This window comes from Klebsiella sp. CB_Kp196, from assembly GCF_040061575.1.
GTDB classification, from domain to species: Bacteria; Pseudomonadota; Gammaproteobacteria; order Enterobacterales; family Enterobacteriaceae; genus Klebsiella; species Klebsiella michiganensis.
Genome location: NZ_JBEAFH010000066.1, coordinates 1 through 48,430 on the forward strand (window position 1 = coordinate 1; position 48,430 = coordinate 48,430).

Annotated in this window: 43 protein-coding genes, 1 tRNA gene and 1 other RNA gene; 26 read left to right on the forward strand and 19 right to left on the reverse strand. The window is 56.5% G+C overall.

The window, feature by feature from the left end; all coding sequences use genetic code 11:
- Nucleotides 1-137: 137 nt before the first annotated feature.
- The 5 genes from ABLU87_RS23800 to ABLU87_RS23820 all read right to left on the reverse strand — a co-directional run bounded on the left by ABLU87_RS23800 (nucleotide 138) and on the right by ABLU87_RS23820 (nucleotide 4,589).
- Nucleotides 138-269, reverse strand: a non-coding RNA gene (locus ABLU87_RS23800) — RtT sRNA.
- Between the two features lie 34 nt (nucleotides 270-303).
- A tRNA-Pro gene (locus tag ABLU87_RS23805) sits at nucleotides 304-380 on the reverse strand.
- A gap of 89 nt (nucleotides 381-469) precedes the next feature.
- Nucleotides 470-2,158 carry a kdo(2)-lipid A phosphoethanolamine 7''-transferase gene (gene eptB / locus ABLU87_RS23810; RefSeq protein WP_004855325.1) on the reverse strand — a complete coding sequence of 563 codons (1,689 nt, stop codon included), beginning with the start codon at nucleotides 2,156-2,158 and terminating at the stop codon, nucleotides 470-472.
- Nucleotides 2,159-2,399: 241 nt separating this feature from the next.
- A complete protein-coding gene (locus ABLU87_RS23815) occupies nucleotides 2,400-3,602 on the reverse strand; it encodes an MFS transporter (protein ID WP_025106796.1) in 1,203 nt (400 codons plus the stop codon).
- Between the two features lie 342 nt (nucleotides 3,603-3,944).
- Complete coding sequence (locus ABLU87_RS23820) at nucleotides 3,945-4,589, reverse strand: lipase (protein ID WP_014227192.1); 645 nt, start codon at nucleotides 4,587-4,589, stop codon at nucleotides 3,945-3,947.
- A gap of 160 nt (nucleotides 4,590-4,749) precedes the next feature.
- Here ABLU87_RS23820 and tag point away from each other — a divergent pair, with 160 nt between their 5' ends.
- Together tag and ABLU87_RS23830 are read left to right on the forward strand one after the other, a co-directional pair.
- Complete coding sequence (gene tag, locus ABLU87_RS23825) at nucleotides 4,750-5,319, forward strand: DNA-3-methyladenine glycosylase I (RefSeq protein WP_025106795.1); 570 nt, start codon at nucleotides 4,750-4,752, stop codon at nucleotides 5,317-5,319.
- On the forward strand, nucleotides 5,309-5,755 hold the full coding sequence (locus ABLU87_RS23830) for an N-acetyltransferase (protein WP_004137819.1): 447 nt from the start codon (nucleotides 5,309-5,311) through the stop codon (nucleotides 5,753-5,755). Before tag ends, ABLU87_RS23830 begins: the two co-directional genes overlap by 11 nt.
- Here ABLU87_RS23830 and ABLU87_RS23835 read toward each other — a convergent pair.
- Entirely contained in the window at nucleotides 5,718-8,048 is a 2,331-nt protein-coding gene (locus tag ABLU87_RS23835) for a molybdopterin guanine dinucleotide-containing S/N-oxide reductase (RefSeq protein WP_064357659.1), read from the reverse strand. The genes ABLU87_RS23830 and ABLU87_RS23835 overlap by 38 nt on opposite strands.
- Before the next feature lie 167 nt (nucleotides 8,049-8,215).
- Here ABLU87_RS23835 and ABLU87_RS23840 point away from each other — a divergent pair, with 167 nt between their 5' ends.
- The 6 genes from ABLU87_RS23840 (at nucleotide 8,216) to ghrB (ending at nucleotide 14,166) form a co-directional block, all read left to right on the forward strand.
- Nucleotides 8,216-8,878: an OmpA family lipoprotein gene (locus ABLU87_RS23840; RefSeq protein WP_049069103.1), complete on the forward strand. Its 663-nt coding sequence runs from the start codon at nucleotides 8,216-8,218 to the stop codon at nucleotides 8,876-8,878.
- 93 nt (nucleotides 8,879-8,971) lie between these two features.
- The gene (locus tag ABLU87_RS23845) at nucleotides 8,972-9,988 is read left to right on the forward strand and encodes a LacI family DNA-binding transcriptional regulator (protein WP_049069104.1); all 1,017 of its coding nucleotides are present in this window, start codon (nucleotides 8,972-8,974) and stop codon (nucleotides 9,986-9,988) included.
- Between the two features lie 108 nt (nucleotides 9,989-10,096).
- Nucleotides 10,097-10,846, forward strand: coding sequence for a sugar phosphate isomerase/epimerase (locus ABLU87_RS23850; RefSeq protein WP_064377564.1), 750 nt, complete (start codon nucleotides 10,097-10,099; stop codon nucleotides 10,844-10,846).
- Nucleotides 10,847-10,849: 3 nt separating this feature from the next.
- On the forward strand, nucleotides 10,850-11,788 hold the full coding sequence (locus ABLU87_RS23855) for a sugar kinase (protein WP_122116960.1): 939 nt from the start codon (nucleotides 10,850-10,852) through the stop codon (nucleotides 11,786-11,788).
- 101 nt (nucleotides 11,789-11,889) lie between these two features.
- Nucleotides 11,890-13,170, forward strand: a complete 1,281-nt coding sequence (locus ABLU87_RS23860) for an MFS transporter (protein ID WP_004855346.1) — start codon at nucleotides 11,890-11,892, stop codon at nucleotides 13,168-13,170.
- Between the two features lie 24 nt (nucleotides 13,171-13,194).
- Nucleotides 13,195-14,166 carry a glyoxylate/hydroxypyruvate reductase GhrB gene (gene ghrB / locus ABLU87_RS23865; RefSeq protein ID WP_009652700.1) on the forward strand — a complete coding sequence of 324 codons (972 nt, stop codon included), beginning with the start codon at nucleotides 13,195-13,197 and terminating at the stop codon, nucleotides 14,164-14,166.
- A 57-nt stretch (nucleotides 14,167-14,223) separates the two neighbouring features.
- Here the strand turns inward: ghrB and ABLU87_RS23870 are convergent, their stop codons facing one another.
- Nucleotides 14,224-14,934: a DUF3053 domain-containing protein gene (locus ABLU87_RS23870; protein ID WP_004126443.1), complete on the reverse strand. Its 711-nt coding sequence runs from the start codon at nucleotides 14,932-14,934 to the stop codon at nucleotides 14,224-14,226.
- A gap of 441 nt (nucleotides 14,935-15,375) precedes the next feature.
- Here ABLU87_RS23870 and ABLU87_RS23875 point away from each other — a divergent pair, with 441 nt between their 5' ends.
- From ABLU87_RS23875 to cspA, 3 genes are all read left to right on the forward strand, one after another.
- Complete coding sequence (locus ABLU87_RS23875; RefSeq protein WP_122116959.1) at nucleotides 15,376-16,734, forward strand: MFS transporter; 1,359 nt, start codon at nucleotides 15,376-15,378, stop codon at nucleotides 16,732-16,734.
- A gap of 236 nt (nucleotides 16,735-16,970) precedes the next feature.
- Nucleotides 16,971-17,264 carry an HTH-type transcriptional regulator gene (locus ABLU87_RS23880; protein ID WP_004106774.1) on the forward strand — a complete coding sequence of 98 codons (294 nt, stop codon included), beginning with the start codon at nucleotides 16,971-16,973 and terminating at the stop codon, nucleotides 17,262-17,264.
- A gap of 260 nt (nucleotides 17,265-17,524) precedes the next feature.
- On the forward strand, nucleotides 17,525-17,737 hold the full coding sequence (gene cspA / locus ABLU87_RS23885; RefSeq protein ID WP_004126446.1) for an RNA chaperone/antiterminator CspA: 213 nt from the start codon (nucleotides 17,525-17,527) through the stop codon (nucleotides 17,735-17,737).
- A gap of 99 nt (nucleotides 17,738-17,836) precedes the next feature.
- Here cspA and ABLU87_RS23890 read toward each other — a convergent pair whose 3' ends face one another.
- From ABLU87_RS23890 to ABLU87_RS23910, 5 genes are all read right to left on the reverse strand, one after another.
- The gene (locus ABLU87_RS23890) at nucleotides 17,837-19,456 is read right to left on the reverse strand and encodes an ATP-binding cassette domain-containing protein (protein WP_122116958.1); all 1,620 of its coding nucleotides are present in this window, start codon (nucleotides 19,454-19,456) and stop codon (nucleotides 17,837-17,839) included.
- Between the two features lie 302 nt (nucleotides 19,457-19,758).
- A complete protein-coding gene (gene hokA, locus ABLU87_RS23895) occupies nucleotides 19,759-19,911 on the reverse strand; it encodes a type I toxin-antitoxin system toxin HokA (protein WP_004106778.1) in 153 nt (50 codons plus the stop codon).
- 327 nt (nucleotides 19,912-20,238) lie between these two features.
- Complete coding sequence (glyS, locus tag ABLU87_RS23900; RefSeq protein WP_025106788.1) at nucleotides 20,239-22,308, reverse strand: glycine--tRNA ligase subunit beta; 2,070 nt, start codon at nucleotides 22,306-22,308, stop codon at nucleotides 20,239-20,241.
- 9 nt (nucleotides 22,309-22,317) lie between these two features.
- Nucleotides 22,318-23,229 (reverse strand): glycine--tRNA ligase subunit alpha, encoded by a 912-nt coding sequence (gene glyQ, locus ABLU87_RS23905; RefSeq protein WP_004126458.1) that lies wholly within the window; start codon nucleotides 23,227-23,229, stop codon nucleotides 22,318-22,320.
- 127 nt (nucleotides 23,230-23,356) lie between these two features.
- Nucleotides 23,357-23,662 (reverse strand): YsaB family lipoprotein, encoded by a 306-nt coding sequence (locus tag ABLU87_RS23910; protein ID WP_014227200.1) that lies wholly within the window; start codon nucleotides 23,660-23,662, stop codon nucleotides 23,357-23,359.
- A gap of 180 nt (nucleotides 23,663-23,842) precedes the next feature.
- On the opposite strand from ABLU87_RS23910, the gene ABLU87_RS23915 reads away from it, so the two are divergent.
- Nucleotides 23,843-24,838, forward strand: coding sequence for an acyltransferase (locus ABLU87_RS23915; RefSeq protein WP_025106787.1), 996 nt, complete (start codon nucleotides 23,843-23,845; stop codon nucleotides 24,836-24,838).
- Nucleotides 24,839-24,874: 36 nt separating this feature from the next.
- Here ABLU87_RS23915 and yiaA read toward each other — a convergent pair whose 3' ends face one another.
- The 4 genes from yiaA to xylA form a co-directional block, all read right to left on the reverse strand.
- The gene (gene yiaA, locus ABLU87_RS23920) at nucleotides 24,875-25,315 is read right to left on the reverse strand and encodes an inner membrane protein YiaA (RefSeq protein WP_032751661.1); all 441 of its coding nucleotides are present in this window, start codon (nucleotides 25,313-25,315) and stop codon (nucleotides 24,875-24,877) included.
- A 34-nt stretch (nucleotides 25,316-25,349) separates the two neighbouring features.
- A complete protein-coding gene (gene yiaB / locus ABLU87_RS23925) occupies nucleotides 25,350-25,724 on the reverse strand; it encodes an inner membrane protein YiaB (RefSeq protein ID WP_025106785.1) in 375 nt (124 codons plus the stop codon).
- Nucleotides 25,725-25,892: 168 nt separating this feature from the next.
- Nucleotides 25,893-27,347 (reverse strand): xylulokinase, encoded by a 1,455-nt coding sequence (gene xylB, locus ABLU87_RS23930; RefSeq protein WP_122116957.1) that lies wholly within the window; start codon nucleotides 27,345-27,347, stop codon nucleotides 25,893-25,895.
- Nucleotides 27,348-27,443: 96 nt separating this feature from the next.
- Nucleotides 27,444-28,766, reverse strand: coding sequence for a xylose isomerase (gene xylA / locus ABLU87_RS23935; RefSeq protein WP_025106783.1), 1,323 nt, complete (start codon nucleotides 28,764-28,766; stop codon nucleotides 27,444-27,446).
- Nucleotides 28,767-29,140: 374 nt separating this feature from the next.
- Here xylA and xylF point away from each other — a divergent pair, with 374 nt between their 5' ends.
- From xylF to xylR, 4 genes are all read left to right on the forward strand, one after another.
- On the forward strand, nucleotides 29,141-30,133 hold the full coding sequence (gene xylF / locus ABLU87_RS23940; protein WP_014227205.1) for a D-xylose ABC transporter substrate-binding protein: 993 nt from the start codon (nucleotides 29,141-29,143) through the stop codon (nucleotides 30,131-30,133).
- A gap of 64 nt (nucleotides 30,134-30,197) precedes the next feature.
- Complete coding sequence (locus ABLU87_RS23945; RefSeq protein ID WP_122116956.1) at nucleotides 30,198-31,739, forward strand: xylose ABC transporter ATP-binding protein; 1,542 nt, start codon at nucleotides 30,198-30,200, stop codon at nucleotides 31,737-31,739.
- Nucleotides 31,717-32,898 carry a xylose ABC transporter permease XylH gene (gene xylH / locus ABLU87_RS23950; protein WP_032751665.1) on the forward strand — a complete coding sequence of 394 codons (1,182 nt, stop codon included), beginning with the start codon at nucleotides 31,717-31,719 and terminating at the stop codon, nucleotides 32,896-32,898. Before ABLU87_RS23945 ends, xylH begins: the two co-directional genes overlap by 23 nt.
- 122 nt (nucleotides 32,899-33,020) lie before the next feature.
- Nucleotides 33,021-34,199, forward strand: coding sequence for a D-xylose utilization transcriptional activator XylR (xylR, locus tag ABLU87_RS23955; protein ID WP_004126484.1), 1,179 nt, complete (start codon nucleotides 33,021-33,023; stop codon nucleotides 34,197-34,199).
- A 60-nt stretch (nucleotides 34,200-34,259) separates the two neighbouring features.
- Here xylR and ABLU87_RS23960 read toward each other — a convergent pair whose 3' ends face one another.
- On the reverse strand, nucleotides 34,260-35,087 hold the full coding sequence (locus ABLU87_RS23960) for a protein bax (RefSeq protein ID WP_071881704.1): 828 nt from the start codon (nucleotides 35,085-35,087) through the stop codon (nucleotides 34,260-34,262).
- Between the two features lie 315 nt (nucleotides 35,088-35,402).
- On the opposite strand from ABLU87_RS23960, the gene ABLU87_RS23965 reads away from it, so the two are divergent.
- Entirely contained in the window at nucleotides 35,403-37,433 is a 2,031-nt protein-coding gene (locus ABLU87_RS23965) for an alpha-amylase (RefSeq protein WP_014227210.1), read from the forward strand.
- 174 nt (nucleotides 37,434-37,607) lie between these two features.
- Nucleotides 37,608-38,864 carry a valine--pyruvate transaminase gene (avtA, locus tag ABLU87_RS23970; protein WP_014227211.1) on the forward strand — a complete coding sequence of 419 codons (1,257 nt, stop codon included), beginning with the start codon at nucleotides 37,608-37,610 and terminating at the stop codon, nucleotides 38,862-38,864.
- Nucleotides 38,865-39,014: 150 nt separating this feature from the next.
- Here the strand turns inward: avtA and ABLU87_RS23975 are convergent, their stop codons facing one another.
- Nucleotides 39,015-39,503: a 4Fe-4S dicluster domain-containing protein gene (locus ABLU87_RS23975; RefSeq protein WP_014227212.1), complete on the reverse strand. Its 489-nt coding sequence runs from the start codon at nucleotides 39,501-39,503 to the stop codon at nucleotides 39,015-39,017.
- A gap of 118 nt (nucleotides 39,504-39,621) precedes the next feature.
- Nucleotides 39,622-40,440, reverse strand: a complete 819-nt coding sequence (gene yiaJ, locus ABLU87_RS23980) for an IclR family transcriptional regulator YiaJ (RefSeq protein WP_014839765.1) — start codon at nucleotides 40,438-40,440, stop codon at nucleotides 39,622-39,624.
- A gap of 218 nt (nucleotides 40,441-40,658) precedes the next feature.
- On the opposite strand from yiaJ, the gene yiaK reads away from it, so the two are divergent.
- From yiaK to araD, 8 genes are all read left to right on the forward strand, one after another.
- Entirely contained in the window at nucleotides 40,659-41,657 is a 999-nt protein-coding gene (gene yiaK, locus ABLU87_RS23985) for a 3-dehydro-L-gulonate 2-dehydrogenase (RefSeq protein WP_014227214.1), read from the forward strand.
- 11 nt (nucleotides 41,658-41,668) lie between these two features.
- A complete protein-coding gene (locus ABLU87_RS23990; RefSeq protein WP_014227215.1) occupies nucleotides 41,669-42,133 on the forward strand; it encodes a YhcH/YjgK/YiaL family protein in 465 nt (154 codons plus the stop codon).
- A 13-nt stretch (nucleotides 42,134-42,146) separates the two neighbouring features.
- Nucleotides 42,147-43,076, forward strand: a complete 930-nt coding sequence (locus tag ABLU87_RS23995; RefSeq protein ID WP_014227216.1) for a DUF4862 family protein — start codon at nucleotides 42,147-42,149, stop codon at nucleotides 43,074-43,076.
- Nucleotides 43,077-43,128: 52 nt separating this feature from the next.
- Entirely contained in the window at nucleotides 43,129-44,448 is a 1,320-nt protein-coding gene (locus ABLU87_RS24000; protein WP_014227217.1) for an MFS transporter, read from the forward strand.
- A 77-nt stretch (nucleotides 44,449-44,525) separates the two neighbouring features.
- Nucleotides 44,526-46,031 (forward strand): FGGY-family carbohydrate kinase, encoded by a 1,506-nt coding sequence (locus ABLU87_RS24005; protein ID WP_014227218.1) that lies wholly within the window; start codon nucleotides 44,526-44,528, stop codon nucleotides 46,029-46,031.
- Nucleotides 46,028-46,690, forward strand: coding sequence for a 3-keto-L-gulonate-6-phosphate decarboxylase UlaD (gene ulaD / locus ABLU87_RS24010; RefSeq protein ID WP_049082792.1), 663 nt, complete (start codon nucleotides 46,028-46,030; stop codon nucleotides 46,688-46,690). Before ABLU87_RS24005 ends, ulaD begins: the two co-directional genes overlap by 4 nt.
- A complete protein-coding gene (locus tag ABLU87_RS24015) occupies nucleotides 46,683-47,543 on the forward strand; it encodes an L-ribulose-5-phosphate 3-epimerase (RefSeq protein WP_009653713.1) in 861 nt (286 codons plus the stop codon). The genes ulaD and ABLU87_RS24015 overlap by 8 nt, the downstream gene beginning before the upstream one ends.
- On the forward strand, nucleotides 47,537-48,235 hold the full coding sequence (gene araD, locus ABLU87_RS24020) for an L-ribulose-5-phosphate 4-epimerase (RefSeq protein ID WP_025106774.1): 699 nt from the start codon (nucleotides 47,537-47,539) through the stop codon (nucleotides 48,233-48,235). The genes ABLU87_RS24015 and araD overlap by 7 nt, the downstream gene beginning before the upstream one ends.
- Nucleotides 48,236-48,430: the final 195 nt, after the last annotated feature.

The following is a 48,430-nucleotide window of genomic DNA, read 5'->3' on the forward strand; positions in this document are numbered from 1 at the left end:
CCGTAGCCCGGGCAAGGCGCTTTGCGCCGCCCCCGGGAGCGGTGTGCAGTACGGCTGGATTTCCCGGAAACGATGCTGCATATCAGTAAGGACGACAGAAACAAAAAAGCCTGTTCGTTGAGCTGGCTTTTCGAATTTGGTCGGTGATAGAGGATAACTCGCCACTACGTGGCTCGCCCTGCGGGCCGTTGCTGACGCAACGTTCTCTCGCTCCGCTCGAGTCGAACCTCTACCCCCGGAGGTTCTCATCCTCACAAACCTCAGATGCAAAAAAGCCTGCTCATTGAGCAGGCTTTTCGAATTTGGTCGGTGATAGAGGATTCGAACCTCCGACCCCTTCGTCCCGAACGAAGTGCGCTACCAGGCTGCGCCAATCACCGAATGCGGGCGCATCTTACTGCTGCGATACACACCCGTCAATGCCTTATTATGAAAAAGTCGCTCAAGCGGCGAGAAACTCGCCACTCTGCTACTCCTTCTTCGCCGCAGCGTCAGGAACGTGGCACCAGTTGTTATATTGGTTAATCCCGCCGTCCGGCGAAGTATAGCCAAGACAGCCCATAATGGTGTCATACAGTTCTACGTGGCGGCGCGGCACCTTCATGGCCGCCTGCTGCTTCAGGCGCGCAAAAGAAGCTGCGTGGTCGGGCGACGCCAGATACTTATCCGACATCCACACCAGCATCGGCACGCGGAACTGCTCCGGCGGCGCCATCTTGCGCGGCGTACCGTGCAGGTGTTCGCGCTCGTTGATAGACTCGCCGTGGTCGGCCGCATAGAAAACAATCGCCTTCTTGTCCCGCAGCTGATCCAGCACGCTGACGATAAAGTGATCGACGTAGGTCACGCTGTTATCGTACGAGTTAATCAGCTCAGCCTTCGAGCATTTATTATCGACGCCGACGCACTCCGGCTTCCACTGCGCAAAGCTGCGCGGATAGCGCTGGGTATAGTTAAAGTGCGATCCTTTGGTATGCAGAATAATCAGGTGCTTACCATTGGGATTCTTCGCCAGACCGCGCTTCATTTCATCCACCAGCAGCATGTCGTCAACGCTCTTGCCGCGGTTACTCGGCTCAGCGCCAATCTGCTCGCGATAGGCGATATTGTTCGCCATCGTGTTGCTGTAGAACCACATCTCGCTCTGCATGGCGTACAGGTTGCCGGTAAAGCCGAGCTGGTGCAGGACGGCAAAGACGTTCTGTTCTTTCAGCGTCCGCTGCGGGTTATCATCCGCCCCGCCCTGACGAACGAACATACAGCGCAGCGACAGCTTCGTGGCGGTATCGCAGGAGTATCCGCGGAAAGCGACCAGGTTTTTTTCCTGCGCCAGCTTAGGCGTGGTATTGCGGCTATAGCCCAGGATGCCCATATGGTCCCAGCGGGTGGTTTCGCCGATGATAAACACCACGTAAGTATCATCCAGCCCTTGCGGCTCAACGTAGGTGAATTTTTTCGCCGGATTGATCAGGGATTTATTATCGGAAGACTCGTCCACCTGCGCCCACGCGTAAAGCCCCAGCGCTGATAGCCAGTTAGACGGCAGATAGGAGTTAGCCACCACCCCGCCATAGCTTGGCAGATCGACTTCGGAACTGCGCTCAAAGTTCTTCTGACGAACCTCCAGCAAGCGAATAGGGCCCCAGACCATCAGGCCAGCCAGCAGCACGATAGTAATATTCTTCATCCGCTGGCCGGGCGTACGAATTTGACGCAGCAGGGTGAAGCGACAGCGGTTGCTCCAGATAAGCACCAGCGGCAGCGCGCTCATCAGCACCAGCCAGAGAATCAGGTGCCAGCCGATAACCTCTCTGGACAAGTCGATGTCAGTGGTCATCACCGAGGCAATAATCCCGTAGCCGATCACCACATTCAGGAAGGTCATGTAATAGCTGGCGGCGGCGGAGAAGAGTACGACGATGGTCGCGAGAATACGCCAGACCCGGCGGCCAAACAGCGACAAAATACGCAGCAGAAAGAAGGTGACCAGAAAGGTCCCTATCAGCTCAACTGCACCTGAGAGTCCTTTCCAGATGGTAAACTCCTGAGCGTACCCCTCGAAGCGGCGGAAGAATACGGCGGCGTTCATAAACCAGCCGATGTACAGCGCCAGCCAGATACTGAGCTTCAGCTGCGTCATCGTTTTAATGTATTTCATGCAAAAAACCTGGAAAACGAAGAGATAAAACCGCCCGACTTAAGCGATATAAGTAAGCAGGTTAATAAAGTGCGTTTAGCTTGGTTATAAGAAACCTCTACAAAGCGCGATAAGTAGACCACAGCGGAAGGAAAAAGTATCAGGAGGGAATGTGATCCAACCAAACATTTACAAAACATTTGGTTGGATTGGCACTATTAGCTTAGGGAATTAATCATCGGAGCCGGGATAACACCCGGTTTCAGGCGTGAGCCTGGTGGTAAATTTCACTTTTCGGCTGGCGAATCGTTGTCGAAAGCGCCAGAGAGAGAATCAGCAGCGCAAAGATGACGCAGAAGGTCACGTAGAAACCGCCGAACAGGGAAGCAATCAGCGAACCGCAGATGCTGCCGATACCAAAGCCGAGATAAATCACGCCGTAGTTTTTCGCCAGGTTATTGAGGCCAAAGAACTCGCTGACCAGCGACGGGAAGACGGTAATCGTACCGCCGAAGTTAAAGGCCACGCAGGCGATAGCGGCGAAGAACGTCATGGCGTTCAGCGGAGCGAACAGCAGCGCCGCCATACCGATAAGCGAGACAACCTGTCCGATGGTAATCACCCGGATGCGGGACATTTTATCGGACAGAATGCCCAGAACCAGGCGCCCGCTCAGGTTAGCGATAGAGATCACCGTCACCGCGTTGGCGGCCGTCGCAACATCGAGGTGCACCATCCCCTGGGCGATGTCTTTCGCCACACCAATCACGTACAGGCCGCTCATGCAGGCGGTCAGGAACATCACCGCCAGCATCCAGTACTGAGGTTTACGCATCGATTCGGCGAGGGTGAAGTCGTTTTCGACGACGCCGTTGTTGGCGGTAGCGGTGTGGTTCGGCGCGTCTGTCATCAGCGTCGCGCCAAAAACGATCATCACCAGCACGATAGTGCCCCAGATAATAAAGGTTTTTTCCAGGCCGACCGTCGCCAGCAGATGGGAGTCAATAAATTTAAAACCCAGGCTGCCAAGCCCGTAAGCACCGATGGAAAAAGCCGAAATCAGTCCCTTACGTTCCGGGAACCATTTGACGCAGTTCGACAGCGTCAGCAAATAGCCGGCACCGTCGGCCAGCCCAACCAGCAGACCCGCGCTCAGCCACAGCATCATCAGGCTGTTTGAATGCGCGGTAAGGAAGAATCCGAGGCCCAGCAGGACGCCGGAAGCCATGGTGACGCGTTTAACGCCGAAACGTTCCTGTAATTTACCTGCCACGGATGAAGAGAGCGCCAGGCCGAGGCTTAACAGGCCGAATGAAAACGCCACCTGGCTTACCGGTTCGTCCAGCTTGGCGGAAAGCGAACTATTGAACAAACTCCATGTATAAACCGATCCCAGCGCAAATTGCGTAATGATAGTGCCGAGCAGCGTAAGCCAGCGGGTGTATTGACGGTTTGCAGCGTTCATAGCAGTTGTCCTGAATAATTAACTGCCGCCACCATAACGAAGTCCCCTGTAAGTCTGGGGAAAAAAGGCATGAGCTGCCGCTACCGCGGAATGAAATGCATTAAAGGCGGAATGAATGACATTGCAAAACATTCCCGCCTTAACGATTTATCGGAAAGTTAGTGCCCGCTACCGCTGGAAGATGCGTCATTACTGTAATGATAAAGTAAATTAAACGTATCAACTATGCTACATATTTAGCCTGAATAACTCGAGTGGCAAATGGCGGCATGCCGCAGCCCCATCCGGGTGAGGCTCAGGGATGAGCCGAATCACAAGCGCCGCCAGCGTATCCGCAATAAATTAAAAATTGGCGCTCACGCCCATTAAATAGAGATAGTTTGCCCCGGTGGGTAAATTGTCCGCCTGGGATAGCGCCGCCCAGGCGGCAAGATGAGAGTTGAGCGACATATCTGCGCCCAGCGTCACGTCCCGCCAGGCACCGTCCTGCGCGCGGTTCGCCCCGCCGAAATCCGTCGTCAACTCCTGGTTATAGCTCACCTGAGCCCACGGATGTACACCCCATAGCTTCTGATAATCGACCCGCCAGCCCAGCGTATTCACGTAGCCGGTTCCGGCCGCATTGCGGGTAAGCGGCGGCGACGTCAGATCGGAATGTAAACTGGCGACCGGGCCGGACGTCATCCCCTCGGTCAGAGAGAAATTCCAGCCGACGCTCATACCGCGTGCGCTATCCACCGGAGAGACCGCCTGATTAAACGCCAGTCCGGAAGGATCGTCGGACGCATTTATCCGCTCCGCGAGAATATCTTCATAGCGCGGTTGGTGATCGCTGTCCCATGTATAGCGTTCCGCAGTATTACTTTTTGTATCGATAGCGATATATTCCTGTTGCCAGGCATTCGCCCCGGCAACACACGACGCCCAGACGGATACGCACGCCGGGACCAGGAATACCCGGAGGCCATTGCATTTCTTTATTATCATTAATGCGACTCCAAAAAGAGCCGAAACGGCAAGGTTGCTGTGTTTTTTTTATGGGTGTCCTATCCCTGCTTGGGGAATAATAACCCTGTATTAACTATTATCTTTATCTTTCAGCCGTCAAGTTGAACGACTGAGTTTTTATCACAAAAGGGAGAGACAGATGCAACGTTGCGGATGGGTCAGTCAGGATCCTTTATACATTGAGTACCACGATAAGGAGTGGGGCGTTGCTGAAAAGAATCCCCGCAAGCTGTTTGAGATGATTTGTCTCGAAGGCCAGCAGGCCGGACTGTCGTGGATCACCGTGCTGAAAAAGCGTGAAAACTACCGCCGCGCTTTTCACCAGTTTGATCCGGTTCGCGTCGCGGCAATGGACGAAGAAGACATTGAACGTCTGGTTCTCGACGCCGGTATTATTCGCCATCGCGGTAAAATTCAGGCCATCATCGGCAACGCCCGCGCCTTCCTGGCGATGGAAAAAAATGGCGAACCTTTCGCAGATTTCGTCTGGTCATTCGTCGATAATCACCCCCAGGTGACGGCCGCCGCCACGCTGGCGGAGATCCCGACAACCACCCCGGCTTCTGACGCATTGTCGAAAGCGCTGAAAAAACGGGGCTTTAAGTTTGTCGGCTCCACTATCTGCTACTCCTTTATGCAGGCCTGCGGTCTGGTCAACGACCACGTCATCGACTGTTTCTGTCGCTCAGGAGGCCAGGATGATTCGTAACTGGGACGCTAACGAAACCGGCCCGCTGCTCGAGCTGTGGCTAGAGAGTACGATCCACGCGCATCCGTTTATCGCCGAAAGCTACTGGCATGACAGCCTGGCGATAGTGCGCGACGTTTACCTGCCCTCCGCGCAAACCTGGGTATGGGAGCAGGACGGCGTGCTGAAGGGTTTTATCAGCGTGATGGAGTCACGCTTCATCGGCGCGCTGTTCGTCGCGCCGGATGCCGCCAGGCAGGGTATCGGCAGCGCGCTGATCGGCGAAGTCAAAAAACACTACGGTTGGCTAACCCTTGAGGTATACCAGAAAAACGTTCAGGCGGTGAATTTCTACCATGCGCAGGGCTTCCGCATTGAAGACTGCGCATGGCAGGATGAAACCCAGCATCCGACCTGGATTATGCATTGGTCGGCGGATCAAATGCCGTCAGCGTAAGCTCGGGCCCGGTATACTTTTCCAGCCAGGCCAGCGCCGTATTTCCGGCGCAGCCGTTACCCAGCCGCGATGTCGGAATATCTTTGGTCAGCACGTTCACCGCACCGTTTTTGCAAATTCCCGCCTGAGGGTCGAGATCGGGCCATGCTCCTTCGTGCAAGCAGATAACCCCGGGACGAATGCCGTCGGTCACTACCGCGCCGGCCAGCACCTGGCCGCGTGAATTCCATACCCGCACCAGATCGCCATCGGCGATATTGCGCGCCTGCGCATCGCGCGGATGAAGGGTTAACGGTTCACGGCCCGCCACCGCGTACTGTTCGCGCAGCGACGTATGGTTGAGCTGGCTGTGGAGGCGGTGCGCCGGATGCGCTGACAGCACCTGGAGCTGGCCTTCCTGCGCATTGCCGTGCCATTCGTCCGGCTCCAGCCACATAGGGTGCGGCGGGCAATCCGGATAAGCAAACCCGGCGATGGTCGGCGAGTGAATTTCAATTTTACCGCTGGCGGTTTTCAGCGGATTCGCCTGCGGATCGGCCCTGAAGGCGGCAAAGCGGGCGAAGCGCGCGTTTTCAGGGTTCTCCGGCATTTCAATCAGCTGATTATCCTGCCAGAACCGGGCGAACGGCGGCAGCGTAACCTGCTGCGCCGCCCCGCGCTGGGCGGCAATCTGGTAAAATGTCTCCAGCCACTGCAGATCGTTTTTACCCTCGGTGAAGCGCTCCCGCCCGCCCGCTTCCCAGCGCTCGCTGAGGTCGGCGAAGACCTCGAAATCATCGCGCGCTTCATCGCGCGGCGCGACCACCCGCTTCATCGGCACCAGATGCTGGTTGCTGTAGTCGCCGGTCATGGTCATATCGTTGCGTTCAAATGAGGTCGTCGCGGGCAGCACGATATCGGCATGGCGCGCCGCGGCGGTCCAGAAGCATTCGGAAATGACGATAAGCTCCGGTTTTTGCCAGGCGCGGATCAGCCGGTTGGTATCCTGATGGTGGGTAAAGTTGGCGCCGCCCGCCCACCAGATAAAGCGGATATCCGGGAAGCGGCGTTCCATACCGTTATGTTGATAAGACGCCCCGGGGTTTTCCAGCGCTTCAACGATACGCGCGACCGGGATTTTTTCCACTGCATCGGTCCCGCCCGCCACGCTGCCCTGCATTGAGGCCAGCACCGCCGCGCGGCGCGTAGGGTTGCCGCCGTTGGCAAAGTGATAGGAAAGGCCAAAGCCCCCGCCCCGGGTGCCTATCTGGCCGAGCATGGCGGCGAGGGTCACCAGCATCCAGTGTTTTTGTTCGCCAAACTGCTGGCGCTGCATTCCCCAGCCGGACATCAACATGGTGGTGTTTTCGTGGAAAAGTTGTGCCAGTTCGCGAATTTTCTCCGCGCTAATGCCGCAGATCGCCGCCGCCCATTCCGCCGTTTTTGCCGTTCCGTCGCTCTCCCCGGTCAGATAGCGGGCGAAAACGTCATAGCCGCTGGTGCAGCGGGCCAAAAACGCGTCATCCTGCCAGCCGTTTTCCACCAGCGTATGGGCGATACCGAGCATCAGCGCCACGTCGGTGCCCATATGCGGGGCGATCCACTCCGCCGCGTCGCCAAAGAATTCCGCCGTTTCCGATCGCATGGGATCGATGCAGATCACCCGCTTCCCACTCTGACGCAGACGATCGAACCACGGGATGCCCTGCTCATCGGAAGCGTTCCAGGCAATTTTTAGCGTATTTAATGGGTTAGCGCTCCACAGCACCACGACATCGCTATGTTCCAACACCATTGGCCAGCTGGTCTGCTGCTGATAAACCTCATTACCGCCAACCACGTACGGCATGATCGCCTGGGCCGCGCCGGTGGAATAATCGCCCAGATGCCCGGTATAGCCGCCCGCCAGGCTCATATAGCGCTGGAGCAGCGTCGCCGCTTTGTGCAACACGCCATTTGAGCGCCAGCCGTAGGAGCCCGCAAAAATCGACGCCGGGCCGTAGCTTTCGCGAATGCGCCGGTGCTGGGCGTGAATCAGATCCAGCGCCTGCTCCCAGCTCACCCGCACAAACTCATCCTGCCCGCGCACGCCTTGTGGGCTTTCTGGCGAGGCGAGAAATCCCTTACGCACCATCGGATAACGTACGCGGGTTTTGCTATGCACCTGATCGCGCACTGCGGTTTGCAGCGAGTTGGGGAAAGGGGTATCAAGCGCCCCGCGCGAAGAGATGACGTTCTCGCCATCGGTTTCGACCAGCATTGGCCCCCAATGGGCTGCGGTCAGGATAGTTTTGGTAGCAGATGAGGTTGGCAATGCGGGCTCCTGGTCAGCGATAGCAGGTGTGGTGACGGCACGTTATTCAGCCGTTCAATGTTATTTACAAATTGAGATGCTCTCTGCGGAATTTTCTCCGGTTTCGGGCGTCATAATCAACCGTCACGGTCGCTGTGGCAAAGAATAAAAAGGATTAAGGAAATAAGATGAAAAAACGCGTACTCATGATTGCGGCTGTCGTTAGCGGCGCACTGGCCATTTCTGGCTGTACCACCAATCCCTATACCGGGGAGCGCGAAGCGGGTAAATCCGGGATCGGCGCGGGCATTGGTTCGTTAGTCGGCGCAGGCGTTGGGGCGCTCTCCTCTTCCAAACATGACCGCGGCAAAGGCGCGCTGATCGGCGCAGCGGCCGGCGCGGCGCTGGGCGGCGGCATCGGTTACTATATGGACGTGCAGGAAGCGAAGCTGCGCGAGAAAATGCAGGGAACCGGCGTAACCGTGACGCGAAACGGCGACAATATCGTGCTGAACATGCCGAACAATGTGACCTTCGACAGCAGCAGCGCCAACCTGAAACCCGCGGGCGCCAATACCCTCACCGGCGTGGCGATGGTGCTGAAAGAGTATGAGAAAACCGCCGTTAACGTAGTGGGTTATACCGACAGCACCGGCAGCCAGGATCTGAACATGCGCCTCTCTCAGCAGCGCGCGGAGAGCGTCGCCAGCGCGCTTATTACCCAGGGCGTGGCGGCTAATCGCATCCGCACAACCGGTATGGGCCCGGCGAACCCGATCGCCAGCAACAGCACGGCGGAAGGCAAAGCGCAGAACCGCCGCGTTGAAATTACCCTCAGCCCGCTGCAATAATGCCCTCTTTGCCCGGCGACTCGCCGGGCAAAATGCTTGATATAGCGAATTTTCGCGCTAAGGTGTGTGCAGATTTCAGCAAAGGAAGCCACCATGGCGAAAGCGGCGCGAGCAACCATTAGCGATGTGGCGAAAGCCGCAAAGACCGGTAAAACCAGCATTTCACGCTATCTGAACGGCGAGAAGCATCTGCTTTCCGACGATCTGCTGGGGCGCATTGAAAAAGCCATTGCCGAGCTCGACTATCGTCCCAGCCTGATGGCCCGCGGCCTGAAGCATGGCCGTACCCGGCTGATCGGCCTGATCATCGCCGATATCACCAACCCCTACTCCGTCAACGTGCTCAGCGGCATTGAAGCCGCCTGTCGCGAAAAAGGATTTACCCTGCTGGTATGTAATACCAACAATGAGCTGGACCAGGAGCTGCACTATCTCGACCTGCTGCGCAGCTATCAGGTGGAGGGGATCGTGGTCAACGCGGTCGGGATGCGCGAGGACGGCCTCAACCGCCTGCAGCAGTCGGCGCTGCCGATGGTGCTTATCGACCGCAAAATTCCGGAATTCGCCTGCGATGTCGTCGGCCTCGATAATACCCAGGCCGCCACCACCGCCACCGAACACCTGGTAGAAAAGGGCTTCGAAGCCCTGCTGTTCCTTAGCGAACCCCTCGGCTCGGTCAATACCCGCCGCGAGCGCCTGAGCGCGTTTCGCCAGACCCTCCTGCGCCATGCCGGTATTGTCGCGGAAAACGCCGAAGTACCGTTGAACGATGGCGCGATGCTGGATAACGTCCTGCGTCACTTCCACTCCCACCATCGCGGCATGCGCAAGGCGGTGATTTCCGCCAACGGCGCGCTGACCCTGCAAGTGGCACGCTCCCTTAAACGCGTTGGCCTGATTTGGGGCAGCGATATCGGCCTGCTGGGCTTCGATGAACTGGAGTGGGCCGAGCTGGCGGGCGTGGGGATCACCACGCTCAAACAGCCGACCTGGCAGATTGGCTTCGCCGCCGTCGAGCAGGTGGTGCGTCGGATTGAAGGCAGCAACGACCCGGTCTGCGAACGGGTGTTTTCCGGCGAGCTGATCGTCAGAGGCTCCACCTCCCGCTAACGATCCTTCGTGATGGCGATCATAAATTAGACATCCTGGCCTTTGCTTTGGAACCGATACCATCTAGCGTAATAAACAACGCATCAGATTATCGTCGGGAGTATTGGGATGGCCAGAAAGATTATTGTCGTTACCGCCGCGTACGGGAATGACCGTGTTAAAGCGCTGGGCGGGCAGTCCGCCGTCCTGCCGTTTATCGCCGGCTCCGGCGCCGACGGCGTAGAGATCCGCCGGGAACTGTTCAGCGCGGATGAGCTGAACCGCCTGCCGGAACTGGCCGCCGATATTGAGCGCCGCGGCCTGCTGGTTTGCTATTCCGCGCCGGAAGCCCTGTTTACCGCTGACGGCTCGCTCAACCCGCGCCTCGCCGACTTTTTGCAGGAAGCGCAAACCCTTAACGCGCTGTGGCTGAAGCTCTCGCTGGGCCGCTTTACCCACCAAAACGATCTGGACACCCTGCGCGATATCCTGCGCGAGAGCGGCATGGCGCTGGTGGTGGAAAACGATCAAACCGACTGCGGCCAGCTGGCGCCGATGCAGCGCTTCAAGGCCGCCTGTCGGGTTAACCAGCTGCCGATCACCCTCACCTTTGATATGGGCAACTGGCTATGGGTTGGCGACTCGCCGGAAGAGGCCGCGCGCCACCTGGCGCCTGCCGTCAGCTATATTCATGTAAAGGCGGCTGAGCCGCACCATTCGCAGTTTCGCGCCGTACCGCCGGATGAAGCGTCCGGGCGCTGGCTGGCGCTGCTCGACAATCTGCCCGCAGACGCCCCGCGCGGGATCGAATTTCCGCTGACTGGCCATGACCTGACGGCCGTGACCCGCCGCTACGTCAACCTGTTACGCGAGGATTAAGTTATGCAAAAAGCGTTAGATGTCATCACGATAGGCGAAGCCATGGCGATGTTTGTCGCCACCGAAACCGGCGAACTGGCTGAAGTAGAACATTTTATGAAGCGCGTGGCGGGCGCGGAACTGAACGTCGCGACCGGGCTGGCCCGCCTCGGCTTAAGCGTCGGCTGGGTAAGCCGCGTCGGCGCGGACAGCTTTGGCCGCTTCGTCCTCACCGCGCTGGCGAAAGAGGGGATCGACGCCCGCGGCGTGAGCACCGATGGCCGCTACGCTACCGGCTTTCAGCTGAAATCTAAAGTCGAAAATGGAACCGATCCCATCGTGGAATATTTTCGCAAAGGCTCTGCTGCCAGCCATCTGTCGCCGGATGATTTTAACGAATCATACTTCGCCAGCGCCCGTCACCTGCACTTAAGCGGCGTGGCCGCCGCGCTGTCGGAAAGCTCATACGCCCTGCTGGACCGCGCGGCGCGCACCATGAAAGCGCAGGGAAAAACGATTTCGTTCGACCCCAACCTGCGGCCCACGCTGTGGAAAAGCGAAGCCGAGATGATCGAGAAGCTTAATCGCCTTGCGTTTCAGGCCGACTGGGTTCTGCCGGGGTTGAAAGAAGGCATGATTCTGACCGGCCAGCAAACGCCGGAAGCCATTGCGGACTTTTATCTTAGCCACGGCGTTCGCGCGGTCATCATAAAAACCGGCTCCGACGGCGCCTGGTATAAAACCGCCGATGGCGAACAGGGGGCCGTTGCGGCGATAAAAGTGGATAACGTCGTCGATACCGTTGGCGCCGGCGATGGCTTTGCCGTCGGGGTGATTAGCGCCCTGCTGGAAGGAAAACCGCTGCAGCAGGCGGTGAAACGCGGAAACAAAATCGGCTCACTGGCCATTCAGGTCCAGGGCGATAGCGAAGGCTTACCCACGCGTGAGGCGCTGGGCGAGTAAGCAGATTCAGCACAACGTCAGGCCGTTCTGTACCCTACATGCAGCGCGGCGTAACGGATCTTTTCTATGATGAGCGTCACCTCACTCACAGAGGCAAACCTATGAATAGTTCGACGAATGCAACAAAACGCTGGTGGTACATCATGCCTATCGTGTTTATCACGTATAGCCTGGCATACCTCGACCGCGCTAACTTCAGCTTCGCTTCGGCGGCCGGTATTACTGAAGATCTGGGGATCACCAAAGGTATCTCCTCCCTGCTGGGGGCGCTGTTCTTCCTCGGCTACTTCTTCTTTCAGATCCCCGGCGCGATTTACGCCGAACGCCGCAGCGTACGCAAACTCATTTTTATCTGCCTGATCCTGTGGGGCGCCTGCGCCTCGCTGACCGGGATGGTGCACAATATTCCCGCGCTGGCGGCGATTCGCTTTATTCTCGGCGTCGTCGAGGCCGCGGTCATGCCGGCGATGCTGATTTACATCAGCAACTGGTTTACTAAATCTGAACGCTCTCGCGCCAATACCTTCCTGATCCTCGGCAACCCGGTGACGGTGCTGTGGATGTCGGTGGTGTCCGGTTACCTGATTCAGGCCTTCGGCTGGCGGGAAATGTTTATTATCGAAGGCGTTCCGGCGGTGATTTGGGCCTTCTGCTGGTGGGTGCTGGTAAAAGACAAACCTTCGCAGGTCAACTGGCTGGCGGAAAGCGAAAAAGCCGCGTTGCAGGAGCAGCTGGAGCGTGAACAGCAGGGAATCAAACCGGTGCGCAACTACGGCGAAGCCTTCCGCTCGCGCAACGTTGTCCTGCTGTGCATGCAGTATTTCGCCTGGAGCATCGGGGTTTACGGTTTCGTTCTGTGGCTGCCGTCAATTATCCGCAGCGGCGGCGAGAATATGGGCATGGTCGAGGTCGGCTGGCTCTCATCCGTCCCCTATCTGGCGGCGACCATCGCGATGATCGTGGTCTCCTGGGCTTCCGATAAAATGCAGAACCGCAAGCTGTTTGTCTGGCCGCTGCTGCTGATTGCCGCCTTCGCCTTTATTGGTTCCTGGGCCGTTGGCGCCAACCATTTCTGGGTCTCTTATACCCTGCTGGTGATTGCCGGCGCGGCGATGTACGCCCCCTACGGACCGTTCTTCGCCATCATTCCTGAGATGCTGCCGCGCAACGTCGCCGGAGGCGCCATGGCCCTGATTAACAGCATGGGCGCGCTGGGTTCGTTCTTCGGCTCATGGTTTGTCGGTTACCTGAACGGCACCACCGGCAGCCCCGCAGCCTCGTACATTTTCATGGGAGTGGCGCTTTTCGTCTCGGTATGGCTTACTTTGATTGTTAAGCCTGCTAATAATCAAAAACTTCCGCTCGGCGCACGTCACGCCTGAAACCTTAACGCAACGGAGAACCGCATGAAGCCGTCAGTCATTCTCTACAAAACGCTTCCCGACGACCTGCAACAGCGTCTGGAACAACACTTTACCGTTACCCAGGTGAAAAACCTGCGTCCGGAGACCGTTTCACAGCACGCCGACGCGTTCGCTGAAGCGGTAGGTCTGCTGGGTTCCAGCGAAAAAGTCGATACCGCGTTACTGGAGAAAATGCCCAAGCTTCGTGCGACCTCGACCATCTCCGTCGGCTATGACAACTTCGACGTCGATGCGCTGAATGCGCGTAAAGTGCTGCTGATGCACACCCCGACGGTACTGACCGAGACCGTCGCCGATACCGTGATGGCGCTGGTATTGAGCACTGCGCGTCGGGTGGTTGAGGTGGCTAACCGCGTGAAGGCCGGCGAGTGGACCAAAAGCATCGGTCCGGACTGGTTTGGCAACGATGTGCACCATAAAACCCTCGGTATCGTCGGAATGGGGCGTATCGGGATGGCGCTTGCCCAGCGCGCCCACGCGGGCTTTGGTATGCCGATCCTCTACAACGCCCGCCGCCAGCACCCTCAGGCAGAGGAGCGCTTTAACGCCCGCTACTGCGATCTCGATACCTTGCTGGAGGAAGCGGATTTTGTCTGTCTGATCCTACCGCTGACCGATGAGACTCATCATCTGTTCGGCAAAGCTCAGTTTGCCAAAATGAAGCCCTCGGCCATCTTTATTAACGCCGGGCGCGGCCCGGTGGTGGATGAGAAAGCGCTGATTGCCGCCCTGCAGGAAGGTGAAATTCATGCCGCCGGCCTCGACGTTTTCGAACAAGAGCCGCTGGCGAAAGACTCCCCGCTGCTGAATATGCCAAACGTGGTCGCCGTGCCGCATATTGGCTCGGCCACGCATGAAACCCGCTATAACATGGCGGCCTGCGCGGTGGATAATCTGATTGATGCCCTGAACGGCAACGTTGAGAAGAACTGCGTGAATCCGCAGGTGAAGTGAGAAGTGAAAAAAGAAAACCCGGGCTAAGGTGAAGCCTTGCCCGGGCTGTCAGAGCCGTTAACGCGTCGCGTTAACTGCCGCGGTCCACGCCTGATTAAAGGCCTGGTGCTGAGCGGCCAGCGGCCCTATCAGCGTATTGTACTGACTGGCCTGCTGCGAAGTCGGGAACTGAATACCGTTCGCCACGAAGCTGACCTGGGTTTCTTGCTGAGCGATAAAATCACCCACCTGCACCAGCTGTTGGGTAAATACCTGCGCTGCCGGAATTAACGGCTGTAGCGCATTCGCCGGCGCCGTCACGACTTTGTTATAGACCTGGTCGAAGACCGGCTTGAGATCGTCGCCCTGTTTCAGCGCGCCGTGGGCGGCATCCGCCTGTATTTTTGCGTTCTCCAGCTGCTGGCTCAGTACGCCCAAAGCGCCGTTTGCCTGACGCAGCGGCTCGCGTTGGGTAACATAATCCTGCGGTACGCGGATCGCGTTCACGCTATCAACCACCGGACGTAAACCCGCATCCATCGCCTGGCTTACCTGCTGTGAATAGCCGTAAATCACCGCGTAATCGGAAACGAAAGGCCCGAACTGTTTTTTCTGATCGGCGGTCAGCGTCGGCAGACGTTCGCCGCTACGCATTGCCGTATTTTGCAGGAAGTCGATAAACGCTTTGCGCTGATCGCCTTCTTTATCAAAACACCCACTCAGGCTAACCACCATTAACAGGGCCGCAATAGCCGCAAACCAGCGAGAGCAGGACTTTCCTGTCGCCATTTTTTTACTCCTTTCAGCCAAAAAAAGCGCAAACAGACACACACGTGCCAGACGCTGACAAGGATAGTCCAGGTCGGCCTTGCAGGATACCTTTTCCTGACAATCTTCCTCCCTGAAAGCCGGTTTTTTAGCGTTTTAGCGGCCAGTCGCGTCGGCTGTTAAGTTCATCACAATTACCGCTATCATCCGGCATTCGGCTGAAACGCTTAACAAATTGATTTTGTTATTATTAATCTATTCTCTCTTCTGCACGGGTCGCAAAGTGGACGATAATCGCACGCTTCCCTTTTCGCCTGCATTGCCTGAACCGCCGTTCGATGATTTTATTAAATGAGCGATTAACGGCTTTTTGTTCGATAATCGCACAAACAACATCAACGACCGCGAGGGAGATAACAATAATCTATCTCTGTCCCCCGCTCTGCCTGCCAGGAATGCCGCATGAAGAAAACAACCATCGATATTCAGGCTTTTATCAATGAACATCCCTTCACGAAATACCAGTGGATGATTCTGGCCTTATGTTTTATCACCGTCGCGATGGACGGATTCGATACCGCGATAATCGGCTTTATCGCCTCTGACCTGGTGCAGGAATGGGGCGTCGAAAAATCGGCGTTAGGCCCGGTCATGAGCGCCGCCTTAGTCGGGCTCGCGGTCGGTGCGCTGACCGCCGGACCGCTCGCCGACCGCGTTGGGCGGAAAAAAGTTCTGATTATGTCCATCGTGGTTTTCGGTGGCTTTAGCCTGCTGACCGCCTTTGCTACCAGCCTTAACCAGCTGACGCTGCTGCGTTTTCTTACCGGCCTTGGGCTGGGCGCCGCCATGCCGAACGCCGCGACGCTGATGAGCGAATACGCCCCAGAGCGGCGTAGGGCACTGATGGTTAACCTGATGTTCGTCGGCTTTCCGATGGGCTCCTCGCTGGGCGGCTTCCTCTCCGCCTGGATGATCCCCCATTACGGCTGGCAAAGCGTGCTGGTGCTTGGCGGCGTGATGCCGCTGCTGCTGGCGGTAGTGCTGATCTTTCTTCTGCCGGAATCCGCGCGCTATATGGTGGTCAAACGCCAGCCTGCCCAGCGTATCGCCGCGATCCTGCGCCGCATCGCGCCTGTTCCAGAGCAGGCGGAATTTGAACTACGCGAAGCGGGCCAGGTAAAGGAGAAATCGTCCATCGGCGTGATTTTCTCACCGCGCTACGCCGTCGGCACCGTCATGCTGTGCCTGACCTACTTTATGGGCCTGCTGATCTTCTATTTGCTGACCAGCTGGCTGCCGCTGCTCATCCGCGAAACCGGCGCGACGATGAGCCAGGCCTCTATTATCACCGCGCTGTTCCCGCTGGGTGGCGGGATTGGCGTGCTTATCCTCGGCGCGCTGATGGATAAGCTCAACCCAAACAAAGTGGTTGCCGTGGGCTGGCTGCTGACCGGCGTGTTCGTTTGTCTGGTTGGTTTCTCGACCCATAACCTGCTGCTGATGGGGATAATGGTATTTATCGCCGGCAGCATTATGAACGGCGCGCAATCATCAATGCCTGCGCTGGCCGCCGGTTTCTATCCCACCCAAGGACGCGCGACCGGCGTGGCCTGGATGTTAGGGATTGGCCGCTTTGGCGGCATTCTCGGCGCCTTTAGCGGCGCGTTCCTGATGCAGGCCCAGCTCTCTTTCGAAACGATTTTCTCCTTGCTGGCTATCCCGGCCTTCCTGTCGGCCACCGCGCTGCTGGTCAAATATAAGCTTGGCCAACGGCAACCTTCGGCGGCCCAGGGTGAAGTGGAGAAGCTCCAGAAGGAGTAATACACCGGCCAGCGGGCGCGCGCTGGCCTTTTCCGCTTTTCTTCTTATCTGTTTACAATAATTTGCTTATCGGCTCTCTCTATTACTTTTCAGCATGTTATATCGCCCGACGCGGCGCTAAAGAACCTCGGGTGATAAATAATTACCAGGGTAAGCATTCCTGGCCTTTTTTTCCGACTATTCTTAAGAGGCTCTACATAATTCACCCTCCGCCGTATGAAAGAGAGGAGTTCTCAATGGAATATAAAGATCCTGCATTTGAACTGCTGAGCAACCTTGAACAAATTATTTTTAAAGATCAGGCTCAGGCGGCCTCGCTGACGCGTAAGCCCGCCGCATGCATTGAATTTGACCAGCTACGCAAAGGTACCGGGCTGAAAATAGATGATTTTGCCAACGCCATGGGCGTCAGCGTAGCAATGGTACAAGAGTGGGAATCGAGACGCGTAAGGCCTTCTCCCACAGAGCTTAAGCTGATGCGCCTGATCCAGGCGAATCCGCAGCTTTCAAGACAGCTTATTGATTCATAATTTTAGCGTTTATGGGTTTCGGCTAGCGGTCCTGCCAAAGGACCGTTTTCATGCCAACGAAAAAAAAGTTTGCTATCACAACGTGAACATGCGTTAATGCTCGCAGGTTTGAAGTAAAGACCACAGAGCATTCGAATAGAGCAGTCCTTCAAAGGTTATCCGTTGATACCCCGGTAGTGAACTTTCCCTTTATCGCTTTAAATCTGTAGTCCAGACCGTAACGCCGCAAGGCTCATTTATTTTTTTAAAGGTAATTCACTATGTCCGGTAAAATGACTGGTATCGTAAAATGGTTCAACGCTGACAAAGGCTTTGGCTTCATCACTCCTGACGATGGTTCTAAAGACGTGTTCGTACACTTCTCTGCTATCCAGAACGAAGGCTACAAATCTCTGGACGAAGGTCAGAAAGTTTCCTTCACCATCGAAAGCGGCGCTAAAGGCCCGGCAGCTGGCAACGTAACCAGCCTGTAAGCTTAAAAAGCTCAAAATTATTAAGTCCCTGCCAAACGGCGGGGATTTTTTTATTTGCGCCTTAAGTCACCGCCATCCATCGATGGCGGTTTTTTGCATTTATAGCCTCTCAACGCTCCAGCCCTCTTCCCGCCATGCCAGGCAATGGGTCAGCTTCAGCGCCCGTAAAAAAGCTTCATCATGTGACACCACCAGCATCGCGCCGGGAAACTGTGCCAGCGCTTTTTCAATCGCCAGAGTGGACGTCAGGTCAAGATGGTTAGTGGGCTCATCCAACAGCAGCAGCTGCGTAGCCGCCCGTCGCCAGAGCACGCAGGCCAGCGCCGCTTTTAATCTTTCGCCTCCGCTCAGAACCGATAGCGGTAGATGGACTTTGTCCGCCCCCAGCTGTAGCTGCGCCAGCTGGCTGCGCAGCACACCTTCTTCTAAGGGCGTATCACTGAGATTCAGGTGCGCCATGACGGACAATGACAGGTCCAGCTGGCTCAGATGCTGATCCAGATACGCCGCGTTGACCGATAAGCGGCAGCTTCCTGAGAGCGGCGGCTGCAGGCCCAGCAGCGTTTTAAGCAACGTTGTTTTACCGCAGCCGTTGGGGCCACGCAGCGCCACGCGCATCGGCCCAGCTATGCGCCAGTCCAGCGCTGCCATCGGTGAATGGGTCAGCCGCAGCGCGTCCAGCTCCAGCACCTGCTTTCCCGCAGCGACCTGGCTACCGGGCAGAGTAAACATCACCGGGTTGTCTTCCTCTACCCGCTCACGCGCCTGCTCTATCGCATCGTTGAGGATGCCGCTTTGTTCACGATGCTGGCGCTTAAGGGTACCGGGACGCGCTTTTGCCGCCCCTTTCCAGGCAACACGCTCAAATGAAGCGATATTTAGCGTGTCGATAGTGCGCAACGTCTGCGCCGAGCGGCGCCGGCAGGCATCGTGCTCTTTTTGCATCCGCGCCCGGGTTCGTCGCCGTTCAGTAACCGCATGCTCCAGCGCGGCGCGAGCCGCCTGCTGCTCCAGCTCACGCTGCTGCTGATAATCCGCATAATTGCCGCCGTAGCTGCGCAAAGCCGCGGATGCCAGCTCGAGGATGCGCGGCATTTGGGACAGTAGCTCCCGATCGTGGCTGGCGATCAACGCCCCTCCGCGCCATTGCTCAAGCTGCTGATATAGCCACGCGCGGCCTTGTCGGTCGAGATGGTTGGTGGGTTCGTCAAGCAGGAGGAAATCCGCGCCAGACAAGAACGCTCCACACAGCTGCGCCTTCACTCTTTCCCCGCCGCTCAGCGAAGAGGCGAGCCGTTCGGGGGGAAATTCTCCTAAGCCAGCGGCCTGGAATCCTGCATTCAGGCGCTCCGGGAGATCCCAAAAGCCATCAAGACGTTCAAGATCATCGGCTCGCCCTTCGCCCCGTTCAAGACGAGCCAGAGCAGCAAAAACGAATTCGACGCCAAGCCATTCCGCCAGCGTCGTATCAGGAAACATGACATGCTGCTGAGCAACGTAGCTCACCGAAGCCACACGTTCGATATGGCCGCTCGACGGCGAGTCCAGGCCTGCCAGCAAACGCAATAATCGGGTTTTACCGACGCCATTGCGCCCGACAAGCCCGCAGAGGGTGCCTTCCAGCGATAAATTCAGCGGACCAAAAAGCGTATCTCCCGTCGCTAACTGACAGGTGACCTGATGCAAAAGAAAAGAGGGGGACCGGGCACAATGAGCCATAAGCACTCCTGAATGAAATCAATACCTCCCCTGCTCGCAAATAGCGCGAAGCAAGGCGTGAAATTCATCAGTCGTGTTTGTTCATTTGGCGCGTGCTCTCCGGTGAGACGAGGGATTCGTCGGGCCATAGGATAGCCATACCCCGGTATACATTTCAAGCCTGTTTTTTCGACAGGCCGTGAATCCGGAAAAAAAGCCTCCTGGTTTCAGGAGGCGAAATAATGATTTCATGAAAAAAACAGGGTGCTATAAGAATGCTTAACGCCGTAAGAATGGCGGAGATCGCTCTCCGCCACCGTCTCTTACGTTTTAATCCCACAGGCTAAGAACGCCACCAGCTCAATATTCCCCTGCCTGAGCTGTAATTCACACAGCGAATCACGCACCATCCAGGTAAATAATAAAATAGTGAAGCAAATCACTATTAAGCTAAACAACAGATACTTTTGCGGCATTCCTCGCCTCCCGTGTTGATTTTCAACAGGTAAGAGGCTACTCTTATGGTGTTCATGCATAGGGGAGCCTCACTTTGATTTATCATCAGGTGGGGCTTTTCTCTGTTTGTCTCCCGCTGAACGCCTGAGACAAACAGTCTCAAGCACCCGTCAGCATTCTACCGTAAATATCAGACCAGACTACGTTGGCATATTCCTAAAATAATTCCCGGCAATCAATGAAAATAACAAAAATATCAATCAGCGAATTATTAATGGTTCGCTTACTTATATTTTTAGTATAAAAAAACCTGCCCGCAGGCAGGTTTTTTATTATTACCTATTCACTTACTGCAGCAGGGAAATATCCGCTACCTGCAGGAACAGATCGCGCAGCTTGGACAGCAGCGTCAGTCGGTTCACGCGCACATCCTGGTCTTCTGCGTTCACCATCACGTTCTCGAAGAACTCATCCACCGGCTCGCGCAGGGACGCCAGCTCAATCAGCGCATCCTGGTAACGCCCTTCGGCGAAGTACGGCTGCAGCTTATCGCGCAGCACGACTAAATTGCCTGCCAGCTTGATTTCAGCCGCTTCTTTCAGTACGGAGGCGTGAACGATATCGTTCAGCGTCACGTCTGATTTTGCCAGAATGTTGGATACACGCTTGTTCGCCGCCGCCAGGGCGGAGGACTCTTCGAGGGTACGGAAGTGGGAAACCGCCTTCATACGCGCATCGAAGTCTGCCGGACGGGTTGGACGACGCGCCAGTACCGCCTGAATCGTGTCGACGGTATAGCCTTCATCCTGATACCAGGCGCGGAAGCGCCCCAGCATGAAGTCGATAACATCGTCGACCACGTTGCCATTCGTCAGCTTGTCGCCGTACAGACGCACCGCTTCTTCAGTCAGCGTTTGCAGATCCAGATTCAGGTTCTTCTCAACGATGATACGCAGCACGCCCAGCGCGGCACGACGCAGCGCAAACGGGTCTTTATCGCCTTTCGGATGCTGGCCGATACCGAAGATACCCGCCAGGGTGTCCATCTTATCGGCAATCGCCACGGCGCAGGCCACCGGGTTAGACGGCAGATCATCGCCGGCAAAGCGCGGCTGATACTGCTCGTTCAGGGCAACGGCAACGTCTTCCGCTTCGCCATCATGGCGTGCGTAGTGCATCCCCATCACGCCCTGCGTGTCGGTGAACTCGAAGACCATGTTGGTCATCAGATCGCACTTGGAGAGCAGGCCCGCGCGGGTAGCATGATTGACGTCCGCGCCAATCTGCTCAGCGATCCAGCCGGCCAGCGCCTGAATACGATCGGTCTTATCGCGCAGCGTACCCAGCTGCTGCTGGAACAGCACGGTTTGCAGACGCGGAAGGTTATCTTCCAGACGTTTTTTACGGTCGGTATTGAAGAAGAACTCAGCGTCCGCCAGACGCGGACGCACCACTTTTTCGTTACCGGAAATAATCTGGGTCGGATCTTTCGATTCGATGTTGGCGACGAAGATAAAATTCGGCAGCAGCTTGCCCGCGTTGTCGTAAACCGGGAAGTACTTCTGGTCCCCTTTCATGGTGTAAACCAGCGCTTCGGCAGGCACCGCAAGGAATTTTTCTTCGAACTTCGCGGTGAGGACCACCGGCCATTCAACCAGTGAAGTCACCTCTTCCAGCAGGCTTTCGCTCAGATCGGCGTTGCCGCCAATTTTACGCGCCGCTTCTTCCGCATCGGCTTTAATTTTGGCTTTACGCTGTTCGTAATCGGCGATGACTTTACCGCGCTCCAGCAGGATCTGCGGATACTGATCGGCATTGTCGATAGTGAACTCCGCCTCACCCATAAAGCGGTGGCCGCGAATAACGCGATCGGACTGCACGCCCAGAATGGTGGCCGGGATCACTTTGTCGCCCAGCAGCAGGGTCACGGTATGAACCGGACGCACGAAGTGGACGTCGGACGCGCCCCAACGCATCAGTTTCGGGATCGGCAGCTTCGCCAGCGAGGTCGCGATCATGTTCGGCAGCAGCGCTTCGGTGCTCTCGCCTTTCACGTGGGCACGATACAGCAGCCATTCGCCTTTATCGGTCGTCAGACGTTCAGCCTGATCGACGGTGATACCGCAGCCGCGCGCCCAGCCTTCGGCCGCTTTGCTCGGGTGGCCGCTGGCGTCAAACGCCTGGGCAATCGCCGGGCCGCGTTTTTCAACTTCACGGTCTGCCTGCGCAGCCGCCAGATTCGCCACTTTCAGCGCCAGACGGCGCGGTGCGGCAAACCATTCAACTTTACCGTGCGCGAGGCCAGCGTTATCCAGCTCTGCGGTCACGTTCGCAGCAAAGGATTCAGCCAGGCTGCGCAGTGCTTTTGGTGGCAGCTCTTCAGTGCCGATTTCCACCAGGAAAGTTTTCTCAGACATGGCCGCCTCTTATTTATTCTTGTTGCACATCGGGAAGCCCAGGGCTTCACGGGAAGCATAGTAAGCTTCAGCCACTGCTTTGGTCAGGGTGCGAATGCGCAGGATATAGCGCTGACGCTCGGTGACGGAGATGGCTTTACGCGCGTCCAGCAGGTTAAAGCTATGGGCGGCTTTCAGAATGCGCTCGTAGGCAGGCAGCGGCAGCGGGTTTTCCAGCGCCAGCAGCTGCTGGGCTTCTTTCTCATACTGCTCGAAGCAGGAGAACAGGAAGTCCACGTCGGCATATTCGAAGTTATAGGTGGATTGCTCCACTTCGTTCTGATGGAACACGTCGCCGTAGGTCGTTTTACCCAGCGGGCCATCGCTCCAGACCAGATCGTAAACGCTGTCGACACCCTGGATATACATCGCCAGACGTTCCAGACCGTAGGTGATCTCGCCGGTGACCGGCTTACACTCCAGACCGCCAACCTGCTGGAAGTAGGTGAACTGCGTGACTTCCATACCGTTCAGCCACACTTCCCAACCCAGACCCCAGGCGCCCAGCGTCGGGTTTTCCCAGTTGTCTTCGACGAAGCGAATGTCGTGGATGGTCGGATCCATACCCAGCTCTTTCAGAGACCCAAGGTACAGCTCCTGGATATTATCCGGAGAGGGTTTTATCACCACCTGGAACTGATAGTAGTGCTGTAAACGGTTCGGGTTTTCACCGTAGCGACCATCGGTCGGACGGCGGGAAGGCTGCACGTAGGCGGTCGCCATCGGCTCGGGACCCAATGCGCGTAAGCAGGTCATCGGGTGAGAGGTGCCTGCGCCGACTTCCATGTCCAGTGGTTGAACAATGGTGCAGCCCTGGCGAGCCCAGTAATCCTGTAAGGTCAGGATCAGGCCCTGGAAGGTCCTGGTATCAAACTTTTGCATATGATTTCGTGCTGGATACGTGTGGATTTAAAGGAAGGAGCCAGTATACCCGCTGGCTGCGAGATATACAGTATGAAACGGGATTGTTTAGGGAAAATTGCGGAAATAAGCGCCACCGTGGGCGCGTTTAGCGCATGGAAAGATGCAAAAACTGTCCGTCCGGGTCAAAAGAACAGATAAAACGTTCATTCCGCGCAGTCTTGCCCGAAAGCTCGTAGCTCCCCTGAAACTGCTCGAAATGGCTGATGTCAACCTGGCGCACGCCTGTACTATAACGAACGGCGGCATTATCCTTGCAAAGCTGCGCCATATTGAGGGTAGCCTGCGGCGTTATCCGTGCTTTCTGCGCCTTCTGCACTGGCGGAGACGGCGTCGCGCTACAGCCCGCCAGCAGGCACAGCAGTAGTCCAGAAAACACATATTTCATCACCATTTTTTCTCGACCGCCTTGTTAGTAAATTGTTATCGTGCAGGTTACGTTAAATAATCGGCACATTGTGCGAATTGGGCCACACCTCGACAAGTCTATGCCGAAAAACTCGGATTATTCCACTGCGATACCAGCGTATAAGGGCGGTCAGACCCTTTCTGAGAAGGAGAAACAGAGGCACTGATGCAGGAAAAAATTCACTGGATTACCCATTTGCGCGGCATTGCCTGCATGATGGTGGTCATGATTCATAGTACCACCTGGTATATCACGCATCCGCACACCATCAGCCTGCTGGAGTGGGATCTCGCCAATATCCTCAACTCGGCATCTCGCGTCAGCGTCCCCCTGTTTTTCATGATTTCAGGCTATCTGTTTTTCGGCGAGCGCAGCGCCCAGCCCCGCCATTTTCGGCGTATCGCGCTGTGCATTCTCTTTTATAGTGCGCTGTCGCTGCTTTATATCACCTTGTTTACCCACATCAACGTTGAACTGTCGCTGAGAAATTTGCTGCAGAAACCGGTGTTCTACCATCTGTGGTTCTTCTTCGCTATCGTGGTCATTTACCTGCTTTCTCCGCTGGTGCAGGTTAAGCAGGTGAGCGGCAGGATGCTGCTGGCGCTGATGCTGGTGCTGGGTATTCTGGCAAACCCCAATATGGTCCCAGTGAAAGCCGCAGGCGTTGAATGGCTGCCGCTCAATCTCTATATCAACGGCGATACGTTCTACTACGTGATGTACGGCGTATTAGGGCGGGCAATCGGCACGCTGGATACCGATAAAAAATGGCTGACTGCGCTCTGCGCTGGGCTATTCATCACGGGAGTATGGGTAATATCACGCGGCACGCTGCACGAACTGCGCTGGCGCGGCGATTTTGGTGATACCTGGTATTTATACTGCGGCCCCGCGGTTTTTGTCTGCGCGCTCGCCCTGCTGACGCTGGTAAAAAATACGCTCAATACGCGTCAGCTGCCGTTTATTGCGCTTATTGCGCGCCATTCGTTAGGCATTTACGGATTTCATGCGCTGATTATTCACGCGCTGCGCGCCAGCGGACTGGAGCTGACCCGCTGGCCAATGTTGGATATTGCCTGGATATTCAGCGCTGCGCTGCTGGGTAGCCTGGCGCTATCAATGTTGGTACAGCGCATTGACAGCCGACGACTGGTGAGCTGAAAAACGGCGCCTGCGGTTCAACGCCGGCGCCGTCGTTTACTCAGCGGGCTCTTCCGTGACTGCGCCGACCTCGCTTAGAGAAGAACGATCCCAGACATCACGTATATTCTTCTGCACCGCCACGGCGCCGAAAAGGCTTAAAAAGAACGCCAGGCCATAAAAGCCTTTCTCACTGAGCATCAGCGTTGCGTTCCACAATCCCACCGCCAGCAGACCCACAGCAATCGCAAAGGCGATCAGGCAGGACAAGTAATACATCGTAGTGGTTGGGATCTTTTCGTATTTATCACGCACCGTCTTTTGATAAGAGGCGGCGGAAAAAAGCCCCAGAACCAGTACGGCAAAATAGTAGCCCTTTTCATTGAGCTCCATCTGCGCGTTCCACAGGCCAATCAGATACGTCAGTATGCCGCCAACCAGCGCAATCCATGAGATCAGATGAAACGCGGGTGAATATGTCGTCGCTTTCGTTTCCATTTGTAACTACCTCTCTTCGCTGTCCGCTGACAGCTTATTCCACTGAGTTATTGCGAGCTTTATCCGTGACTTTAGCGGGATAAGGCGTTGCCGACGCACCGTACATACAGACAAACCACGCCATCACGTAAATACTTTTTTCACGCCACGGAGCCGGGACAAACCAGGCGCCGACCAGCAGCAATCCCGCCGACAGCAGCACCACCAGCCGGCACAGCGAGATAAAATCGCCGTCTCGCTGTGCTTCCTGCGCCGTTCGCTGATGCGTGAGCACAGCAAACATCCCCATGACCAGAACGCCCAAAAAATAGCCTTTACCGCTAAATAATGGGCAGGTTCGCCAGATTCCCACCAGATAAACCAGTGCGCCAATAGACATCAACAGCCTTGCAATAAGATTGTTTTTCATGGTGCCTCCCTGGCATAAGACAGGCCCCATTGTGGACTGGCAGGATGCGTTTATCCGTACTTTTCGTCCCTGAAACGACAAATTCGGAATATATAAATACACTCGATAACTACATGAATTTAAAAACATTCAAGAGATGAATTCGCCCCATCGACAGGGGCGAAAGAATCAGGACATCAGCGGTAAAAGCTGCTGATAAATCTGGCGGAAGGTTTCCCGGCGAGGGGCGTAACGAGCAAAGCGCTCGGCATCAGGACGATGAGCCTGTTCCAGCGGGAGCTGAGGAAGTAGATCGGAAAACGCGATATTTTGATGCAACGCCAGCTGGGCCAGCCGCGCCGCGCCAAGCGCGGGGCCGACGTCACCGCCGGTGCGGAAGTCCAGCTGCTGGCCGCTAATATCCGCCAGCATTTGCCGCCAGTAGGCGCTGCGCGCGCCGCCGCCGATAAGCGTGACGCTCTCGGGCTTCACGCCGCAGGCGTGAACCACATCCATACCGTCCGCCAGCGCATAACCGACGCCCTCCAGCACCGCCCGCGCCAGTTCCGCCGGACCATGTTGATGAGTCAGGCCGAAAAAGACGCCTTTGGCCTGCGGATTATTGTGCGGCGTACGTTCACCGGAGAGGTAGGGCAGGAACCAGACCGGATCGGCATCGTCATTCGCCGCTTCCGCCGCCGCAATCAGCTCCGGAACCGTGCCGAGGCCGGTTAATGTCGCCGCCCAATCGAGGCAGGAAGCCGCGCTCAGCATGACCGACATCAGATGCCAGCGCCCGGGCAGCGCGTGGCAGAAACTGTGTACGGCGCTTTCCGGCTTGCTCAGAAAGCCGTCGCTGACGGCAAAGTAGACGCCGGAGGTCCCCAGCGACAGCATCGCCTGGCCCGCATCCGCCATGCCAACACCCACCGCCCCCGCCGCGTTGTCGCCGCCGCCGGCCACCACCAGCGCTTCCGGCATATTCCACGACTGCGCGACGGCCGGGCGCAGCGAACCCGTAACTTCACATCCTTCGAACAGCGCCGGCATGTTATCGCGGCTCAGACCGCAGGCGGCGAGCATCTCATCGCTCCAGTCGCGGCGCGCCACGTCCATCCACATCGTTCCGGCGGCATCGGACATATCGCTGGCAAACTCACCGGTCATGCGCAAACGTAAATAATCTTTTGGCAGCAGGGCTTTATCGACCTGTTTGAAGATCTCAGGCTCGTGACGTTGTACCCACAGCAGCTTCGGCGCGGTAAATCCCGGCATCATCAGGTTGCCGGTTATCTGCCGCGAACGGTTGACGTTCGCTTCCAGCAGCGCGCACTCTTCACCGCAGCGGCCATCATTCCATAAAATCGCCGGGCGCAGGACGCGCTGTTGCTTATCCAGCAGCGTCGCGCCGTGCATCTGGCCCGCAATACCTAACGCTTTAACTTCGCGCAGCGAGTGCTGCACGCCCAGCGCTTTCATCGCGCGGTCCGTCGCCAGCCACCAGTGCTCAGGATCTTGTTCAGACCATAAAGGGTGCGGACGCGACACGTTGAGCTTTTCGGTATGCGAAGCCACGACCTCGCCCTGCTCGTTGAGCAGAATAGCCTTGACGCCCGAGGTGCCCAGATCAATCCCGATATACATACAGCCTCTCCTTACTGACGCGCCACGGCTAAGCGTGGCGCGAAAAAAGCATCGGTTATCGCCAATGCCCGGGCCCGCCGGGCATCATCGCCCTCATTAGCGATCAAAGAGGTAACGGTTAACCACGTTTTCCAGCAGTTCCTGATGGCCGCTCTGGTGCTCCGGCGCCAGGTTATGCTGAGTGGCATACTGGGCAATGTCCGCAAGGTTCATCTGGCCTTTCAGGATCTGCTGACCCAGCTCACCGTTCCAGCCGGCATAGCGCCTGGCGACGCGTTTATCCAGCTCGCCGTCTTCAATCATACGAGCAGCGACTTTTAACGCCAGCGCCATGGTGTCCATCGCGCCAATGTGGCCGTAGAACAGGTCGTATTTGTCGGTGCTCTGACGACGCACTTTAGCATCAAAGTTCAGGCCGCCGGTGGTGAAGCCTCCCGCTTTCAGGATTTCGTACATCACCAGCGCATTCTCTTCAACGCTGTTCGGGAACTGGTCGGTATCCCAGCCCAGCTGCGGGTCGCCGCGGTTAGCATCAACGGAGCCAAACAGACCCAGAGCAATGGCGGTCGCAATTTCGTGGTGGAAAGTGTGGCCGGCCAGCGTCGCGTGGTTCGCTTCGATGTTCAGTTTGATCTCTTTTTCCAGGCCGAACTGTTTCAGGAAGCCATAGACGGTAGACGCGTCGTAATCGTACTGATGCTTGGTTGGCTCCTGCGGTTTAGGTTCAATCAGCAGCGTGCCCTGGAAGCCGATTTTATGTTTATGCTCCACGACCAGCTGCATAAAGCGGCCAATCTGCTCGCGCTCCTGGCGCAGGTCGGTATTGAGCAGAGTTTCATAGCCTTCGCGGCCGCCCCACAGGACGTAGTTTTCCCCGCCCAGTTTGTGGGTCGCATCCATCGCGGTCACCACCTGAGTGGCCGCCCAGCTGAACACTTCCGGATCCGGGTTGGTTGCCGCACCGGCACCGTAACGCGGGTTCGTAAAGCAGTTTGCCGTACCCCACAGCAGCTTGACGCCGCTCTGCTGCTGTTTTTCCGCCAGCACATCCACCATCTGCGCGAAGTTATTGGCATACTCTTTCAACGACGCCCCTTCCGGAGAAACGTCAACGTCGTGGAAGCAGTAGTACGGTACGTTCAGTTTGTGGAAAAACTCAAACGCGACATCGGCTTTGCGTTTCGCCATTTCCAGCGCTTCGCCCGGCTGCTGCCACGGGCGGTTAAAGGAGCCCACGCCGAACATATCAGCGCCGTTCCAGCAGAAGGTGTGCCAGTAGCAGGCCGCAAAGCGCAGGTGCTCTTCCATCCGTTTGCCCAGGACCAGCTCATCCGGATTGTAATGACGGAAAGCCAGTGGGTTAGCGGATTTCGGGCCTTCATAACGAACGCGATCGAGCTGATCAAAATAGGTCTGCATAATGAACTCCATATTCAGGGATGCGGCGAGTAATAAGTCATAAGCCAATATAGAATTCTCTTTTTAGTTTCCTCAATTACGTTATTTCACACTGTGATTGAGAGAATCCACAAACGTGCGCCAGGTCGCAAAAACAATAGAACAACGCCCTCACTTCGCTGCTTACGCCACGAGAGATCAATGAAATACGATGAGAACTAATTATTAAAGTACGATCGCGGTCATAAATTAACAAATAAACAAAATTTCATAACGGCAAAATAAGCATAGATAATTGCCAGCGCTCCTTTCCGCGTTAAAAATCTGCTACGTATCAGGCCGTTTATTTTTATCGTTCGTCTTATCCTGCACTTTACAAAAAAGGTGTTATTATTATGAAGATAAAGAACCTTTGCCTAACGCTCTGTGCTTCACTCCTCCTCACCAGCCTGTCGGGCATTGCGAAAGAAGTCAAAATTGGCATGGCGATTGACGATCTGCGCCTTGAGCGCTGGCAAAAAGATCGCGATATTTTTGTCAATAAAGCTGAATCATTAGGTGCAAAAGTATTCGTCCAGTCAGCCAATGGCAACGAAGAAACGCAAATGTCGCAAATCGAAAATATGATTAATCGCGGCGTCGACGTTCTGGTTATTATTCCCTATAACGGTCAGGTGCTGAGTAATGTGATAAAAGAGGCTAAACAGGAGGGAATTAAAGTTCTCGCCTACGATCGTCTCATCAATAACGCCGACATTGATTTCTATATTTCGTTTAATAATGAGAAAGTTGGCGAAATGCAGGCGCAAAGCCTGGTCAATAAAGTGCCTCAGGGCAACTATTTCTTAATGGGCGGCTCGCCGGTAGACAATAACGCCAAGCTTTTCCGCGCCGGCCAAATGAAAGTTCTTAAGCCCTATATTGATGAAGGAAAAATTAAGGTCGTCGGCGATCAGTGGGTCGACGGATGGCTGCCAGAAAATGCGTTGAAGATTATGGAAAACGCCCTGACCGCCAACAATAACAAAATTGATGCGGTCGTCGCCTCTAACGATGCCACCGCCGGCGGCGCCATTCAGGCGTTAAGCGCCCAGGGGCTCGCAGGCAAAGTGGCGATTTCCGGCCAGGATGCCGACCTCGCCGGCGTGAAGCGCATTATCGCTGGCACTCAGACGATGACCGTTTACAAACCGATCGCTGACCTTGCCACCACCGCAGCAGAGATCGCCGTCGAACTGGGCAACGATAAGCAGCCGAAGGCCGACGCCACGCTCAACAACGGCCTCAAAGATGTACCGTCCCGGCTGCTGACGCCCATTGAGGTCAATAAAGACAACATTGACCAGACGGTGATCAAAGACGGTTTCCACAAAAAAAGCGAGCTGTAATCTCTGACGCCCTCTCCCGGGGGCGTTGCCCCATCCAGCCGGATATCGCTTATGTGGAGTCTCTATGTCCTGGTTACTCGAAATGAAAAACATTACTAAAACCTTCGGTACGGTGAAGGCGATTGATAATGTCAGTCTGCGGCTTAACGCCGGAGAAGTGGTCTCGCTGTGCGGCGAAAACGGCTCCGGTAAATCCACGCTCATGAAGGTCCTTTGCGGAATATATCCGCACGGTAGCTATGAGGGAGAGATTATTTTTTCCGGGGAAACGTTGCGGCCGGGCCATATACGCGATACCGAGCGCAAAGGGATTGCCATCATTCATCAGGAGCTGGCGCTGGTAAAACATCTGACCGTTCTGGAGAATATTTTTCTCGGCGCGGAGATCTCCCGCCACGGTCTGCTGGATTACGAAACCATGACCTTACGCTGCGAAAAGCTGCTGGCCCAGGTCAATTTAGCCATATCACCCGATACCCGCGTCGGCGATTTGGGCCTTGGCCAGCAGCAGCTGGTCGAAATAGCAAAAGCGCTGAATAAACAGGTACGGTTGTTAATTCTCGACGAACCCACCGCCTCGTTAACGGAGCAGGAGACGGCAATTCTGCTGAATATTATTCGCGATCTGCAAAATCACGGTATTGCCTGTATTTACATTTCCCACAAGCTCAATGAAGTCAAAGCCATCTCCGACACCATCTGCGTGATCCGCGATGGGCAGCATATCGGTACCCGTAACGCTGACGGCATGAACGAAGATGACATTATCACCATGATGGTCGGCCGCGAGCTTACCGCCCTCTATCCAAGCGAAGCCCACAGCTGCGGCGAGGAAATCCTGCGGGTGGAAAACCTGACGGCCTGGCACCCGGTGAATCGCCATATTAAGCGGGTCAATGACGTCTCCTTTTCGCTGCGGCGCGGTGAAATACTGGGGATTGCCGGGCTGGTCGGCGCGGGCCGTACCGAAGCGGTCCAGTGCCTGTTCGGCGTCTGGCCGGGCCGCTGGCAGGGAAAAATCTTTATTGATGGCCAGCAGGTGACGATTCACAGCTGTCAGCAGGCTATTGCGCAGGGCATCGCCATGGTACCGGAAGACAGAAAGAAAGACGGTATTGTGCCGGTCATGGCGGTGGGTAAAAACATCACCCTCGCCGCGTTAAACCAGTTTACCGGTCTGCTGAGCAGCCTTGACGATGCCGGAGAGCAGCACTGTATTCAGCAATCCATCCAGCGTTTGAAGATCAAAACCTCATCGCCGGAGCTGGCGATCGGTCGCCTGAGCGGCGGCAATCAGCAAAAGGCGATCCTCGCCCGCTGCCTGCTGCTGAACCCGCGCATTCTGATACTCGATGAGCCCACCCGCGGCATCGACATCGGCGCCAAGTACGAAATCTACAAGCTGATTAATCAGCTGGTGCAGCAGGGGATCGCCGTCATTGTCATTTCATCCGAACTGCCCGAAGTGCTGGGGCTAAGCGACCGGGTGCTGGTGATGCATGAAGGTAAATTGAAGGCTAATTTGATCAACCAGGGTCTGACCCAGGAACAGGTGATGGAAGCCGCACTGAGGAGCGAACGCCATGTCGAAGAACACGTCGTCTGAAATGAAACTCACCCCACCTGCCGCTGGCGCGCTATCGGGGCTGAAGGGGATGAACCTCCAGGTATTCGTGATGATCGCCGCTATCGTGGCCATTATGCTGTTTTTCACCTGGACCACCGAAGGCGCTTATCTGAGCGCGCGTAATATCTCCAACCTGCTGCGCCAGACCGCCATTACCGGCATTCTCGCGGTCGGCATGGTGTTTGTGATTATTTCCGCCGAGATCGATCTCTCCGTCGGCTCAATGATGGGGCTGCTCGGCGGCGCAGCGGCAATATTTGATGTCTGGCTGGGCTGGCCGCTACCGCTGACCATTGTGGTCACCCTGGCGCTTGGCCTGCTGCTGGGGGCCTGGAACGGTTGGTGGGTTGCCTATCGTAAAGTCCCCTCGTTTATCGTGACGCTCGCCGGCATGCTGGCATTTCGCGGTATTTTGATAGGCATTACCAACGGGACCACCGTCTCTCCCACCAGCCCGGCGATGTCGCAAATCGGCCAGAGCTATCTGCCTGATGGCATTGGCTTTGGTATCGGCGTGGCGGGCATGGCGGCCTTTATCATCTGGCAGTGGCGCGGCCGTATGCGACGTCAGGCTCTCGGCCTCTCCACGCCCGCCTCCGCTTCAGCCGTTGGCCGCCAGACGATTACCGCCGTTATTGTACTGGGCGCCATCTGGCTGTTAAACGACTATCGCGGCGTCCCGACGCCGGTACTGATTCTCGCCGCGCTGCTGCTGGCGGGCATGTTTATGGCCACCCGTACCGCGTTTGGGCGCCGCATCTACGCCATCGGCGGCAACCTGGAGGCCGCGCGTCTATCCGGCATTAGCGTGGAACGCACCAAGCTGGCGGTGTTCGCCATTAATGGCCTGATGGTGGCGATTGCCGGGTTGATTCTCAGCTCGCGTCTTGGCGCCGGTTCCCCTTCCGCCGGCAACATCGCCGAACTGGACGCCATCGCCGCCTGCGTAATCGGCGGTACCAGCCTCGCCGGCGGCGTCGGCAGCGTCGCGGGCGCGGTCATGGGCGCTTTTATCATGTCCGCGCTGGACAACGGCATGAGCATGATGGACGTCGCCACCTTCTGGCAGTACATCGTTAAAGGGGTCATTTTATTGCTCGCGGTATGGATGGATTCCGCCACGAAACGCCGAAGCTGAGGGCTGTGAAAAAAAATGCCCGAATTATTTGCGCTACCGCCAAACTTAGGCACAAGTAGCTTGAAAAAATCCGGGCATTGGCCGGTATTGTATGGCCTGCAAGAGAGACCGGGAACAACACTATGTTTGAAAAGCGTCACCGTATTACGCTGTTATTCAATGCCAACAAAGCCTACGATCGCCAGGTCGTTGAGGGCGTCGGCGAATATTTACAAGCATCGCAACTGGAATGGGATATCTTCATTGAGGAAGATTTTCGGGCACGAATTGAAAACATCAAAGAGTGGTTAGGCGACGGCGTTATTGCCGATTACGACGATCCGGAAATTGAAAACCTGCTGATCGACGTGAATGTTCCGATTGTCGGCGTCGGCGGCTCCTTCCACCGCCCGGAGTGCTATCCGCCGGTTCACTATATCGCCACCGACAACGCCGCGCTGGTCGAGAGCGCCTTCCTGCATCTGAAGGAAAAGGGCATTAACCGCTTTGCCTTTTACGGCCTGCCCGCTTCCAGCTGTAAAGGCTGGGCCGCCGAGCGCGAGCACGCGTTTTGCCAGCTGGTCGCCAGAGAGAAATATCGCGGCGTGGTCTATCAGGGGCTCGAGACGGCGCCGGAAAACTGGCAGCATGCGCAAAACCGCCTCGCCGACTGGCTGCAAACCCTACCGCCGCAAACCGGCATCATCGCCGTTACCGACGCCCGCGCGCGCCACGTATTACAGGCCTGCGAGCGGCTGCATATCCCCGTCCCGGAAAAGCTGTGCGTTATCGGCATAGATAACGAAGAGCTTACCCGCTACCTGTCGCGCGTGGCGCTCTCCTCCGTTGCGCAGGGCACCCGTCAGATGGGCTACCAGGCGGCAAAGCTGCTGCATCGCCTGCTGGAGAATGAAGAGCTGCCGCTTCAGCGTCAGCTTATCCCGCCGATGCGCGTGGTAGAACGCCGCTCCACCGACTACCGCTCGCTCACCGACCCTTCGGTCATTCAGGCGATGCACTATATCCGTAACCACGCCTGTAAAGGGATTAAAGTTGAGCAGGTGCTGGACGCCGTGGGGATTTCCCGCTCGAATCTGGAAAAGCGCTTCAAAGAGGAAGTCGGCGAAACCATTCATACGGTGATCCACAGCGAGAAGCTGGAAAAAGCGCGCAGTCTGCTGGTATCAACCACCCTATCGATTAACGAAATCTCCCAGATGTGCGGCTATCCGTCGCTGCAGTATTTCTATTCGGTGTTTAAGAAAGAGTACGACGTGACGCCGAAGGAGTACCGCGACCGGCACAGCGAAGTCATGATGTAGCGCGCAAAGAAAAATGCCCGGGCTTACGCACCGGGCATCAATGATGACATGTAAGAGCAATTACATGTGCGCGGCTATCAACCGCTGGTTATCCTGATACATCGCGAAGAGATAGTTGTTATAGCTCGACCCTTTGGTCGAATAGCCCTTCAGCTTATGAATCATCGTGCTGGCGGTCACTTCCTGATCGGCTTTACGCAGCTGCGCACGCGATTTACGGAACGACGAGTAGGCCGGATGCGTATTCAGATTTCTGACATAGGCCTGAACGGACTCTTCCACCGAATCAAACTGGGAGTAGCCCTTCATCGCACCGCGGCAGTTTCCACCGCCACACTTCATACCAAATAAATTGTTGTTCACCCGCGCCAGCTTTGACGTTCCCCAGCCGCTTTCCGCCGCAGCCATAGTAGCGACCATGCTATTCGGGATAATGTCGACGCGCTCAAGCAGCGAGTTCCATGGAATATGGCGAGTATTGCCGGACCACTTCACTTTATAGCGAGAGGCGATCTCTTTCAGCCGCGTACGCTCGCTCGGCGACCAGCGCGCATCGTACTGCTTGGAAACAAGCCAGTTACGATCGGCGGTAATCACCTGATTCTGTTTCGTAATGTAAGGCATTACCGTCCGGAGAAACGCTTTTTTCCTTGGTGTCCCGGAAGGGTATTTTCGCAAATCAGGAAGTGAACTGCTCTTTACACTATTGCGAGAATACTCTTGTTTACTGCTTACCTTGCTTACTTTAACGGTGCTTTTCTTCTTAACTATTGGGGCTTTATGACTCGTTGTTGCTGTGTGTGTTGTTGCCAGCACACTACCTGAAAATATGCAGGTAAGTAACATGAGTATCGCGGCCCCATATCGTCGAATGGGAGTCGATATCATTAGGTCTCCTGGTCGGATGCAATCATTCCAACGCCTTGTTTTTCACAAAAAATCGATAGTTGAATCGCGAATAGTATCAAAAATACCCAGATGACGCACCCACAGAAATAGTCCAATTCCGAAAAGCTGTCATCTGAAATCGGTTTCCGCCCCATGACAACAGTACAAAAATGCGACAGCCCTCGCATTTTTTGCTTGTTTTTTGAACGCGATCACTCACCCTTTTTCATCCTCCCTGGAAAAGCGCCGGTGGGATGAGTTCATTAGACAGCCAGACGCGCAAACTGAACAAAAAACCGCACACAGGACTCCGGAATGAAACTCGCTGCGCTTGCGTCGCTGCTGTTGCCTGGGATGGCCTTCGCCGCCTGGACTACCGCAGATTTCCCCGCCTTTACCGAAGAAGGCACCGGCAGATTTATCAGTCAAAACGAGGTAGCAAAGGGTACGCGCCCTCTGCGGATTAATTTTGACCAACAGTGCTGGCAGCCTGCCGGCGCGATCAAGCTCAACCAGATGCTGTCTATGGAACCTTGCCGCGATCCGGCGCCGCAGTGGCGCGTATTCCGCGATGGCCGCTATACCCTGGAAGTCGATACCCGTTCAGGTACGCCAACCATGATGGTCTCTCTGGAGGAGAAACAGACCGCCGCCGCCGCGCCGCAGATGAAGCAGTGTCCGAAATGGGATGGCAAGCCGCTTACCATTGACGTCAGCAAATCCTTCGCCGAAGGCAGTAAAGTTCGCGATTTCTATAGCGGTAATATCGCGACCGTCAGCAGCGGTAAAGTTACCCTCCAGCCGGCGTTTAACAGCAATGGTCTGCTGCTGCTTGAACGCGCGGAAACGGAAGCCGCCGCGCCGTTCAACTGGCATAACGCCACCGTCTATTTCGTGCTGACCGATCGCTTTGTCAACGGCAACCCGGCCAACGACAATAGCTATGGCCGCCACAAAGACGGCATGCAGGAAATTGGCACCTTCCACGGCGGCGACCTGCAGGGCCTGACCAGCAAACTGGATTACATCCAGCAGCTCGGCGTTAACGCGCTCTGGATCAGTTCGCCGCTGGAACAAATCCACGGCTGGGTCGGCGGCGGTACGAAAGGCGATTTCCCGCACTACGCCTATCACGGCTATTACACCCAGGACTGGACGAAGCTGGATGCCAATATGGGAACGGAAGACGATCTGCGCCGCCTCGTTGATGAGGCCCACAAGCGCGGGATCCGCATTCTGTTCGACGTGGTGATGAACCATACCGGCTACGCGACCCTGGCCGATATGCAGGAGTTTCAGTTTGGCTCGCTGTACATCCAGGGCGATGAGCTGAAAAAGACCCTCGGAGAGCGCTGGACCGACTGGAAGCCCCGCGCGGGACAAAGCTGGCACAGCTTTAACGACTACATTAACTTCAGCGACAAAGCCGGTTGGGAAAAATGGTGGGGTAAAAAGTGGATCCGCACCGATATTGGCGATTACGACAACCCCGGATTTGATGACCTGACGATGTCGCTGGCCTTCCTGCCGGATCTGAAAACCGAATCCACGGCGCCATCCGGCCTGCCAAACTTCTATCGCCATAAGCCGGATACCGCGGCCAAAGCGATCCCCGGCTATACGCCGCGCGATTATCTGACCCACTGGCTGAGCCAATGGGTGCGCGACTACGGCATCGACGGCTTCCGCGTCGATACCGCCAAGCACGTCGAGCAGGCCGCCTGGCTGCAGTTAAAAACCCAGGCCACTGAAGCGCTGGCGGAATGGAAAAAAGCCAATCCGGATAAAGCGCTGGATAACGCGCCGTTCTGGATGACCGGCGAGGCCTGGGGCCACGGCGTGATGCAGAGCGACTACTATCGCCACGGTTTTGACGCAATGCTGAATTTTGATTATCAGGATCAGGCGGCGAAAGCGACAAGCTGCCTGGCGAATATCGACCTGACCTGGCAACATATGGCAGAGAAGCTTCAGGATTTCAATGTGTTAAGCTATCTCTCCTCGCACGATACCAGCCTGTTCCGCGAAGGCGGCAGCACGGCGGCGGAATTGCTGCTGCTCGCGCCTGGCGCAGTGCAGATCTTCTACGGCGATGAATCTTCGCGACCGTTCGGCCCGACCGGCTCCGATCCGCTTCAGGGGACGCGCTCAGATATGAACTGGCAGGACGTCAGCGGCAAAGCCGCGCGCAGCGTGACCCACTGGGAGAAACTGGGCCAGTTCCGCGCCCGTCATCCGGCGATTGGCATGGGTAAACAAACCACCCTATCGATGGCGAAAGGCTACGGCTTTATTCGCGAGACCGGCGATGACAAAGTGATGGTGGTATGGGCAGGCCAGCAGTAGCCTTCTGACCCAAGGCTTCCCTGACACTCGGGGGAGCCGATTCAGAATAAAAATCCAAAATATCTTAATTTAGCAGCATAAAAACAAAATATCTCACTGATACCTCGATTTGCACCCTGTCTGCGCTGGCGTTATGGTTACCCACTTTCCTGGAATACCGACAGACTAATCGCGATGACATTTTCACTTTTTGGCGACAAATTTACCCGTCATTCGGGCATCACCCGCTTGATGGAAGACCTCAATGACGGCCTGCGTACCCCGGGCGCCATCATGCTGGGCGGCGGCAATCCCGCGCAGATTCCGGAAATGAATGATTACTTCCATAGCCTGCTGGCCGACATGCTGAACAGCGGCAAAGCCCTTGATGCGCTTTGTAATTATGACGGTCCGCAGGGTAAAAGCGAGCTGCTGGCCCTGCTGGCGCAGATGCTGCGTGATGAACTGGGTTGGGAGATCGAACCACAGAATATTGCACTGACAAACGGCAGTCAGAGCGCGTTTTTCTACTTGTTTAACCTCTTCGCAGGCCGTCGAGCGGATGGAACCACCCGTAAAGTGCTGTTTCCGTTGACGCCCGAGTACATCGGCTACGCCGATGCCGGCCTCGAAGAAGATCTGTTTGTCGCCACCCGCCCGAACATTGAACTGCTGCCGGAAGGCCAGTTTAAATACCACGTGGATTTCGAACATTTGCAGGTCACGGACGAGACGGGAATGATCTGCGTTTCCCGCCCCACCAACCCAACGGGCAACGTGATCACCGACGATGAGCTGATCAAGCTGGATGCGCTGGCCAACCAGCACGGCATCCCGTTGGTGATTGATAACGCCTACGGCGTTCCGTTCCCGGGAATTATTTTCAGCGACGCCAGGCCGCTGTGGAATCCGAATATCGTGCTGTGCATGAGCCTCTCCAAGCTGGGTCTGCCGGGTAGCCGCTGCGGGATTATCATCGCTAACGAAAAAATCATCACCGCCATCAGCAATATGAACGGCATTATCAGCCTCGCCCCCGGCGGAATGGGGCCGGCCATGATGTGCGAGATGATTAAACGCAACGATCTTCTGCGCCTGTCGGAAACGGTGATAAAGCCGTTCTACTACCAGCGCGTTCAGGAGACTATCGCCATTATTCGCCGCTATTTGCCGGAAGATCGCTGCCTGATTCATAAACCGGAAGGCGCGATTTTTCTCTGGCTATGGTTTAAGGATCTGCCGATTTCTACCGAGCTGCTGTACCAGCGCCTGAAAAAGCGCGGCGTTCTGATGGTGCCGGGCGACTATTTCTTCCCGGGCCTGGATAAACCGTGGCCGCACACGCATCAGTGCATGCGCATGAACTATGTGCCGGACCCGGAGAAGATTGAAGCAGGCGTGAAGATTCTCGCCGAAGAAGTTGAACGCGCATGGGGTGAACAGGACGCGTAAACGAGCGCCAGAATCCTGAATAATCCAGATATATTCCCGGCTCGCGCTGCGCTCAGCCGGGCTACAGGCTTCCAGCGTTCTGCGGACAGGCAGCCCGGACAAGGCGCGCCAGCGCCGCCTCCGGGAACACGCCGTAAGAAGGCATCATCGCTACATCGCCAGCGCCATCCGCTGGCGACGTTCAGCGGCTATTCTCTCCAGCTCCATCGGTTCCATGCAGCGCAGCGCCTGCGTCGGGCATGCCGCCACGCAGGCCGGGCCTTCTTCCCGATGGCTGCACAAATCGCACTTCAGCGCCTGTACGCCCTCCTCCACCCGCATCACCGTCATCGCGCCATAGGGGCACGCCACCATGCAGCTTTTGCAGCCGATGCAGCGGCGCTGATCCACGCGCCAGACCGAATTTTCCCGGCGGATAGCGCCCTCGGGGCAGACGTTGGCGCAGGGCGCATCTTCACACTGGCGGCAAAGCGTCGCCGTCGAGAGTTCGTCATTTTTCACCACGCGGATCCGCGGCGCAAAGCGCATGGCGGAAACGCCAGAACAGTCCTGGTCCCGCTGATGGGATACCACGCAGGCGACTTCACAGGTACGACAGCCGATGCACTTTTGCGCATCCGCGATAATAAACCGGTTCATCCTTGCTCCACTGGGGATAAAAACGCAGAGTGCCAGAAAAAACCGCTTCCGCGCCTTGATCCTGAATGGAGTCAGCGGCGTTTTCTCTCAGATGCCCGGGACAATTTGGTCATCTGCCTTACCCTTCCCGCACGGAAAAGCCCAGTTCGCGGGAAATCGCCTCTGCCGTATCGCGCAGCGGCTTGAGTAAATTCTTCTCTCCTACCTGCTTGAGGCGCGATGTTGATAAGGAGATAGAAATGGCATAAGGCACGCGTCCATGAATATCGAAAACCGGGACCGCCAGGCAGGACACGCCCAACTCGTTCTCTTCCCTGTCCATCGCCATATTACGCTCGCGGATCTGCGCCAGCTCATCATGCATCGCAGGTAAGCCGGTAATGGTATTCCGGGTCAGCGGCTGAATAATATCCTGGTGTGAATTCCAGTAGCTCTCAACGTAGTCAGGATGGCCAAACGCCATATAAATCTTGCCCATTGCCGAGCAGTACAGCGGCATATGCTGGCCAATATAGGCGCGCGTACGCAGCATGCCGGTGGTCGGCTCCAGCTTATAAATCAGGATAGCGTGGTCATCTTCACGGCTGGAGAAGTTCACCGTCTCGCCGGTGGCCAGGTTGAGCGCCTCAAGATGCGGCGCCGCGACGTGGATGATGTTGAGCGACGACAAAGCCTTTTGGCCAACGGCGATAAACTTTGTCGTCAGACGATAGCTCCCCGCCGCCGGGGCTGGCGTCACGTAGCCGCAGGATTGCAGCCCCTGCAATAAGCGATGAACGGTGCTTTTGTTCAGGCCCGCCAGTTCCGACAGATGCGCCAGCGGGCATCCGTTTGGGTAATTACTCAGGATCTCAATCAGCATCAACCCACGAAAAAGGCTCTGGCTTCCGGCAGGCCTCTCCTTGTCTTGCGTTACATCGCTCTCTTTTGTGCCCATCGTTTCCGCTCCCCGTTTTTGTCGCGTTCAGATGGTAGCGCAAAGTGTGTTTCAGTTCACGATCTGAACCGAAAAAACACAACTTTATGATTTTTATGATTTTTAAAAATAACGCTGCCCGTTGATCTGATAAAAATTGATCGCTATATTTGAAATCAGATTTCGCATAGTGAAATTTAGAGATAAAAAAGCGATCAAATCTGACCAGGAAAACAGGAATGAAAGTAACGTTTGAGCAGTTAAAAGAGGCATTCAATCGAGTACTACTGGCACGGGGTATCACCGCAGAAACCGCCGATGCCTGCGCAGAAATGTTTGCCCGCACCACCGAATCCGGCGTCTATTCTCACGGCGTGAACCGCTTTCCTCGCTTCATCCAGCAGCTGGACAACGGCGACATCATCCCCGAGGCTAAACCGCAGCGGGTAACCAGCCTCGGCGCCATCGAGCAGTGGGATGCCCAGCGCTCCATCGGCAACCTGACGGCGAAAAAGATGATGGACCGGGCCATCGAACTGGCTTCCGATCACGGTATCGGCCTGGTGGCGTTACGTAACGCCAACCACTGGATGCGCGGCGGCAGCTATGGCTGGCAGGCGGCGGAAAAAGGCTACATCGGCATCTGCTGGACCAACTCCATCGCCGTTATGCCGCCATGGGGCGCTAAGGAGTGCCGTATCGGCACCAATCCGCTGATCGTCGCCATTCCGTCAACGCCGATCACCATGGTGGATATGTCGATGTCGATGTTCTCCTACGGCATGCTGGAAGTTAACCGCCTTGCCGGCCGCGAGCTGCCCGTGGACGGCGGATTCGACGATGAAGGTCATTTGACCAAAGAACCGGGGGTTATCGAGAAAAACCGCCGTATTTTGCCGATGGGCTACTGGAAAGGTTCCGGCCTGTCGATTGTGCTGGATATGATTGCCACCCTGCTTTCCAACGGCTCTTCCGTTGCCGAAGTGACTCAGGAAAACAGCGATGAATATGGCGTTTCGCAGATCTTCATCGCCATAGAAGTGGATAAGCTGATCGATGGCGCAACCCGCGACGCCAAACTGCAGCGGATTATGGATTTCATCACCACCGCCGAACGCGCCGATGAAAATGTGGCGGTCCGCCTGCCCGGCCATGAATTTACCCGACTGCTGGATGAAAACCGCCGCAACGGTATTACCGTCGATGACAGCGTATGGGCCAAAATTCAGGCGCTGTAAGGAGCTCACCCATGATTTTTGGCCATATTGCTCAACCGAATCCGTGTCGTCTGCCCGCGGCCATTGAACAGGCGCTTGATTTCCTGCGCACGACGGATTTTCACGCGCTGGAACCCGGCGTCGTGGAAATCGACGGCAAGAACATCTTCGCGCAGATTATTGACTTAACCACCCGCGATGCCGCTGACAATCGTCCGGAGGTTCACCGTCGCTATCTGGATATCCAGTTTCTGGCGTGGGGTGAAGAAAAAATCGGTATCGCCATTGATACCGGCAATAATCAAATCAGCGAATCGTTGTTAGAACAGCTCGATATTATTTTCTATCACGACAGCGAACATGAATCGTTCTTTGAAATGACGCCAGGCAACTATGCGATATTTTTCCCGCAAGATGTGCATCGTCCTGGATGTAATAAAACTGTAGCCACCCCGATCCGCAAAATAGTCGTTAAGGTCGCTATTTCAGTTTTATAAAAAGGAGCACAAAATGAATTCGAATAATACCGGTTACATTATCGGTGCGTACCCCTGTGCACCCTCATTTCACCAAAAGAGTGAAGAGGAAGAGACGGAATTCTGGCGGCAGCTCTCCGACACCCCGGATATTCGCGGGCTGGAGCAACCCTGCCTTGAACATCTTCATCCGCTCGGCGACGAGTGGTTATTGCGCCATACCCCGGGACACTGGCAGATTGTCGTTACCGCCATCATGGAAACCATGCGCCGCCGCGGTGAAAACGGCGGCTTTGGGCTGGCATCCAGCGACGAAGAGCAGCGCAAAGCCTGCGTGGAGTACTATCGTCACCTGCAGCAGAAGATCGCTAAAATCAATGGTAAGACCGCCGGAAAGGTCATTGCCCTTGAGCTTCACGCCGCCCCGCTGGCGGGCAATGCCAACGTGGCTCAGGCTACCGACGCCTTTGCTCGTTCATTAAAAGAGATTACCCGCTGGGACTGGTCCTGCGAGCTGGTGCTGGAGCACTGCGACGCGATGACCGGCACCGCGCCGCGCAAAGGATTTTTGCCGTTAGAAAACGTGCTGGAAGCCATTGCCGACTACGACATCAGCATCTGTATCAACTGGGCGCGCTCTGCCATTGAAGGGCGGAATACCGTTCTACCGCTCACCCATACGCAGCAGGCAAAACGGGCAGGGAAGCTCGGCGCGCTGATGTTTTCCGGCACGACGCAAACCGGCGAGTACGGCGAATGGCAGGATTTACACGCGCCGTTCGCGCCTTTCTGCCCGCAGAGCCTGATGACCACCGACCACGCCCGTGAATTATTTGCCTGCGCAGGAGCCGATCCCCTGCAATTCTCAGGTATCAAATTACTGGAAATCACTGCCAGCGCAAACGTTGACCATCGCATCGCGATATTACGCGACGGCATCTCAGCGCTAAAACAAGCACAATAATAATAACCACCTTCATCGCCAGAATATTTTTTAATATTACGAGACTATAAAGATGAATATAACCTCTAACTCTACACCCAAAAATATACCGCGCCAGCGCTGGTTAAGAATTATTCCCCCAATACTGATCACCTGTATTATTTCTTATATGGACCGGGTCAATATTGCCTTTGCCATGCCCGGCGGCATGGACGCCGACTTAGGTATTTCCGCCACCATGGCGGGGCTGGCGGGCGGTATTTTCTTTATCGGTTATCTATTTTTACAGGTTCCCGGCGGGAAAATTGCCGTTCACGGCAGCGGTAAGAAATTTATCGGCTGGTCGCTGGTCGCCTGGGCGGTTATCTCCGTGCTGACGGGGTTAATTACCAATCAGTACCAGCTGCTGGCCCTGCGCTTCTTACTAGGCGTGGCGGAAGGCGGCATGCTGCCGGTCGTTCTCACCATGATCAGTAACTGGTTCCCTGATGCGGAACGCGGTCGCGCCAACGCGATTGTCATTATGTTCGTGCCGATTGCCGGGATTATCACCGCCCCGCTCTCAGGCTGGATTATCACGGTTCTCGACTGGCGCTGGCTGTTTATTATCGAAGGTTTGCTCTCGCTGGTTGTTTTGGTTCTGTGGGCCTACACCATCTATGACCGTCCGCAGGAAGCGCGCTGGATCTCTAAAGCAGAGCAGAACTATCTGGTCGAGACGCTGGCCGCAGAGCAACGGGCCATTGCCGGCACCGAAGTGAAAAACGCCTCTCTGAGCGCCGTTCTCTCCGACAAAACCATGTGGCAGCTTATCGCCCTGAACTTCTTCTACCAGACCGGCATTTACGGCTACACCCTGTGGCTGCCCACCATTCTGAAAGAATTAACCCACAGCAGCATGGGGCAGGTCGGGATGCTCGCCATTCTGCCGTACGTCGGCGCCATTGCCGGGATGTTCCTGTTCTCTTCTCTTTCAGACCGAACCGGTAAACGCAAGCTGTTCGTCTGCCTGCCGCTGATTGGCTTCGCTCTGTGCATGTTCCTGTCGGTGGCGCTGAAAAATCAAATATGGCTCTCCTATGCCGCGCTGGTCGGCTGCGGATTCTTCCTGCAATCGGCGGCTGGCGTGTTCTGGACCATCCCGGCACGTCTGTTCAGCGCTGAAATGGCGGGCGGCGCGCGCGGGGTTATCAACGCGCTTGGCAACCTCGGCGGATTTTGTGGTCCTTATGCGGTCGGGGTTCTGATCACGCTGTACAGCAAAGACGCCGGCGTTTATTGCCTGGCGATCTCCCTGGCGCTGGCCGCGCTGATGGCGCTGCTGCTGCCGGCGAAATGCGATGCCGGTGCTGCGCCGGTAAAGACGATAAACCCACATAAACGCACTGCGTAAAATCGAGCCCGGCGGCGCTGCGCCTGCCGGGCCTGCGAAATATGCCGGGTCCTCCCGGCAAGAATGAGATGCGAAAGATGAGCAAGAAACAGGCCTTCTGGCTGGGTATTGATTGTGGCGGCACGTATCTGAAAGCCGGTTTATATGATGCCGAAGGTCATGAACATGGCATTGTGCGGCAAGCGCTACAGACGATGTCGCCCCTGCCGGGTTACGCCGAACGCGACATGCATCAGCTCTGGCAACACTGCGCGGCAACCATTGCCGAACTATTACAACGGGCAGGGGTATCCGGTGAACAGATTAAAGGCGTGGGCATCTCCGCTCAGGGTAAGGGTCTCTTTCTCCTCGATAAGCAGGATCGGCCGCTGGGTAACGCCATCCTCTCGTCCGATCGTCGGGCGCTGAATATCGTTCAGCGCTGGCAGCGGGACCGTATTCCCGAACGGCTCTATCCCGTTACCCGCCAGACGCTATGGACCGGGCATCCGGCTTCTCTGCTGCGCTGGGTCAAAGAGAATGACCCCCAGCGCTACGCGCAAATTGGCTGCGTGATGATGGGGCATGACTATCTGCGCTGGTGCCTAACCGGCGTGAAAGGCTGCGAGGAGAGCAACATCTCCGAGTCCAACCTCTACAACATGTCCACGGGCCAGTACGACCCGTGTCTGACCCAATGGCTGGGGATCGGCGAAGTGGATAGCGCGCTGCCCCCCGTTGTAGGGTCAGCCGAAATATGCGGGGAGATCACCGCTCAGGCAGCCGCTTTAACCGGTCTGGCGGCGGGTACTCCCGTCGTTGGCGGCCTGTTTGACGTGGTCTCCACCGCCCTTTGCGCCGGGATTGAGGATGAGTCGACCCTCAATGCGGTGATGGGGACCTGGGCCGTCACCAGCGGTATCGCTCACGGTCTGCGCGAACATGAGGCTCACCCTTACGTCTATGGCCGCTACGTCAATGACGGCCAGTATATCGTTCACGAAGCCAGCCCGACCTCATCCGGCAACCTCGAATGGTTTACCGCCCAGTGGGGCGATCTCTCGTTTGATGAGATCAATCAGGCCGTAGCCAGTTTGCCGAAAGCCGGGAGCGAGCTGTTTTTTCTGCCGTTTCTCTACGGCAGCAACGCCGGGCTGGAGATGACCTGCGGCTTTTACGGCATGCAGGCGCTGCATACCCGCGCGCACCTGCTGCAGGCGGTTTATGAAGGCGTGGTATTCAGCCATATGACCCATCTCAACCGTATGCGCGAACGCTTTACAAGCGTTCAGGCCCTGCGCGTCACCGGCGGCCCGGCGCACTCCGACGTCTGGATGCAAATGCTGGCGGACGTCAGCGGCTTACGCGTTGAACTGCCGCAGGTGGAAGAGACCGGCTGCTTTGGCGCCGCCCTCGCGGCGCGCGTCGGCACCGGCGTATACCGCAGCTTTAGCGAAGCCCGGCGCGCCCGGCAGCACCCGGTACGCACGCTGCTGCCCGATATGACCGCCCACGCGCGCTATCAGCGCAAATACCGCCACTACCAGGATTTGATTGAAGCACTACAGGGCTATCACGCCCGTATTAAGGAGCACGCATTATGAGCCGACCATTACTGCAGCTGGCGCTGGACCACACCAGCCTTCAGGCTGCGCAGCGCGATGTCGCCCTGCTACAGGATCACGTTGATATCGTGGAGGCGGGGACCATCCTCTGTTTGACCGAGGGGCTTAACGCAGTTACAGCCCTGCGCACCCAGTGTCCGCAGAAGATCATCGTCGCCGACTGGAAAGTCGCCGACGCCGGTGAAACCCTGGCGCAGCAGGCCTTTGGCGCTGGCGCCAACTGGATGACCATCATCTGCGCTGCGCCGCTCGCTACGGTCGAGAAAGGCCACGCCGTGGCCCAGGCCTGCGGCGGTGAAATTCAGATGGAGCTGTTCGGCAACTGGACGCTGGATGACGCCCGCGCCTGGTACCGTACCGGCGTCCATCAGGCGATTTACCATCGCGGACGCGATGCCCAGGCCAGCGGGCAGCAGTGGGGGGAGGCGGATCTGGCGCGCATGAAAGCGCTCTCCGACATTGGCCTTGAGCTATCGATCACCGGCGGGATTACCCCGGCCGATCTACCGCTGTTCAAGGATATCAACGTCAAAGCGTTTATTGCCGGGCGCGCGCTGGCAGGCGCTGCCCATCCGGCACGGGTTGCCGCCGAATTCCACGCGCAAATCGACGCTATCTGGGGAGAACAGCATGCGTAACCACCCGTTAGGTATTTATGAAAAAGCGCTGGCGAAGGATCTCAGCTGGCCTGAACGGCTGGTGCTGGCCAAAAGCTGCGGTTTTGATTTTGTCGAAATGTCGGTGGACGAGACCGACGAACGCCTTTCGCGCCTGGAGTGGACATCGGCCCAGCGGGCATCTCTGGTGAGCGCGATGCTGGAAACCGGCGTCGCTATTCCCTCAATGTGCCTGTCCGCCCATCGCCGTTTCCCCTTTGGCAGCCGCGACGAGGCGGTACGCGAGCGGGCGCGGGAGATTATGACTAAAGCCATCCGCCTGGCGCGCGATCTGGGGATTCGTACTATTCAGCTGGCGGGTTACGACGTCTATTACGAAGAGCACGATGAAGGCACCCGGCAGCGTTTTGCCGAAGGGCTGGCCTGGGCGGTAGAACAGGCCGCCGCCGCGCAGGTGATGCTGGCGGTGGAGATCATGGACACCGCCTTTATGAACTCCATCAGCAAATGGAAAAAGTGGGACGAGAGGCTTTCGTCACCGTGGTTTACCGTCTATCCGGACGTCGGCAACCTCAGCGCCTGGGGGAACGACGTCACCGCCGAGCTGAAACTGGGTATCGATCGTATCGCCGCCATCCACCTGAAGGACACGCTGCCCGTGACCGACGATAGCCCGGGCCAGTTCCGCGACGTGCCGTTCGGTGAAGGATGCGTTGATTTTGTCGGCATCTTTAAGACGCTGCATGAGCTGAACTACCGCGGTTCGTTTCTGATTGAGATGTGGACGGAGAAGGCCAGCGAACCGGTGCTGGAGATTATCCAGGCCCGGCGCTGGATTGAATCACGGATGCAGGAAGGAGGTTTCACATGTTAGAGCAACTGAAAGCCGAGGTGCTGGCGGCAAACCTGGCGCTCCCGGCGCACCGGCTGGTCACCTTTACCTGGGGCAACGTCAGCGCGGTGGATGAAACGCGCCGTCTGATGGTCATTAAGCCCTCCGGCGTCGAATATGAGGTGATGACCGCCGACGATATGGTGGTCGTAGAGATCGCCAGCGGTAAGATCGTTGAAGGCGCTAAAAAACCCTCTTCGGATACGCCAACGCATCTGGCCCTTTATCGTCGCTATCCGCAGATCGGCGGGATCGTGCATACCCACTCCCGCCATGCGACGATCTGGTCGCAGGCCGGTCTCGATCTCCCCGCCTGGGGCACCACCCACGCCGACTATTTTTATGGCGCCATCCCCTGCACCCGGCCGATGACCGTTGAGGAGATTAACGGGGAGTATGAGTATCAGACCGGCGAAGTGATTATCAAAACCTTTGAACAGCGCGGTCTGGATCCGGCGCAAATCCCGGCGGTATTAGTCCATTCGCACGGCCCGTTTGCCTGGGGTAAAGATGCGGCCGACGCCGTACATAACGCCGTGGTACTTGAAGAGTGCGCCTATATGGGCCTGTTCTCGCGCCAGCTGGCGCCACAGCTGGCGGATATGCAGTCTGAACTGCTCGATAAACACTACCTGCGTAAACACGGCGCGAATGCCTATTACGGGCAAAACTAACACCGCGGGACTCCCGGATGGCGGCTAACGCCTTATCCGGGCTACCGGCGGTCTGCGGTCTCGTAGCCCGGGCAGGCGCTTTGCGCCGCCCCCGGGGGAAGCGTGCAGGATGTTGCAGAACTTTCCCGGAGGCGATGCTGCGCATCTGTCCGGGCTTGTATGATTACTCCGTCAGAAAGAACCGGCCAGTTCTCT

What these genes read in the sequence shown, in the direction of transcription:
- ABLU87_RS23880 (WP_004106774.1), top strand. Translation starts at nt 16,971, where the DNA reads ATGGAATATAAAGATCCTGCATTTGAACTGCTGAGCAACCTTGAACAA.
- ABLU87_RS23910 (WP_014227200.1), bottom strand. Translation starts at nt 23,662, where the DNA reads ATGGTGATGAAATATGTGTTTTCTGGACTACTGCTGTGCCTGCTGGCG.
- ulaD (WP_049082792.1), top strand. Translation starts at nt 46,028, where the DNA reads ATGAGCCGACCATTACTGCAGCTGGCGCTGGACCACACCAGCCTTCAG.
- yiaA (WP_032751661.1), bottom strand. Translation starts at nt 25,315, where the DNA reads ATGGAAACGAAAGCGACGACATATTCACCCGCGTTTCATCTGATCTCA.
- ABLU87_RS23820 (WP_014227192.1), bottom strand. Translation starts at nt 4,589, where the DNA reads ATGATAATAAAGAAATGCAATGGCCTCCGGGTATTCCTGGTCCCGGCG.
- glyQ (WP_004126458.1), bottom strand. Translation starts at nt 23,229, where the DNA reads ATGCAAAAGTTTGATACCAGGACCTTCCAGGGCCTGATCCTGACCTTA.
- ABLU87_RS23830 (WP_004137819.1), top strand. Translation starts at nt 5,309, where the DNA reads ATGATTCGTAACTGGGACGCTAACGAAACCGGCCCGCTGCTCGAGCTG.
- ABLU87_RS23965 (WP_014227210.1), top strand. Translation starts at nt 35,403, where the DNA reads ATGAAACTCGCTGCGCTTGCGTCGCTGCTGTTGCCTGGGATGGCCTTC.
- ABLU87_RS23850 (WP_064377564.1), top strand. Translation starts at nt 10,097, where the DNA reads ATGGCCAGAAAGATTATTGTCGTTACCGCCGCGTACGGGAATGACCGT.
- ABLU87_RS23845 (WP_049069104.1), top strand. Translation starts at nt 8,972, where the DNA reads ATGGCGAAAGCGGCGCGAGCAACCATTAGCGATGTGGCGAAAGCCGCA.
- glyS (WP_025106788.1), bottom strand. Translation starts at nt 22,308, where the DNA reads ATGTCTGAGAAAACTTTCCTGGTGGAAATCGGCACTGAAGAGCTGCCA.
- ABLU87_RS24005 (WP_014227218.1), top strand. Translation starts at nt 44,526, where the DNA reads ATGAGCAAGAAACAGGCCTTCTGGCTGGGTATTGATTGTGGCGGCACG.
- xylA (WP_025106783.1), bottom strand. Translation starts at nt 28,766, where the DNA reads ATGCAGACCTATTTTGATCAGCTCGATCGCGTTCGTTATGAAGGCCCG.
- ABLU87_RS23995 (WP_014227216.1), top strand. Translation starts at nt 42,147, where the DNA reads ATGAATTCGAATAATACCGGTTACATTATCGGTGCGTACCCCTGTGCA.
- araD (WP_025106774.1), top strand. Translation starts at nt 47,537, where the DNA reads ATGTTAGAGCAACTGAAAGCCGAGGTGCTGGCGGCAAACCTGGCGCTC.
- yiaB (WP_025106785.1), bottom strand. Translation starts at nt 25,724, where the DNA reads ATGAAAAACAATCTTATTGCAAGGCTGTTGATGTCTATTGGCGCACTG.
- yiaJ (WP_014839765.1), bottom strand. Translation starts at nt 40,440, where the DNA reads ATGGGCACAAAAGAGAGCGATGTAACGCAAGACAAGGAGAGGCCTGCC.
- xylF (WP_014227205.1), top strand. Translation starts at nt 29,141, where the DNA reads ATGAAGATAAAGAACCTTTGCCTAACGCTCTGTGCTTCACTCCTCCTC.
- ABLU87_RS23815 (WP_025106796.1), bottom strand. Translation starts at nt 3,602, where the DNA reads ATGAACGCTGCAAACCGTCAATACACCCGCTGGCTTACGCTGCTCGGC.
- xylR (WP_004126484.1), top strand. Translation starts at nt 33,021, where the DNA reads ATGTTTGAAAAGCGTCACCGTATTACGCTGTTATTCAATGCCAACAAA.
- ABLU87_RS23945 (WP_122116956.1), top strand. Translation starts at nt 30,198, where the DNA reads ATGTCCTGGTTACTCGAAATGAAAAACATTACTAAAACCTTCGGTACG.
- cspA (WP_004126446.1), top strand. Translation starts at nt 17,525, where the DNA reads ATGTCCGGTAAAATGACTGGTATCGTAAAATGGTTCAACGCTGACAAA.
- yiaK (WP_014227214.1), top strand. Translation starts at nt 40,659, where the DNA reads ATGAAAGTAACGTTTGAGCAGTTAAAAGAGGCATTCAATCGAGTACTA.
- ABLU87_RS23840 (WP_049069103.1), top strand. Translation starts at nt 8,216, where the DNA reads ATGAAAAAACGCGTACTCATGATTGCGGCTGTCGTTAGCGGCGCACTG.
- ABLU87_RS24000 (WP_014227217.1), top strand. Translation starts at nt 43,129, where the DNA reads ATGAATATAACCTCTAACTCTACACCCAAAAATATACCGCGCCAGCGC.
- eptB (WP_004855325.1), bottom strand. Translation starts at nt 2,158, where the DNA reads ATGAAATACATTAAAACGATGACGCAGCTGAAGCTCAGTATCTGGCTG.
- ABLU87_RS23990 (WP_014227215.1), top strand. Translation starts at nt 41,669, where the DNA reads ATGATTTTTGGCCATATTGCTCAACCGAATCCGTGTCGTCTGCCCGCG.
- tag (WP_025106795.1), top strand. Translation starts at nt 4,750, where the DNA reads ATGCAACGTTGCGGATGGGTCAGTCAGGATCCTTTATACATTGAGTAC.
- ABLU87_RS23890 (WP_122116958.1), bottom strand. Translation starts at nt 19,456, where the DNA reads ATGGCTCATTGTGCCCGGTCCCCCTCTTTTCTTTTGCATCAGGTCACC.
- xylB (WP_122116957.1), bottom strand. Translation starts at nt 27,347, where the DNA reads ATGTATATCGGGATTGATCTGGGCACCTCGGGCGTCAAGGCTATTCTG.
- avtA (WP_014227211.1), top strand. Translation starts at nt 37,608, where the DNA reads ATGACATTTTCACTTTTTGGCGACAAATTTACCCGTCATTCGGGCATC.
- ghrB (WP_009652700.1), top strand. Translation starts at nt 13,195, where the DNA reads ATGAAGCCGTCAGTCATTCTCTACAAAACGCTTCCCGACGACCTGCAA.
- ABLU87_RS24015 (WP_009653713.1), top strand. Translation starts at nt 46,683, where the DNA reads ATGCGTAACCACCCGTTAGGTATTTATGAAAAAGCGCTGGCGAAGGAT.
- ABLU87_RS23960 (WP_071881704.1), bottom strand. Translation starts at nt 35,087, where the DNA reads ATGATATCGACTCCCATTCGACGATATGGGGCCGCGATACTCATGTTA.
- ABLU87_RS23860 (WP_004855346.1), top strand. Translation starts at nt 11,890, where the DNA reads ATGAATAGTTCGACGAATGCAACAAAACGCTGGTGGTACATCATGCCT.
- ABLU87_RS23915 (WP_025106787.1), top strand. Translation starts at nt 23,843, where the DNA reads ATGCAGGAAAAAATTCACTGGATTACCCATTTGCGCGGCATTGCCTGC.
- hokA (WP_004106778.1), bottom strand. Translation starts at nt 19,911, where the DNA reads ATGCCGCAAAAGTATCTGTTGTTTAGCTTAATAGTGATTTGCTTCACT.
- ABLU87_RS23870 (WP_004126443.1), bottom strand. Translation starts at nt 14,934, where the DNA reads ATGGCGACAGGAAAGTCCTGCTCTCGCTGGTTTGCGGCTATTGCGGCC.
- ABLU87_RS23855 (WP_122116960.1), top strand. Translation starts at nt 10,850, where the DNA reads ATGCAAAAAGCGTTAGATGTCATCACGATAGGCGAAGCCATGGCGATG.
- ABLU87_RS23875 (WP_122116959.1), top strand. Translation starts at nt 15,376, where the DNA reads ATGAAGAAAACAACCATCGATATTCAGGCTTTTATCAATGAACATCCC.
- ABLU87_RS23975 (WP_014227212.1), bottom strand. Translation starts at nt 39,503, where the DNA reads ATGAACCGGTTTATTATCGCGGATGCGCAAAAGTGCATCGGCTGTCGT.
- xylH (WP_032751665.1), top strand. Translation starts at nt 31,717, where the DNA reads ATGTCGAAGAACACGTCGTCTGAAATGAAACTCACCCCACCTGCCGCT.